This is a genomic window from Dactylosporangium sp. NPDC048998, assembly GCF_043197855.1.
In the GTDB taxonomy this organism is placed as follows: domain Bacteria; phylum Actinomycetota; class Actinomycetes; order Mycobacteriales; family Micromonosporaceae; genus Dactylosporangium.
Genome location: NZ_JBICTV010000002.1, coordinates 225881 through 283551, shown reverse-complemented (window position 1 = coordinate 283551; position 57671 = coordinate 225881). Strand labels below are relative to the sequence as shown.

The following is a 57671-nucleotide window of genomic DNA, read 5'->3' as shown; positions in this document are numbered from 1 at the left end:
GATGCGCACCGTGCGCGCCCAGGCGACGAGCGCGGCGGTCTTGCCCCAGCCGGCCGGCGCGGTCACCAGCGTCAGCGGCGAGCGCACCGCGGCGTCCAATTGGGCGACCACCCGCTCCCGCATCACGTATCCCGGCGGGAGATCCGGCACCGCCAGTGACGGCGGTGCGAAACCTCGGCGATCCTGCTGTACCAACGCTTGTGACACCCGTGCCCCCCGAAATCGCTTTCCCGGCCGCGTTTTTCCACTGGTCTTTCATCCGGGTCAAACGAGACGAGCAAAGCACCGCCGCACGCTGCGACGCCTCACCCTGGTTGGGTGGTCTGCCCGCCCCTGGCACGGCGATTTCCCTTACGTGCCAACGGTTCCATCGACACCATTCCACCGCCACGCTACCCGCCGAAGGCTCACCCGGAAAGGATGAAGCGTGGTCACCACAGTCCTCGGCAGCGTTCGCGCTGTCGCCCGTTGCATGAACGGGCCGGGGAGGGGGACGAGTCAGCATGAGCGCGGTTGCGGGCGAGATCGAGCTTCGCCCCGAGAACGGGTTCGAGCTGAGCCTGCGGGGCTATCATCGGGCGCAGGTCGACAGGTACGTCGCGACGTTGCAGATGCGTCTGACGACGGCGGAGACCGAGCTCGCCGCGGCGCGTTACCGGGAGCAGCAGCTCGCCGGCCGGGTTGAGCGGCTCGGCACGGAACTCAAGAAGTGCACCTGCGCCGACCAGTCGTCGAAGGTCGTCGGCGGGCGCATCCAGCGGATGATCGACCTCGCCGAGGAGGAGGCCGGGGCCCTGCGCGCCGAGGCGCGGCAGGACCTCGAGAACGCCCGCTCCGCCGGAGAGGCGCTGCTCGCGGACGCCCGCAAGCACGCCGAGGACGCCATGCGGGACTTCCAGAACGCCCTGGCCCAGCGCCGCGCCGAGGAGGCCCGGGCGGAGGCCAACCGGCGCGCCCAGTGGGACGCACGCCGCCAGCGCCAGCGCGAGGCGGCCGAGAACCTGCTGGCGACCACGCGATCGGTCGGCACCGACAGCGTCCAGGTGACGCGACGGCTGCTGGACGCGCTCATCGCGGAGCACACCAAGCTCCTGGCCGAGGTGGAGATGGCCGAGAAGGAGATGGCCAACCTCTCTTCCGCATGATGTCGATCGGGCAGGTGCTTCACCCGACCCGGGTGACGACGGATCACTCCGGGCCACGACAAGATTCCTTACGTGACAAGGCAAGCGACGGACGGAGCTGAAGCGGTGACTGCTGCACCGTCTCCAGTTGTCCGTCCGGTCCCGCCAGCCGCGGGCGTCGCGCCGTCGGTGGTCCCCGGCGCGACGAACCCAGCTGGGTCGCTCGGTGAAAACCGTTGAGCAGGGGGTACTCAACGGTCCAGGAGTCAGCGGTGAACATGGCCCGCGTCCTGAGCACCGGTCGGCCTTCAGCGAGGGCGGCGGGAGCCGATGGGTGGGCGGCTGATCCGGAGGAGGCCGCCCACCCATCGCAAGTCACGTTCTGAGACGTTCCTGCTCCACCAGGACGGCGCCGAGGCGCCGGCGCGCTCCCAGGCCCGCGCCGGCGCCACACGCGTTTCCGGCGACCGTCTACTTTTCCTTCTGCTTTCCCTTCCGCGATGGTGTTCGTTCGTTCCCCGCTGCTCATCGGCTTCGCCGGCAACGAGCTCGTCGCGCGCCACCACATCCGCGTCGGCCGCCGCATCGGCTCGGCCGCGCTGGTCGCCGTGCTTCACTTCACGTCGTCGGCGCGGGCGGCGTGGCGATCGGCCGACGCCGGGCCGATCCGCTGGTCGGCCTGCTCATCACGCTCGCGATCCTGTTCGTTCTGAAGGACGCGGCGCGCGAGGTGTACCGCCGCCTGATGGACGCCGTCGACCCGGCCCTCATGACCACGGCGGAGGACGCGCTGGCCGGCACGCCGGGAGGGGACGGGAGAGGGCAGTCCCCAGGAGCAGGTCGGGCATCAGGCGGCCATCCTGGACAGCCGGCACGGCAACGGTGGGTCATGGCGAACGCGCCGAAAAGTCCGGCGACGGAGTCGCCGGACTTTTCGGTCCTATCTCCTAGGCCGCCCCGGTGCCGTGGCCGGAGCCGGAGGTGGGGGAGGAGGTGTGGGTCGGCGGGTACGGCCCCGGGTTGGGTCCCGGCTGCCCCTGCTGGCCCTGGGCCGGCTCGCCACCCGGCTGGTACGACCCGCGGCGCTGCCCCTGGTACTCCTCGGCCTCGTACTCCGCGGCCCGGCTCCGGTACTGCGTCGGCTGGCCCTCGTAGCCTCCGGGGGCCTTCTCCGAAACGTCGGGCGTGTCCGGCGCGGCATGTGCCGGGCCGCCCCGTGGCGGGTTCATCGGGAACGTGGTGGCCTCGCGCTGCTGGTCCCGGTCGGCGCGGTGCACGCCGCCCGGTGGCGGCGTCGCCGGCTCGAGTTGGAGCGGGGCCCAGTGCACGGTGAGCGCGTACAGGATGATCACGTCGAGGGTGATCATCAGCAGCGACCACACCGGGTACCCGCCGAGGGAACCGATCTGTGCGAGCGCATGCAGGGCCACGATCACGATCGCCGCGATCCGGGCCACCCTGTTGTGCGCGAGGAGTCCGATCCCGCAGGCGGTGAGCAGCGCACCGAAGACGATCATCACGATGCCCAGCCCGGTCAGGTTTACCACGACCAGGCTGCTGCCGTCGATGAAGGCGACCTGGCTCTGCAGCAACGCGACCAGGCCCTCGAGGATGTTGAGCACCCCGAGCACGGCCAGCAGCACGCCGGCGAACGTGACCCAGCCGGACCAGGCGCTGCTCCTGCGGGGGGTTCCGGTCTCAGCCATGACCTCTGTCTCCCTTTTCCCTGAAACGACATACGTATCCCGGGAGGAGTCACAGATCCGCCGACCGGCCGCGGCGGACAAGAGAGGAGGCGCCGCGGCCGAATCCGGCGAAGCTCGTGTGGCGACCTCCCTCCCTCGCAAATGCGTTTACCGGTGCTTTTGGATGCGATGCTTCGGCCGGGCCGGATGACCAAGCATCACCCAGCCCGTGTGAAAGCCCCCGTGGTACACACGAATGGGTCTCGACACGGCGGCGCGGCGACCCCGGCCCTCACCCGGGGTGGGTGAGGACTAGTCACCCACGGTCGTCAGCACAATGCGCTCGTGGAGATGGCCTGGATCCCCGGTGGCACCTTCGCCATGGGTGCCGAGGGCTTCTATCCGGAAGAGGCGCCGGTTCGCAAGGTCGCGGTCGATGGATTCTGGATCGACTCGCACCCCGTGACGAACGCGGAGTTCGCCCTGTTCGTGCAGGAGACGGGGTATCAGACGGTGGCCGAGCGGCCCACCGATCAAGGGCCACCAGGCTCGATGGTATTCGTGCAGCCGCCGGGTCCGGTGCCGCTGCGCGACTGGCGGGTCTGGTGGGAACTGCGGCCCGGCGCGTCCTGGCGTCACCCGTTCGGGGAGGGCTCGGACATCCGCAAGCGCTCCGCCCACCCGGTCGTCCATGTCGCCTACGAGGACGCCCTCGCGTACGCGAGCTGGGCCGGCAAGGACCTGCCCACCGAGGCCGAGTGGGAGTTCGCCGCGCGCGGCGGGCTGGACGGGGCTCCGTACCCGTGGGGCGACGAGCCCGAACCCGGGCGCGCCAACATCTGGCAGGGAATCTTCCCCTGGCTGGACCGCAGCGACGACGGCCACGGGACGAGCCCGGTCGGCGCGTTCGCGGCCAACGCGTACGGCCTCTTCGACGTCGTCGGCAACGTGTGGGAGTGGACGTCGGACTACTACCGTTCCGGCAGCGCGCGGTTCGGTGAGGTCGAGGGTGAGATCCCGGAGAACCCCCGGGTAGACTCGCCCCCCGGCGCTATCGTGTTCGCCAGCCGTGTGGTGAAGGGTGGTTCATACCTGTGCTCCACGGGGTATGACCACCGGTTCCGGCCCGCGGCCCGGCAACCCGAGGCGATCGACAACGGTAGTTGTCACGTCGGCTTCCGATGTGTGCGGAGGCAAGCCCCAAAAGCTGGGTGATCACGCACTGTCATTTGTTCACCCCCTACGGGTGAGGCGACATCACCTTTTGTCGCCTCACAATCCCGTGGTCATCCGCCGTGCTGCGGTGGGTGGGAGGGGGCGAAATACGTTGGGGCAGAAAACGCTCGTTGACACCATCACCCGTCCCGCACTGCACTTCGCAGTGCCTGAGCCGCCCCGCTATCACGTGCCGCGACCGCGTCTGCTGGACGCTTTGGATCGCGCCGTGGCGGGGCCTTTGACATTGATCTCCGCTCCGGCGGGGTGGGGGAAGACCACCCTGCTGGCCGAGTGGGTGGCGGCAGGGCGGGCGCCCTGGCCGCTCGCGTGGTTGACGGTCGAGGCACACCACGGCCCACGTTTTTGGGAGCACGTGGTCGACGTGGTCACCCAGGCGACCGGGGAGCACCCGGCGGGGGAGGCCGGCGAGGGCCCGGGTGAGGCCCTGGAAGAGCTCGTCACCCTGCTGCGCCGGGCGGGCCCACCCGTGGTCCTGGTCCTGGACGACCTGCAGGAGCTTTCGGTACAGCGCGTATGGGGGGAACTCGAGACGCTGCTTTCCCAGGCGAGCGAACGCCTGCGTCTCGTCATCGCGTGCCGTACCGATCCGGCGCTCACGCTGTACCGATTCCGGATCCGCGGCGCGCTGAGCGAGCTGCGGACCGGGCCGCTGGGGTTCACGCTCGACGAGACCGCCCAGATGCTCAACGCGCACGGCGTACGGCTGGCCGAGTCGGCGCTCGTCGAGCTGCACGCGGTGATGAAGGGGTGGGCCGCCGGCCTGCGCCTGGCCGCGCTGGCGGTGCAGGGTCACCCGGAGCCGGACAGCCTCGTGCCCCGCTTCGCGCTGCAGGACCGGGCACTGGGGGAGTACCTGGTCGGCGAGGTCTTCGACACGCTGCCGGAGGACGTCCGCGAAGTCGTCCTGTGCACGTCGGTCCTCGACCAGGTCAGCTCGGAGCTCGTCGAGGCGCTCACCGGCCGCGTCGACGGCGCCCGCATCCTGGCCCAGCTCGAGCACTCGAATCTCTTCGTGGTGCAGGGCAGCAGCAACGCCGGCATGTTCCGGTGTCACCCGCTATTCGGCCTCATGCTGTACGACGAACTCCGACATCGCCGCCCGGAGCAGGTGCGCCAGTTGCACCGGCGGGCGGCGGACTGGTTCGCCGCGCACGACCAGCCGGCCGACGCGCTGCGCCACGCGCTCGCGGCACGCAACTGGAGCCAGGCCTCGGACCTGCTGGCCGCGAGCTGGCAGGAGCTGGTGCCGGGCGCCCGGATGCGCACCATCAAGGAGCTGGTGCCGCCGCCTCCGCAGGAGGTACGCAACGATCCGAAGCTGGCCCTGGCCTTCGCGGCCGAGCGGCTCGACGCCAGCGATCCACAGGGCACCGAGACATTCCTGCATCTCGTCGACCGTTCGCAACACACGCTGGTCGACTCGGCGCGGGCGGCGCTCCGCCCCATTGTGGACAGCTTTCGGATGGCTGAGGCTCATCAGAGCCAGAAGCCTGAGTTGGTACTCGCGACAGCCCCGCTCCTCCTGCGCGAGGACATCGGCCTCGACGACCAGGACGCCGCGCGCATGCGCGCGCTGGCGCTCGTGGCTGTCGGCGGCGCGCGGCTCATCCAGGGCGATCTCGGCGCGGCCGAGCACGCGCTGATGGAGTCGCTCAACCTGGCCCGCCGCTGCGGCGGGGTCCAGTCGCAGCTGGCCGCGCTGCGCCAGCTCGCCCAGCTCAACGCGACCCGGGGCCGGCTCACCGCCGCGATGCGGTACGGCAAGGAGACCCTCGCCCTGGCCGATCGCGAGGGCCAGACGCAGGGCAGCGACGTGGTGTGGGCGCAGCTGACCGTCGCCGAGGTCTGCTACCTGCAGGCCCGGGTCCGCGCGGCCGAGCACTACCTCGACCGCGCGCTCGACGGGGGCGGGCTGGCCGACCCGGCGCTGGTGGCGGTGGCGACCATGACGAGGGCGCACATCCGCGCCGCCGCCGGCGACGCGCGGGCCGCGTGCACCGAGCTGGCGGCCATTCGCCGGCAGCTCGCCGACTGGCGGTACACGCCGCGCATGCAGCACTGTGTCACCCTCGCCGAGGCGGAGCTCCGGTTGGCCGCCGGGGACGTGGAGGCGGCCAAGCGGCTGCTCACCATCGAACCGGTCGAGATGCTGGCGCCCTGGCTCGGCGTGGTGCGCGCCAAGGCCCACCTCGCGGAGCGCCGCCCGGCGGCGGCCCTCGGCGCGGTGCAGCCGTACCTGGAGCCCACGACCGGCTCGCTGGTGTGGACGGTCGACGCCAACCTCACCAGCGCCCGCGCCCTGCGCGCGCTGGGTGATCGCTCCAAGGCCGGCCGGGCGCTCGAACAGGCCCTGCGCTTCGCCGATGACGAGACGATCCGCTGGCCCTTCGTCGCCGGCGGCCAGCCGGTGCGCGAGCTGCTCGTCACGTACCTGCCGGCGGGCAGCGGCTACCGCGGCCTGGCGGAGGACATCGCCCAGGAGCTCAACGGCTTCGGCCGCCCGCCGGCGGCCGCCGGCGAGCTCGCCGAGCCGCTGACCGAGCGGGAGCTGGCGGTGCTGCGCTACCTGCAGGGCACCCTGTCGGCGGGCGAGATCGCCTCGATGCTCTACGTGTCGGTCAACACCGTGAAGACGCACATGAAGAACATCTACCGCAAGCTCGGCGTGGGCCGGCGGCGGGAGGTGATCGAGCGCGCCCGTGAGCTCAATCTGCTGTAACAGCCGCAAGCACTACTCAGGAGCGCGACCCGTACCGGGCCGCGCTCCTTTTTGTCTATGAGCCGGTAGCGGCAGTCGCTCGGCGGCCGTGGTGCGAGGGGCACGGGTCATGGCGGTCGCCGCAGACCAGGCACCAGGCGCAGAACAGGGCGCGAAGGCACGAGACAAAGCGAAGCGGCGGCGTCCTGCGAAGGACGCCGCCGCTTCTGGCGGGGCGGGTGGCTCAGCGGTTCACGTAGGGCCGCGCGCCGATCGCGGCCAGTTTCTCGCCCTCGCCGTCCACGGCGGCCCGGGCGATCGCCGCCTCGCTCGCGAGGACCATCGGCAGCGGGTCGATCAGCGGGTCCAGCGACTCCAGGGACGCGCGCTGGACCGGTACCCGTGACTCCTCCACCGGGTCGTCGAGCATGACCGGCACGGTCGCCTGGCCGATCGCGCGGACCCAGGCGGTGGGCGGGTCGCCGACGAGCTCCGCCTCGATCGTCTCCTCGGCCAGGGCGGCCTTGACGGGGGCGCCGACCGAGGCGGTGACGATGACGGTGTCCTGCATCAAGCGCTCGGCGTCGGCGGGCGCGGTGACGGGAACGTCGCGCTCGTCCGGGTCGACCAGGAGATCGATCATGATGATGTCGTTGAGCTCGGCGCTGTGGCGCACCACCGGGCGGCCCTTCTTGTGCCGGCCGCGGTACGCATCCGAGCGGCTGTTGCGGCGCAAGGCCAGCTTCGCCGTCGAGACCGGGCGGCGGGGCTCCTCGGGCTCGAGGTCCTCGGGGGCGATGACGCTACCCCGCGGGATCGTGAGGATGAACAGGATGATCACGTCCAGCGTGACCATCAGCAGCGACCACGCCGGGTAGGCCCGCAGCATGGCCAGCTGCGAGATCGCGTGCAGCGCCACGACGCTCACCGCGGCCAGCTTGGCGCTGGGCTTGCGGGCGCGCAGCGCGAGACCGGTGACCGCGAGCAGCACACCGAGCGTCACCGTGGCCGCAGCCCAGGTGCCGGCGCTGGTGAACGCCACGTCGTTACGGTCGAATCCGACCCCGCCGCTGGCGAAAGCCACCAGCAGACCCTGCGAGACGTTCAGCGTGCCCACCAGCGCGAGCATCGTCGTACCGAACGTCCGAAATTCCTTCACCCGCATCCGCCCGTCTTCTCCCTTGCATTAGCTGCGGAAATCCCCTGATTCAGCGGGAAATGCGTGAGGCCGTGCCGGTCCCCGGTCGAAAAACCGAAGACCGGCACGGCCTATATCCCCCGTTACTTGTTCCCCCCGGAACAGGCCCGACCCGTGGTGTCCGGTCCCGCCGCCCGCGGCACCGGACACCGGCGCAGACCCCTCCGCGCCGGTTGCGGGGTACCGGTTGATCCCTCCCGCGGACATGGGTGGATCCCCCGGCCTCCCCGGTTCCCGGACATCGGCGCCTGCCTCAGTCGGCAACGTGTCGTGCCTGGGAACATGATTCGAGCGCGCCGGGTGAATGAGGATCACCCTCGATGGGTGAACGGCCGGGTGGCGGACCGGCGGGCGGCGGCGCTACACGGGCTCGGCGGCCAGCAGGCAGGCGTCGTCGTCGGGGTTGCTGCGGTGGGCGAAGTCGAGCGCGGTGCGCAGCCGCTCGCCCGGCGCCGAGGTGCGCATGGCGAGCCGCACGTCGTCGACGAGGCTCTGCACGCCCTGGTCGATGGCGCGGTCGCGCTGCTCGACGACGCCATCGGTGTACATCAGCAGCAGGTCGCCGGCGTCGACCGTGACGCGGGCGGTGGCGTAGCGGGCGGCCGGGTCGACGCCGAGCGCCATGCCGGAGGGCTGGGCCAGCGCGCTCACCCCGGCGGCGGTGGCCCGCAGGATCGGCAGGTGCCCGGCGCGCGACCAGGTCAGCGAGTGGTCGGCGGGGCGGAACCGGCCGCAGACGGCGGTCGCCAGGGTGGTGATCGGGCGGCGGCACAGCATCCGGTTGAGCGCCGCGAGGATCGCACCGGGCTCGTCACCCGCCAGCGCCAGCCGGCTCATGGCCGCGCGCAGCTGCCGCATCGTCGCGGCGGCGGCCCGGCCGTGGCCCATCACGTCGCCGACCGCGAGCATCACGTCTCCGCCGGGTAGCGGAGTGGAAAGGTACCAGTCACCCCCGACGTTGGAGGCGTGGTCCGCAACGGCGTACCGCACACCCACCCGAACCCCGTTGACCTGCTCCCGCACCGCCATAGCCATGCCGCATATCGTGTCTCCACCAGGGCACCCTGCGGCTCGCCTACGTCGGGTGAGAGCCTAGATGAGGCTCAACTCCCTTCCCCGGCGCACCGCGTCACGCCGGCGGCTGACGCCCAGCTTGCGGTAGACGTGCCGGACGTGGGTCTTGACGGTGTTCGCCGAGACGCTGAGCACATTGGCGATCTCGGCGATCGAGAGCATGCTGCGCAGGTACTGCAGCACCAGCATCTCCCGCTCGGTCAGCGGGTCGGTGATCTGCTCCGCGGCCACGTCGAACGGGTCTGCCTGAGCCGCGACGGCGGGGGCCGCCGCCGGGGGCTCGTCCGGAGACTCACCCCCAGACTCACCTGGAGAATCACCCGGGGCCTCCGCCGGAGACTCCGCCGGGCGCTGCTCGACCTGCCGGTGTGCGTCGGGCGCGTACGTCACCTGCGGCGAGGGCTCGAGCAGCTCGGAGATCCACGCGCCGTGGCCGAGGAACGGGCCCCGGATGCCCTCGGGCGCGGCCAGGCGCAGCGCGTGCTCGATCTGCTCGGTGGCGCCGACGAAGTCGCCGAGCTGCCGGAGGGCCTGCGCCAGCAGTACCGCCGCCGAAACCACCGTCACGAGGGAGCCGGGCTGCCGGGCGAGGAGGCCCTCGAGCGTGCGCGCCGCCGCCTCGGGCCGCCCCTGGGCGATGCTCAGCCGAGCCCTCGCGAGGGCCACGTCGGTGGCGTCCGGCCACTGGCGGGCGACCTCGTCGAGCACGGCCCGGGCGTTGTCCAGGCGGCCCTCGGCCAGATAGAGGTTGGCGTGCAGTACTCGCGTGGCGACCTCGGCGGCCGGCGGCATGGTGCCGATCCCTCTGTCCAGCAGCGGCTCCAGCGCCTCCGCGGCGCCCGCCAGGTCCTCCTGGTCGTGCAGCAGCAGGGCGAGGCTGATCGAGCCGCTCACCCAGCCGTAGGGGTCGGGCGGTACCTCGGCGACGATGCTCTCGTCCAGGTGGTAGCGGGCCTCGTCGAGCTGGCCGCGCAACCGGCAGACCGTGGCCAGCACCAGCCGGGCGTAGCTGATGCTGCGCGACTCGCTGATGCCCGCGTCCCGGCTGCCGTCGAGCACCCGGCGCGCGCAGGCCGCGGCCGCCGACAGCCGCCCCCGGTGCAGGTGTACCAGCGCCTGCTCCCGGTTGGCCTGCACGACGAGCAGGTTGAAGCCGGACTTTCGGGCCAGCCCCGCGCCCTGCTCGAGCGCCGAATCGGCGCCGTCGATCTGGCCCGCGGCGATCTGCGACTCGGACAGCGCGAGGTAGCCGATCGCCCGGGCCGCGTCCGCCGCGTCGGCGTAGAGGTGCTCGCCGGCGGCCTCGTCGGTGCGCTGCAGCAGCCGCATCGCGGTGGCGCTGGAGCGCTCCGCGTCCTCGACCGTCACCGCCTCCGCGAGCCGCATCGCGGCCAGGATCTCGGCGTTGAGCGCCGTCGGTGACTCGCCCAGCGCGCGCTCACCCAGCCGGATGAACGCCGACATGCCGGCCGCGTCGCCGGTGTCGCGGCAGCAGATGGCCAGCGCGAAGGCGAGCAGCGGACGCTCGGCGATGTCCGCGGGAGGATGCGGGCCGGTCCGAGGCGCTATCGCGCACGGTCCCGACCCGCACAGTTCCGGCCAGTACTGCAGAAATAATCGCTCCGCGCTCACCCAGTCCGCGCCGAGCACCGCGTGCACGACGGCGTCGCCGGGCAGGCCGTTCGCGGCGTACCAGCCGGCCGCCGCCCGGTGCAGGCCGCGCTCCTCGGCCGCGAGCGTGGTGCGCACCTCGGCGCGCAGCACCGAGCGCAGCAGCCGGCGGTAGCGGTACCACGAGTGTGAGCCGCCGTAGAAGGTGGCCAGCGCGTTGGCCCGGCTGGCCTGGGCCAGCAGCCGGGCGCCGTTGCGGCTGCCGGTGAGGGCCTCGACCAGGCCGGGGCAGACGGTCTCGACGATCGACGTGCGCAGCATGACGTCGTAGACGTCCGGGTCGATGTGCGCGAGGACCTCCCGCTGCACGTACTCGGTCAGGCCGACCTGCTCGTTCAGCCCCGCCTCGCCGGCGATCAGGTCGTTGACGATCCGCTCCGGCTCGTGCCGGCCGACCATCGCCGACAGCGCCACCGCGACCGCCGCGGGCCAGCCCTCGGTCACGTGCCACAGGGCGTACCGGAAGTGCTGGGGCAGCCGCACGTCGAAGCGCTCGGCGAGCCCGGCGATCTCGGCCTGGGCGAAGGCGAGGTGGTCGGCGCGCAGCTCGGTGAGCTGGCCGCGCACGCGCCAGCGGTACAGCGACAGCGGCGGCTCGTTGCGGGCCAGCAGCAGGAAGCTGATCCGCTCGCCGAGGCGGGTCATCAGGCGCTCCAGCCGGCGCAGCACCGTGCGGTTGGTGACGTTGTGCAGGTCGTCGAGGACCACCACGGCGCGCTCGTGCAGGCGGCCGTTGCTCCACGCGTAGGTGGCCGGGTCCAGCGCGATGCCCGCCGCGGTGAGCGCGCCGGCGAGCTGCCGCCAGGCGGCCGATCCGCAGTTGGGCTCGAACCGCACGTAGGCGGTGCGCCCGGGCGCCCGTCCGGCGCGCAGCCATGACGTGGCGAGCACGGTCTTGCCCCAGCCGGTGGGTGCGCAGATGAGGGTGACCGGGTGCTCCACCGCCGCGTCCAGGTGATCGAGCAGCCGCCCCCGCTCCAGGTGTACTCCGGGCAGTGCGGGAACCCCGTCATCGTGCTCCGCCACGGCCGGCACCGGCCGCACCTCCAGGGGCCGGACCGTCGCGGCCCAGCCGGACGAGCCGAGGAACCGCTCGGCGACGTCGTTGTGCGCCAATCTGTCAAGCATGGTTTCGCCGTGGTGGCTCGTATGCACCGTCACTCCCGAAGCCGCGGGTTTACGACGTGCCCGTCTGGCACCTTTCCCGTGCGTGATTGGCCGTGTACCGACGTCGAACACCATAGAACTCGAACCGCGATTCGTGGAGGGCTTCATTCAGAATTGTCGATCCAGGTAGACGTGGACGACCCCCCATTTTCAGTGATCGAGGCTTGCATAGTTCGATAAACGTCAATTGATTGCAAGCGTGCAGCCAACGCCGAGTACGCATGCCGAGGGTCAAAAGGGGATCTTTGTCCAGTTTTGCTGTCGGTGTGACTTGTGACCGAGTGGCCCTTCGCTACGGAGCGTAATGATGGCAACGGTACGCACCACTGGTGCACCGGCCGCCACGCCCGTGGACACGCCCATCGGGTCCCCCGGCCGGTAGGCAACCACCCCCACTACAGATGGAGTCGGCGTGTCTCGCCCAATTTTACTCAGATCCACTTGGATCATTACTTACACAACGCCGAATTGGCCCCGTGCACTCCCTGGAATTACAAGGCTGTCATCAGTGAAACTCCTCATAGGTCAATGGTCGTCTACTCAAACGCGTGCCAATCTGCAAATTGCAAATACGAATAACGCTTATATACCCGCAAATCGGTCAGCCAGACAGTGCGGTGACGGCCTCTCGATGATCGCGATTCGAGCGCGCGGCGGCCGCCGACGGTCTTGGTGACCGTCGTGCGGCGCGGGTGACGTCGAGGGGTGTGGATGACCGTCGAGGGGCGGCGGGCGGTCGACGGGGCCGGGCGGTGTCAGCTCGCCTGGGCCGCCGAGCCGCCCTCGGCGAGCGGGACCCCGGAAGCGCGCGCGAACGACGAAAGGCCCTGCAGCAGCGCCGCGCGGTCGTCGGGCGCCATCCGCCGTATCACCGCGGCGATGGTCTCCTGCCGCTGCCGGCCCAGGCCGTCGAGCAGCCGGCGGGCCGTGGGCGTCAGCACGAGCCACACCTCGCGGCGGTCGCGCTCGTCGTTGGTGCGCCGCAGCAGGTCCGCGGCCTCCAGCCGGTCGCACAGCCGGCTCGCCGAGGACGGCGCGGTGTGCAGGGCGACGGCGAGCTGGGTCAGGTTGACCGAACCGGCCTGGTCGACGACGCCGAGCACCCGCAGCTGTGCCGCGGAGACGCCCGAGTTGTCGTTGGCCGCGCTCGTGGCGAGGACGAGCGCCTGGCCGGCGGCGTCGACCAGCGCCGCTGCGGCGGCCGTGTCATCGTGGCCAAGCGGGTGCGGTGAGGGTCTGGTCCGCACGTTGTCCTCCGTGTCTCGCGGGGGTCACGGGTCGGCTCGGGGCGACCAGTCCAGGCAGATGATCAGGGCGTCGTCCGCAAGCTCGGCGCCCGCGTGGTAGTCACGAAGGCTCCGCATGACGCTGCTGATCGCCTCGGCCGGTGGCTGCAACCGGGTCGATCGTATGGCACGGCTCAACTCGCGCTCACCGAACGTCGCCTCGTTCGGCCGTACGGCGGAGTGCACCCCATCGCTGACGACAAAGAGCCGATCACCCGGTTGTAGCCGGGTGGTCTCCTCGACATACCGGGTGTCGCCGAACATGCCCAGCGGCAGCTGCGGATCCAGGGGTGTGTCCTGCACCTGGCCGCCTCGCACCAGCAGCATCCGGGGCGAGCCGGCGTCGATCATCCGCAGCTCGCCGGTCCCCGTGTTGAGCGAGAGCAGCAGGGTCGCGACGTGCCGCGCCCCGCCGTACTGGGAGAAGATCGCGTCGGCCGCGAGCACGGCCTGGTCGGCGAGGTCGCCGGGGCTGCTCTGCCCGGCGGGGATCGAGCGGCGGGCGTTGCGCATGGCATTGACCGCGAGCGCGGTCAGCAGCGCCGCGTCGAGGCCGGTGCCCATGCCGTTGAGGGCCGTCACGGTGAGCCAGTCGCCGTTGACGGCCCAGTCGAAGTGGTCGCCGCAGACCGCGTACGCCGGCTCCAGCTGGCCGGCGAACCGCAGGCCCGGCTGGTCGTAGCCGCGGGCCGGCAGCAGGTCCCACTGCATCTCCGCGGCCATGGTCAGCCGGCCCGCGCGGCGCCGGTCCAGGTGATACCGGTCGGTGCGCCGGTACGCGGCCGCGAGCGCCACGGCGAAGGTCTCGGCGAGCTCCTCCAGCAGTGGCCGCTCGGTCGGCACCCGCTCGGCGTCGAGCCCGACGCTGAGCACGCCGACCCGCTCGCCCCACACGGTCACCGGCAGGTGCAGCCGCGCGCCGGACTTCCCGTCGCGGGTCTCCAGCACCGGCGTCTGGCTGGCGAACGCCCGCGTCGCCGGCGCCAGCTGCTCGCCGACGGCGTCGCCGGACTCGACCCCGCACGGCGACAGGGTCGTGGTGCGATAGTCGGCCAGCCAGACTGTGCTGCTCTTCACCCCGTGGGCCGCGCTGAGGTACGCGTCGAGCGTCTCCACCAGCCGATCCGGTGCAGCGGTGCGTAGAGCCTTTTCGATGGAGCCAAAGCCGGACATCTGAGCCTTTCGCCAGCCTTTGCTTGCCGTGCGGCAAATAATATAAGGCAGGGTTTCCGGCTCTTCAGATACCCACTACCGCGGCGGGACTACACCCATCGAGACCCGAGCCACATCCTGGAGAACCACTCCGTGTATGAGATGTCCATTCCCGCGTAGATCGGGTAGAAATAGGCGAAACAGGCGGCGACGAGCAGCACGTACGCCCCGGCGATGATCGAGCCGATCATCCGGTGGTCGCTCGCCGGATTCAGGCGCCGCGGCGGCCCGATGATCGCGCCGAGCACGTAGACCACGGCCAGGACCAGGAACGGCTCGGCCGGCAGGCAGTAGAAGTAGAACATCGTGCGGTGCTCGGGCATCTCGTTGAACCACGGCAGGATGCCGGTCAGCGCGCCGGCCATGATCAGCCAGGCGCGGCCGTCCCGGCGGGCGATCGCGAGCCAGCCGAGCGCCACGAGCGCCGGCAGGAACGACCACCACAGCAGTGGCGTGCCGAGCAGGAGGATCTCCGAGGCGCAGCTGGCGGCGCCGCACGGCCCGGCCTGGTCCCAGTAGAACGCCACCGGGCGGCCCAGCAGCAGCCACTGCCAGGGCCACGACTGGTACTGGTGCTTCGTGATCAGCGTGGTGTGGAAGTTGTACGCCTCCACGTGGTAGTGCCACAGGTTCACCAGCGGGTCGATGAGCCGGTCGTGCGGCAGGCCGTTGGTCTCGGCGTACCAGTGCCGGAAGTAGCCGTGGTCCGACAGGAACCAGCCCCACCAGCAGTTGACGTAGACGAATGCGGCGATGGCGATCGTGGCCAGGAACCAGCCGGCGCCGTCGCTCCAGATCCCCTCGGCGACCCAGTGCTTGAACCCGGCGGTGCGGCGGGCGCTCATGTCGAACAGCACCATCGCGACGGCGAAGATCAGCACGTAGTAGATGCCGCTCCACTTCACGCCGCAGGCGAGGCCGAGCGAGACCGCGCACAGCAGGCGGTACCACCGGAAGCCGAGCTTCACCCGCGCGCCCGGCTTCTCCGGGTCGAAGCCGTCCTCCAGCAGTCTCAGCAGCCGGGCCCGGCGCTGCTCGCGGTCGAGCACCAGGAAGAAGAACGCCACCACGATCCAGAACATCAGGAAGATGTCCAGCAGGGCCACGCGCGAGAGCACGAAGTGCATGCCGTCCAGCGACATCAGCAGCCCGGCCGTGCCGGCCAGGATCGGGGACCGGAACAAGCGGTACGCGGCGATGATGATCAGCAGGATCGAGATGGCGCCGACCGTGACGGCCGAGATCCGCCAGCCGAAGGAGTTGTACCCGAAGAGCTGCTCGCCGACCCCGATCATCCACTTGCCCAGCGGCGGGTGGACCACGTACTGCGGCGTGTTGTCCTCGGGGTTCCACTCGACGCCGTGCTGCAGCAGGTCCTGCGCCTCGTTGGCGTAGTAGACCTCGTCGAAGATCACTTCTTTCGGGTGCGCGAGGTTGACCATGCGCACGAGCAGCCCGATACCGGTGATCAATGCGGCGACGAGCCAGAAGTTGAGGCCCCCGCGCGGCGGCGGGGCGAGCCGGCGGCGGACGATGTCGGACACCACGCGCACCGGCGCGACGGCCGGGCTCTCCGGCTCGCTTGCTTGGGTCAGCACACCCGAGGTCATTGGGCGATCGTAGGGTGCGGGATGCCACCATCGCACATGTGCCATTGATTCTGCTCGGAGCGCCGCTGGGAAATCCCGAGGATGCGTCGCCGCGCCTGCGTGAAACACTCGCGACGGCCGACGTGATCGCCGCTGAGGACACCCGCCGGCTGGGCCGCCTCGCCCAGTACCTGGGCGTGGAGATCACCGGCCGGGTGGTGAGCTACTTCGAGGGTAACGAGGAACGGCGCACCCCCGAACTGGCCGACCTGCTGGCCCAGGGCCAGACCGTCGCCGTGGTCACCGACGGCGGCATGCCGAGCGTCTCCGACCCCGGCTTCCGCCTGGTCCGCGCGGCGATCGCCCGCGGCGTGCCGGTGACCGCGGCCCCCGGCCCGAGCGCGGTGGTCACCGCGCTGGCGGTCTCCGGCCTGCCCTGCGACCGGTTCTGCTTCGAGGGCTTCCCGCCGCGCAGGCCGGGGGAGCGCCGCGCCTACCTCGCCTCGCTCGCCGACGAGCCGCGCACGCTCGTCTTCTTCGAGTCGCCGCACCGCATCGCCGACACGCTGCAGGACATGGCCCTGGCCCTCGGCGAGGACCGCCCGGCCGCGCTGTGCCGCGAGCTCACGAAGACGTACGAGGAGATCCGCCGCGGCACGCTGGCCTCGCTGGCCGCCGACGCCGAGACGGCCCGCGGCGAGATCACGCTGGTGGTGGCGGGCGCGCCGCCGGTCACCGCCGAGCGCCCGTCCGACGCGGTGCTGGCCGCGGAGGTGGCCGCCCTGGTCGCCGCCGGCGCGGACCGCAAGCAGGCGACGCTGGAGGTGGCCAAGCGCCACGCCCTGGCCAAGCGGGAGGTCTACGCGGCCGTGATCGCCCACAAGTAGCGGCTTCTTGTGTCCCGGCCGAACTGGCTGTTCACTCACATTTTTTATTGGACAACGGGCAATCGCGCACGTTTCGGACGTCGATCGCGTGTCGGGAGAAACCATCCTGTTCGCGAACAGCGGAGCGGGTCACTACGCTTGCAGCTCATGAGTCGTGTTCTCGCCGCGGTCGCCTGGCCCTATGCCAATGGGCCGCGCCACATCGGTCACGTGTCCGGATTCGGGGTGCCTTCCGACGTCTTCAGCCGCTACATGCGGATGGCCGGGCACGACGTGCTGATGGTGTCGGGCACCGACGAGCATGGCACGCCGATCCAGGTTCAGGCCGACGCCGAGGGCGTGACCCCGCGCGAGCTGGTCGACCGGTACAACCGGGTCATCGTCGAAGACCTGCACGGCCTCGGACTGTCGTACGACCTCTTCACCCGCACCACGACCGGCAACCACTACCAGATCGTGCAGGAGCTGTTCCAGGGCCTGTACGACAACGGGTACATCATCGCCAAGACCACGCTCGGCGCGATCTCGCCGTCGACCGGGCGCACGCTGCCCGACCGCTACATCGAGGGCACCTGCCCGATCTGCGGCTACGACAGCGCCCGCGGCGACCAGTGCGACAACTGCGGCAACCAGCTCGACCCCGACCAGCTGATCAATCCGCGGTCGAAGATCAACGGCGAGACGCCGGAGTTCGTGGAGACCGAGCACTTCTTCCTCGACCTGCCCGCCTTCGCCGACCAGCTCAACGCCTGGCTCGACACCCGCGAGGGCTGGCGCCCCAACGTGCTCAAGTTCTCCCGAAACCTGATCGACGACCTGCAGCCCCGGGCGATCACCCGGGACCTCGAGTGGGGCGTGCCGATCCCGCTGGAGGCCTGGAAGGACCGCGACGACAAGCGGATCTACGTGTGGTTCGACGCGGTCATCGGCTACCTGTCGGCCTCGATCGAGTGGGCCCGCCGCTCCGGCGACCCCGAGGCCTGGCGCAAGTGGTGGCAGGACCCGGAGGCCCAGGGGTACTACTTCATGGGCAAGGACAACATCGTCTTCCACTCGGTCATCTGGCCGTCGATCCTGCTCGGCTACTCGGGGCCGAAGCCGCAGTCGCTGGGCGCGCTCAACCTGCCCACCGAGGTGGTCTCGTCGGAGTACCTCACGATGGAGGGCCGGAAGTTCTCCTCGTCCCGCCGGGTCGTCATCTACGTGCGCGACTTCCTGGAGCGCTACGACGCCGACGCCCTGCGGTATTTCATCGCCGTGGCCGGCCCCGAGTCCAACGACACCGACTTCACCTGGGCGGAGTTCCGCCGGCGCAACAACGACGAGCTCGTGGCCGGCTGGGGCAACCTGGTCAACCGCTCGATCTCGATGGCCGCCAAGAACTTCGGCGAGATCCCCGCGGCCGGCGAGCTGACCGCCGAGGACACCGCGCTGCTGGCGAGCGTGCGGTCCGGCTTCGACACGGTCGGCCAGCTGCTGGCCAAGCACCGCCAGAAGGCCGCCATCATCGAGGCGATGCGCGTCGTCGGCGAGGTCAACAAGTACTTCTCCGACCAGGCACCGTGGAAACTCAAGGACGACAAGGCCCGCATGGGCACGGTCCTGCACGTGGCCCTGCAGGCCGTGAAGGACTGCAACACGCTGCTGACGCCGTTCCTGCCCCACGCCGCGCAGCGCATCCACGAGCTGCTGGGCGGCACCGGCGTGCACGCCCCGATGCCCGAAATCCGCGAGGTCGAGGACCTGGACAACGGCAGGACATACCCGGTCCTGATGGGCGACTACACGCAGGGCGCCAAGTGGGAACACATCCCGATCGCCCCCGGCACCGAGCTGGCCCCGCCAACCCCGGTCTTCCGCAAACTCGACGAGTCCATCATCGAGGAGGAGCTGGCCCGCCTCCAGGCCTAGCTCGAAGCCGACTACAACTGGTACCAGTGATCGCTCTCATGGGCGTCGGCCACCTCACTGGCCGGCGCCCAAGCCTCGTACAGTCCTCGCTCGACGCAATGTGCCCCGAGACGCGCGACCTGGTCGCCGTCCGGCCGGGACAACCGTAGCCGCAGCCAGTCGCCCTCCTGGCGGATGACCGTGCAGCGCGCGTCGCGCCAGGTTGCTTGAGGTACGCGGCGGGCCAGGGTTTCCAGCGGGTACCGCGCGGCCCTTGTCTTCGCCGCCACGCGGAACTCGCCCGGCGGGTCGACGATCGCCTCGAACAGGTTGTCGCGGTAGGTGCCGACGTACCGGGTCATCGGCGGGTCGACCGGGAAATACTCCTGGTCGGACTGGTCCGGGAGCAGGTGGCGCCACTGCGGCCCGTGCATGCGGCTCCACGCGCGCTGCTCCGGCAGGTATGTGTACAGCGTCACCTCGGTGCCGTCGCCCGTGTACGCCACCAGCGAGGTGTTCGCCGGCACCGGCAGTTCGGCCAGGTCGGCGGTGACGAACTCGGGGACGATGTGCCGGCCGCTGGGCGCGAAGCCGGTGCCGATCACCGGCGGGCCGAGGCGGTCGTGCGGTGGCATCGTGACGAGCCCGGCGTAGCTGTCGGCGAGCGGCACGTCGTAGTCGTGGGCGTCCACGGCACGCCAGCGCACCGCGAAGACGACGTCGCCGGTGGACTCGCCGGACAGGATCGCGAGGTCATCCGGGGTGCGCAGGTGGGCGACGTCGAAGGCGCGGTAGCAGAAGCCGCTGATCGGCCAGCCCTTGAGGTACCCCTGCAGCTGCCGGCCGGAGAGGAACTTGATCATGCGGGTGCCCCGGCGCACGACGGCGGTGCGGCGGATCGGGGCCAGTGCGGCGGCGGCCGACGGGGTCTGGCTCAGCCGGTGGACGCTCGCCCAGTCCAGCGCGCGGGTGACCGGCATCAGCAGCGGCTCGTCCTCCAGCCCGTCGAGGGCCGAGGCGACCTCCGTGGCGTGGACGAAGCGGCGGTACGGCCAGCGGGCGCCCGGCCGGGGGTTGGGCAGGAAACCGGGGGCCCCGTGCGTGGCATACACCTCGTAGGCCGCGCCCTGCGCGATCTCCTCGGCCGGGTAGGTGACCCCGTCGATCGTCACGCTGTGGGTCGCGGACCCCTCCGCGTGTCCGACTACTGTCACTTCCGTGACGCTAGGGGCGGGTGGTTGTGCCGTGGTGAACGAAGCGTGAACGGCGAACCGAGGGTGGCATGCTTAACCCCGATGAGTGCGAGAAAACACAGTCGTGAGGGCACGTTCCCCCCGGCCCCCGAGCCGCTGCCGGTCGCGGTGCCGGACAGCCACACCCACATCGACATCACGCTCGAGGACCACGGCGCGGGCGGCCCGGCGACCGTCGAGGACGCGGTCGCGCTGGCCACCGCGGCCGGGATCGACCGGCTCGTGCAGGTCGGCGTGGACGTCGAGTCGTCCCGCTGGGGCGTCGAGGTCGCCGAGCGCCACCCGGCGGTCGTCGCCACGGTGGCCCTGCACCCCAACGACGCGCCCCGGCAGGCCGACCTCGACGGCGCGCTACGCGAGATCGAGCGGCTCGCCGCCCACCCGCGGGTGCGCGGCATCGGCGAGACCGGCCTGGACTACTTCCGCACCGGCGAGGAGGGGCGCAAGGCGCAGCACGAGAGCTTCCGCGCCCACGTCGCGATCGCCAAGCGGCACGGCAAGACGCTGGTCATCCACGACCGCGACGCCCACGAGGACGTGCTGGCCGTGCTCGACGAGGAGGGCGCGCCCGACCAGGTCGTCATGCACTGCTTCTCCGGCGACGAGGAGTTCGCGCGGGAGTGCCTCGACCGGGGCTTCCTGCTGAGCTTCGCGGGCACCGTCACCTTCGGCAACGCCGCGCACCTGCGCCGGGCGGCGGCGATCACCCCGCTGGACGGGCTGCTGGTCGAGACCGACGCGCCGTTTCTCACGCCCATGCCGTACCGCGGCCGCCCCAACGCCTCGTATCTCATCCCGCTGACCGTGCGCGCGCTGGCCGAGGTCACCGGGCACGACCTCGACGCACTTTGCAACGCGATCTCGGCCAACGGGGAACGAGCCTTCGGACGCTGGTCGTGAGCCTGCTCGGGCCCGCCGACGTGCGGCAACTCGCGGAGCGGCTCGGCATCCGCCCCACCAAGCAGTTCGGGCAGAACTTCGTGCACGACCCCAACACCGTGCGCCGGATCGTGCGGGCCGCCGAGCTCGCGCCGGACGACGTCGTGCTGGAGGTCGGGCCGGGGCTCGGGTCGCTGACCCTGGCGCTGCTGGAGCACGGCAACCCGGTGTGCGCGGTCGAGATCGATCCGCCGCTGGCCGAGGCGCTGCCGGAGACGGTCGCGAAGTACACGCCGGAGCACGCCGATCGCCTGACCGTCGTGGCCGGGGACGCGCTGCGGGTGGACCTGGGCGGGCTCCGGCCGACGGCGCTGGTGGCAAACCTGCCGTACAACGTCGCCGTCCCGGTCGTGCTGCACCTGCTCGCCACCGTGCCGACGCTGCGGCGCGGGCTGGTGATGGTGCAGAAGGAGGTCGCCGACCGTCTCACCGCCGGGCCAGGCTCGCGGATCTACGGCGTGCCGAGCGTGAAACTTGCCTGGTACGCGACAGCGCGCCAGGCGGGGCGGGTGCCCCCCTCGGTCTTCTGGCCGGTGCCGAACGTCGAGTCGGGTCTGGTCGGATTTGCGGTACACGATACGATAAATCCCGACAAATCGGAAACCTTCGCCGTCGTCGACGCCGCGTTCGCCCAGCGGCGCAAGACGCTGCGCGCGGCGCTCGCCGGCTGGGCCGGGGGGCCGCCTGCGGCCGAGCGGATTCTGCGCGCCGCCGGGATCGACCCCGGCCTGCGCGGAGAGCAGCTCACGGTGGATGACTTCACGCGCATCGCGAGCCAGCGACGCCGGGCGGAGGCGTCCGGGTAGGGTGCAGCAGTGACCGAGCCGCTCTTCTCCGAGGACGAGGAGTTCGACCGGCCGCGCCTGGCCGCGCATGGACCGGTCCGGGTCCGCGTGCCCGCGAAGATCAACCTCCATCTGCACGTCGGCCCGTCGCGCCCGGACGGCTATCACGAGCTGACCACGGTGTACCACGCGATCGGCCTCTACGACGAGATCACCGCGCGCCGCGGCGACACGCTGACGCTCACCATGGAGGGCGAGGGCACCGGCGAGCTGTCCCTGGGCGAGGACAACCTCGTCATGCGCGCGGTCCGGGCCCTGGCCACCGAGACCGGTCACGACCCGCACGCCCGGCTGCACCTGAAGAAGCAGATCCCGGTCGCCGCCGGGCTCGCGGGCGGCAGCGCCGACGCGGCCGCCGCGCTCGTGGCCTGCGATCAGCTGTGGGGCACCGGGCTCTCCCGTGACGACCTGGCCACCATCGCCGCGACGCTCGGCTCGGACATCCCGTTCCTGGTGCTCGGCGGCACCGCGCTGGGCACCGGCCGGGGCGAGCTGGTGAGCCCGATCCTGACCGGCGGGCACGCGTGGCACTGGGTGCTCGCGGTCGCCCACGAGGGGCTGTCCACCCCGGTGGTGTACCGCGCCTTCGACGAGCTCGGCGGGCGCACCAGCGCCGGCCCGCCCGACGGGCTGATGGCCGCGCTGCGCCAGCGTGACCCCGAGGTCCTGGCCGGCGAGCTCGCCAACGACCTGCAGGCCGCGGCCCTGCACCTGCGCCCCGAGCTGCAGCAGGTGCTCGACGCCGGGCTCGACGCCGGCGCGCTGGCCGGCATGATCTCCGGCTCCGGGCCGACCTGCGTGTTCCTGGCCGAGGACGCCCGCCATGCCGCGCTGCTTGCCGCCGAGCTCGAGGCGCGTGAGTGCTGCCGCGCCGTGCACACTGCCGTCGGCCCCGTTCCCGGCGCGAGGGTGCTGTAGATGGCCAACATCGTCAACCTGGACAAGGTTTCCAAGACCTACCCCGCGGGCCGCATCTTCGACGAGGTGTCGCTCGGCATCGACGACAGCGACCGGATCGGCGTCGTCGGGCTCAACGGCGCCGGCAAGACCACCCTGCTGCGCATGCTGACCAAGGCCGAGGAGCCGGACTCCGGCCGGGTCACCCACCGGCGGGGCCTGCGCGTAGCGGCCCTCCCGCAGCGCCTCGACCTGCCGCCAGCGGCGACGGTCCGGGACGTCATCGTCGGCTCGGCGTGGCTGCCCGCCGGGTTCGCCGCGGAGCACGAGTGGGCCGGCGACGCGGGCGTGCGCACGGTGCTCAACGGGCTCGGCATGCCGCACCTGGGCCTCGACGCCCCCGTCGGCCCGATGTCCGGCGGCGAGCGGCGCCGCGTCGCGCTGGCCGCGCTGCTGGTGCGCCCGGCCGACCTGCTCATCCTCGACGAGCCCACCAACCACCTCGACGTGGCCGGCATCGACTGGCTGGCGCGGCACCTGCTGCGGCGCCGGGGCGCGCTCATGGTGGTCACCCATGACCGGTGGTTCCTCGACGCGGTGTGCACCACGACCTGGGAGGTCGCCGACGCGACCGTGCGCTCCTACGAGGGCGGCTACGCGGCCTGGACCCTCGCGCGGGCCGAGCGGGTCCGGGTCGCCGCCGAGACCGAGGCGCGCCGGCAGAACCTGCTCCGCAAGGAGATCGCCTGGCTGCGCCGCGGCCCGCCGGCCCGCACCAGCAAGCCGAAGTTCCGCATCGACGCGGCCAACGCGCTCATCGCCGACGTCCCGCCCGCCCGTGACACCGTGTCGCTGCAGCGCCTCGCCGTGACCCGGCTGGGCAAGCAGGTGTACGAGCTGGAAGGGGTTCGGCTGGAGGCCGGCGGGCGGACCCTGCTCGAGAACACCAACTGGATCGTCGGCCCGGGTGATCGCATCGCCGTGCTCGGCGCGAACGGGGCCGGCAAGACCACGCTGCTGCGCGTGCTCGCCGACCTCCGCGAGCCCGACGGCGGCCGGGTGCTGCGCGGCACCACGGTCCGCCCGGCGTTTCTGTCCCAGGAGCTGCACGAGCTGCCCAACGGGCGGCGGCTGCTGGAGGCGGTCGAGGAGGTCGCCAAGCGGGTCCGGCTCGGCGACCGCGAGCTGTCGGCGGCGCAGCTGGCCGAGGTCTTCGGCTTCACCGGCCCGCGCGTCTGGACCCCGGTCGCCGACCTCTCCGGCGGTGAGCGGCGCCGGCTGCAGCTGTTGCGGCTGCTGGCCACCGAGCCCAACGTGCTGCTGCTCGACGAGCCGACCAACGACCTGGACATCGACACGCTCGCCGCGCTCGAGGACCTGCTCGACACGTGGCCGGGCACGCTCGTGGTGGCAAGCCACGACCGGTACCTCGTCGAACGGGTCGCCGACACCGTCTACGGCATGTACGGCGACGGCCGGCTGGTCCACCTGCCGGGCGGCGTGGACGAATTCCTGGCGCACGTGTCGGACTCCGAGGGCTTCGCCGCGCCCGCGCCCAAGGCTGGGGCGGGGGCCGCGCCCGCCGACCGGGCGCCGGACCTGCGCGCCTCCGACAAGGACCAGCGTGCGGCGAAGAAGGAGCTGGCCAAGCTGGAGCGCAGCATCGACCGCCTGACCCAGAAGGAGGAGACGCTGCACGCGCAGTTGGCCGAGCACGCCACCGACTACGCGAAAATCACGGAGCTGGACGCTCAGCTGCGCGCGGTACAGCAGGAGAAAGCCGATATCGAGGAGCAGTGGCTCGCCCTGGCCGAGATCGCCGGGTGAGGTCATCTTAGGATTGACCCATGGCCGCTCACTTTCCGATCAACCACCACCTCCGGCCGCTGTACCGGCTGCTCGCCGGGGTGACGGGCCTCTACATGCTGGTCTTCGGCGTGGTCGGCTTCGTGCAGACCTCCGGCGCCTCGCTCTTCACCCGTCACGAGACCGAATGGGTGCTCGGCCTGCGCACCAACCCGGCGTTCGCGCTGCTGTCGCTGGTCGCCGGCGTGGTCGTGCTCGGCGCGAACCTCATCGGCCGCAACGTGGCGCACCAGATCAACCAGCTGGCCGCCGTCATCCTGACGATCGTCGGCATGGCGTCGCTGGCGGTGATGCAGACCGAGGCCAACGTCTTCGCCTTCTCGATGGTCAACGTGATCGTCACGTTCGTCCTGGCCGGCGTCGTTGGCGTCGCGAGTCTCTACGACCGGGTCGGCACCTCGTCGGCCGCGAAGGCCGAGGAGGACTTCCGGCACGGCCCGCGCGCCGCGTAAGCAGCACCGTCCCCGCACCGTAAGAAGCCCGGTCCCGGCGCGGGACCGGGCTTCGCGTTGTTCGCCCGTACCTCACTTCCCGTGGCGGGTGACCAGGGTGGGCTTGCCCTCCATGTTGGACAGGCCGTTCCACGCCAGGTTGACCAGGTGCGCGGCCACGACCTCCTTCTTGGGCTTGCGCACCTCCAGCCACCAGCGGCCGGTCAGCGCGACCATGCCGACGAGGGCCTGGGAGTACAGCTCGGCGAGCTTCGGGTCGAACCCGCGGCGCTTGAACTCCGCGCCGAGGATGTGCTCGGCCTGATGGGCCACGTCGTTGAGGACGCTCACGAAGTTGCCGGTCGTGGACATGACCGGCGACTCCCGCACCAGGACCCGGAAGCCGTCGGTCTCCGCCTCGATGTAGTCCAGCAGGGCCAGCGCCGCCTGTTCGAGCAGCTCGTGCGGGTGGCCGGCGGTGAGCGCGTTGGTGATCCGGTCGAGCAGCGAGCGGACCTCCCGGTCGACGACCACCGCGTAGAGGCCTTCCTTGCCACCGAAGTGCTCGTACACCACCGGCTTGGAGACCTTCGCCCGCGACGCCACCTCCTCGATGGAGGTGGCGTCGAAGCCCCGCTCGGCGAACAGGGCGCGGCCGATCGAGATCAGCTGCTCGCGGCGCTGTGCCGAGGACATCCGCACCCGCGACTTGGTCGAGATCGGCGGCGGCGGCGGTACGGGTGGCCGCGGTTGCTCGAGGTCCTCCGGGCGCTCGGTCACCCGTTCATCGTGCCAGCCGCCACCCGCTTGGCGTCGAGCCGGTCTCGCTTGGGCCACCGGATGTCGGTCGCCCAGCCCAGCTTCTCGAAGATCCAGATCAGCCGCGCGTTGATGTCGATCTGGCCCTTGTCCACCCCGTGGCGGGCGCAGGTGGGGTCGGCGTGGTGCAGGTTGTGCCAGCTCTCGCCAAAGGACAGGATCGCCAGCGGCCAGAAGTTGGTGGCCCGGTCGCCCTCGCGGGTCTCGAACGGCCGCTCGCCGTAGACGTGGCAGATCGAGTTGATCGACCAGGTGACGTGGTGCAGCAGGCCGATGCGGACCAGGCCGGCCCAGAAGAACGCGGACAGCGCGCCCTGCCACGACCAGGTGACCAGGCCGGCGATGATCGCGGGCAGGGTCGCCGACAGGGTGACGATCACCGGGAACAGCTTGTCGATGACGCGGATGTCCTTGTCGGCCATCAGGTCGGGGGCGAAGCGCTCGCGGTTGGCCAGCTCGCGGGAGAACAGCCAGCCGACGTGGGCGTAGAACAGGCCCTTGACCAGACCGCCGAAGGACTCCCCGAAGCGCCACGGCGAGTGCGGGTCGCCCTCGCGGTCGGAGAAGGCGTGGTGGCGGCGGTGGTCGGCGACCCACTGCGTCGGGCTGCCCTCGATCGCGGTGCTGCCGGCGATCGAGAGCGCGATGCGCAGGCCGCGGTTGGCCTTGAAGGAGCCGTGGGTGAGGAGGCGGTGGAAACCGGTCCCGATGCCCAGGCCGCCCATGACGTAGAAGACCAGGCCGAGGACGACGTCGAGCCAGCTCAACCCCCAGCCCCAGGCGACGGGGACGGCGGCGACCAGGGCGACGAACGGCAGGACCACGAAGCCCCACAGCGCCACGATGATGCCAGGGTCCTGTTTGCCCTCGGTGAGCGGCTTCGGCCCGCGGTCGGGGCCCTCGGTGGGCGCTGGATCAAGGACCGATACGGACATGGCACCTCTCAAGGGAATCGTCGCCGGGCGGGGGCTACGCCTACGTCACCGTAACTTACGGGGGCGTAGGTTGACTATACGAGGCTCGTGTCAAGTCGATTACCCCTCGCTTCGTGTGATCTTCATCGGATCGTCGCCCGAACCCGCGCACGGGTCGCCCTGCGGGCAAATGGGATCGACGGGCAAGTTAGGCTTCGGATGCGGCGTAATGGGGTGTGGGGTAACGGCAGCCCGCAGGCCTTTGGAGCCTCGCAGTCCTGGTTCGAATCCAGGCACCCCAGCCACTTGACTACGATGAGGCGCACCGACACCGTCGAGGAGCGCTCCGTGAGAAACGTGATCATCCTGGCCGCCGGCGAAGGCAAGCGGATGAAGTCGTCGGTCCCCAAGGTCCTGCACCCCATACTCGGACGCACGCTGCTCGGGCACGTGCTGGCCGCTGCCGAGCCGTTCCTGGACAGCGGGACCGTGACCGTGGTGGTGGGACACGGGGGCGATCAGGTCCGCGAGCACCTGGCCCAAGTCGCACCCGAGGCGACACCTGTCACCCAGGCCGAGCGGCGGGGGACCGGGCACGCGGTGCGCATCGCCCTGGAGGCCAACCCCGACCTGACCGGCACCGTGGTCGTGCTCAACGGCGACATCCCGCTGCTGCGCGCGGACACGCTCGCCGCGCTGGTGCACACCCACGAGAACACCAAGGCGTCGGCCACCGTGCTCACCGCCGAGGTCGACGACCCGACCGGCCTCGGGCGCATCGTGCGCAGCCGGGGCGGCGAGTTCGCCGCGATCGTGGAGGAGCGCGACGCGACGCCGGCCCAGCGGGCGATCCGCGAGATCAACTCCGGGGCGTACGTCTTCGAGGCGTCCGCGCTGCGGGAGATGCTCGGCAAGCTCTCCACGGACAACGACCAGGGCGAGGAGTACCTCACCGACGTCATCGGCATGCTGGCCGGGGCCGGCGCGCCGATCGTCGCGCACCGCGCCCCCGACGCCACCGAGACCCTCGGCGCCAACGACCGCGCCGAGCTGGCCGGCCTGCGGGCGATCATGCGCGACCGGATCAACGACGAGTGGATGCGCTCCGGGGTGGCCATCATCGACCCGGCCACCACCTGGATCGACGTGACCGTCAGGCTCGAGCCCGACGCGGTCGTCGAGCCCAACACCCACCTGCGCGGGGCGACCAGCGTCGGCGAGGGCGCCGTGGTCGGCCCGGACACCTCGCTCATCGACGTGGTCGTCGGGCCGGGCGCGGCGGTCGTGCGCACCCACGCGGTGTCCTCCGAGATCGGACCGCAGGCCTCCGTCGGGCCGTTCGCCTATCTGCGCCCCGGCTCCCGGCTCGGTCGCAAGTCGAAGGTCGGCACGTTCGTGGAGACCAAGGCCGCCGAGCTGGGCGAGGGCGCGAAGGTGCCGCACCTGTCATATGTCGGGGATGCCACCATCGGCGAGCACACCAACATCGGCGCGGCCACCGTCTTCGTCAACTACGACGGCGTGCGCAAGCAGCGCTCGGTGATCGGCGCGCACGCCCGCACCGGGGCCGACAACATGTTCGTCGCCCCCGTCCACGTGGGTGACGGCGCCTACACGGCGGCCGGCAGCATCATCATCAAGGACGTGCCGCCCGGCGCGCTCGGCGTCTCCCGGGCCCAGCAGCGCAACATCGAGGGCTGGGTGGAGCGCAAGCGGGCCGGCACCGCCGCGGCCGAGGCGGCACACGCCGCCCTGGAGGCCGCCGGCCGTGAAGAAAACCACGTCGGCGCCGGTCAAGTGGGCGAAGCCCCGCCCCACGACGAAGAATGAGCGCAACGACGAGATCGGGAGCGGGCGACCCCAATGGCCAGCATCAGTTCGGAGAACCGCAAGAACCTCATGCTCTTCTCCGGCCGGGGATTCCCCGCGCTGGCGGAGGAGATCGGCGCCGGGCTCGGGGTCGATCCGACCCCGATGGACGCCTACGACTTCGCCAGCGGTGAGATTTTCATCCGGTACCGCGAGTCCGTCCGCGGTTCCGACGCGTTCGTCGTCCAGTCGATGGTCTCGCCGATCAACGACTGGCTGATGGAGACGCTGATCATGGTGGACGCGCTCAAGCGCGGCTCGGCGAAGCGCATCACCGTGGTCCTGCCGTTCTATCCGTACGCCCGGCAGGACAAGAAGCACCGCGGCCGCGAGCCGATCTCGGCCCGGCTGGTCGCCGACCTGCTCAAGACCGCGGGCGCCAACCGCATCCTCACCGTCGACCTGCACACGGCCCAGATCCAGGGCTTCTTCGACGGGCCGGTCGACCACCTGTTCGCGATGAACACGCTGGCCGGCCACATCGACGCCAAGTATGCGGGCCGCCCGATCACGGTCGTCGCGCCCGACTCCGGCCGGGTGCGGGTCGCCGAGCGGTGGACCGACCGGCTCGGCGGCTGCCCGCTCGCCTTCATCCACAAGACCCGCGACCCCAGCAAGCCCAACCAGGTGGTCGCGAACCGGGTCGTCGGCGAGGTCGAGGGCCGGGTCTGCCTGATCGTCGACGACATGATCGACACCGGCGGCACGATCGTCAGCGCGGCCGACATCCTCTTCAGCGAGGGCGCCGCCGAGGTCGTGGTCGCCGCGACCCACGCGGTGCTCTCCGACCCGGCCTGCGAGCGGCTGGACGGCAGCCGGATCAGCGAGGTCGTGGTGACCAACACGCTGCCGCTGCCGCCCGACCGCAAGGTGGACAAGATCACCCAGCTGTCCATCGCCCCGCTGCTGGCCCGCGCCATCCGCGAGGTCTTCGACGACGGCTCGGTCACGACCCTCTTCGGCGGCCTGTCCTGATCGTCCGCCGACGGGCCGGCTCCGGCGCGTGACCCGCACGCGCCGGACCGTACCGGTCGCCCCGCCGTTCGGCCGACTCCGGCGCGTGATCTGCACAACCGGGCGGGGAGGGTGCTGAAGGCGCCCGGTGCCTCGGGTAAGCTAGTGCGGTTGCCACGGCGAGGGTGCTCCCACGGGCCGGGCATGCGGTTCCTGTGTGACTGCCGGGTGTTCGCACCCCGACGGCCACACAGGAACCGACATGACGGCCGAGCGGGCTCCGTGATCGACGCGGTGCTTCGGGCCTGTGTCCGTGCGCCCCCTCGCCCGAGCGCCGCACCAAGACAACTGTTACCGGTCGCGCCGGCCGGTGCCCGCCGCACAACCCGCATCAGGAGTTTTGTCGTGTCCGAGGTAAAGATCAGCGCCGAGCCCCGCACCGAGTTCGGCAAAGGTGGAGCCCGTCGCACGCGCCGGGCCGGCAAGGTGCCCGCCGTGCTGTACGGCCACGGCGAGAAGCCCCGTCACATCGCCCTCCCCGCCCGTGAGTTCGCCGCGGCGATCCGCCACGGCGGCATGACCCAGGTCTTCAACATCGAGATCTCCGACGGCAGCGCCGCGCTGGCCCTGCCGAAGGCCATCCAGCGCGACCCGATCAAGGACACCTTCGACCACGTGGACCTGCTGGTGGTCCGCCGCGGCGAGAAGGTCACCGTCGACATCCCGGTCCAGCTGACCGGCGAGGCGGCCCGCGACACGCTCGTCATGCACGAGAGCACCACGCTCGCCGTGCTGGCCGACGCCACCAGGCTGCCGGACCACCTCGAGGCCTCGATCGAGGGCCTCGAGGCGGGCAGCCACGTGACCGCGGCCGACGTCAAGCTGCCCGCGGGCGTCGAGCTCGCCGCCGACTCCGAGCTGGTCATCGCGGTCGTCACCACGGCGCAGATCCAGCCGGTCGCGGCCGAGGGCGAGGAGGCCGCGGCCGAGGCGCCGGCCCCTGCGGCGGCCGAGGCCTGATCAGCCCGTATCCAGCCTGTACTTCGTGAGAAGGTCGCGGATCGCCCTAGCGGCGGCCCGCGACCTTCGCCTATGAGGAGGATCCGGTGACGGACGCCGCGCCCTGGCTCGTCGTCGGGCTGGGCAACCCCGGCCCCGAGTACGCGCGCCACCGCCACAACGTCGGCTTCATGGTCGCCGACCTGCTCGCCGAGCGGGCCGGGCTGCGCTTCGGCCGGCACCGCCGGGTCGTCGCCGATGTGGCCGAGGGGCGCCTGCGCGTCGGCGGGCCCCGGCTGGTCCTGGTCAAGCCGCTGACCTTCATGAACCTTTCGGGCGGCCCAGTCGCCGGCCTGGCGCAGTTCTACAAGGTGCCGCGGGAGCAGATCATCGCGGTGCACGACGAGCTTGACATCCCGTGGACGCAGCTGCGCCTGAAGCAGGGCGGCGGGGAGGGCGGCCACAACGGCCTGCGCTCGATGTCGAGCTCGCTGGGCGGCAAGGACTACCTGCGGGTGCGCTTCGGCATCGGCCGTCCGCCGGGCCGGCAGAACGCCGCCGACTTCGTCCTGTCCGACTTCTCGGCGGTCGAGCGCAAGGAGCTGGACTACTTCGTCGACCGGGCCGCGGACGCGGTCGAGATGATGATCGAGCAGGGCCTGGAGCCGGCCCAGAATCGATACCACGCGGACTGACCATCCTGTCCGTCCGGCCCCGCGGGCCGCCGTGACGAATGTCCGAGTTGCACGTTGTACTCCAGGTTGCACCGTTTGCAGAAGCGGTCCCCTGAGGAGGCGGGCGTGGCGATCGACAGCGGACGTACGCGGGATGGCTTTCACCGCCCGGCTCACCTCCGCCGCGAGGACCGCCCTGGCCGCCGCGAGGAGCGCGCTGCGAACGTCCGCCGCGATCGGCCCGGGCCGCCCGTCGAGCAGGAGGAGCGGAAGCCCGCCGAGGAGGAGCCGGATCGATTGCGGGCATCCGCCGCCCATCCGGCCGGTGGACGGCCTGCCGATGCTGCACGTCGAACACCCGACCCTGACCGGCGACCGCGACGGCACTCCTGGTGCTCGCCAGCCCATTGTTGGCCCTTCTGGCGCTAGCGGTTCGCATGGAGTCCACCGGCCCGGTACTGTTCCGTCAGGTAAGAGTGGGGAAGGACGGTCACGAGTTCGTGATCTTCAAGTTCCGCACCATGCACATCGACGCCGAAGCCCGCCTCGCCGAGCTGCGGCACCTCAACGAAGTCGACGGCGCGCTGTTCAAACTGCGCAACGACCCGCGGGTGACCCGCGTCGGGCGGCTTCTGCGCAAGTTTTCGCTCGACAAGCTGCCGCAGCTGCTCAACGTGATCGGCGGCAGCATGTCGCTGGTCGGGCCGCGCCCACCGCTGCCGGAGGAGGTCGCCGTGTATCCGGACGACGCCCGGCGCCGGCTGGCCGTGCGACCCGGGATGACCGGTCTTTGGCAGGTTTCCGGCCGGTCGGACCTATCGTGGGACGAAGCGGTCCGCCTCGACCTGCAGTACGTGGAGAACTGGTCGCTTTCCCTCGACCTGGTGATCATGCTGCGGACGTTGAGCGCGGTGACCCGAGGGGCTGGAGCGTACTGAATGACCGACCTACCACCCGCCACCGACGGCGGGTTCGCTCGCTGGCTGGCCCAGCGGGCCGGCGACCTGCTGCTCAAGCTGCGCGAGGAGATGGGGTACTCCGACCCGGACGCCCTGCGCAAGGCCGGCGACCAGCTGTCGCACCAGCTGCTCATGGAGCAGCTCGAGCGCTGGCGCCCGGCCGACGCGGTGCTCTCCGAGGAGGGCGCCGACAGCTCCGCCCGGCTGCACGCCGAGCGGGTCTGGATCGTCGACCCGCTCGACGGCACCCGCGAGTTCGGCGAGGAGGGGCGCGCCGACTGGGCCGTCCACGTGGCCCTCTACGCGGGACGCCTGGTCGCCGGCGCGGTGGCGCTGCCCGCGCAGCACTGCGTGCTCGGCACCGACGCGCCGCCGCCGTTCCCGCCGATGCCGGGCGTGCAGGGCGAGCCGATCCGGCTGGCCGCGAGCCGCACCCGCCCGCCGGCGCTGCTGAGCGCGCTGGGGGAGAAGCTTCCGATCGAGCTCGTACCCATGGGCTCGGCCGGCGCCAAGATCGCCGCCGTGATCGACGGGGCGGTCGACGCGTACGTGCACGCCGGCGGCCAGTACGAGTGGGACTCCGCCGCGCCCGTCGCTGTGGCTCTCGCCACGGGTTTGCATGCTTCCCGTATCGACGGGACTACGTTGGAATACAACCAGCCCGACCCACGCCTGCCCGACCTGGTGGTGTGTCGGAAGGCATTGGCGCCTCAACTGCTGGCCGCGATCAACAGCTGAAAGGTCCCGCCAACCAATGAGCGGTACGAAGCGGAGCGGAGTGGCCGCTCATCGGATTTGCAGGTTTCACTCAGCCCAGAGCGAAGCGGAGGCGACGGCATGAGTCGCCCCCCTTATCGCGTCTCCCATCTGGATGCTCTCGAGGCCGAGAGCCTGTTCGTCATGCGCGAGGTGGTCGCCGAGTTCGAGCGGCCCGTGCTGCTGTTCTCCGGCGGCAAGGACTCGATCGTGATGCTGCGGCTGGCCGAGAAGGCCTTCGCGCCGGCCCGGATCCCGTTCCCGGTCATGCACGTGGACACCGGGCACAACTTCCCGGAGGTGCTGGCCTACCGCGACCGCCGGGTGTCCGAGCTCAACGTGCAGCTGATCGTGGCGAGCGTCCAGGAGGCGATCGACACGGGGGCGGTGCGCGAGTCGCCCGACGGGATGCGCAACCGGATCCAGACGCCGGTGCTGCTCGGCGCGGTCGAGAAGTACCGATTCGACGCCCTTTTCGGCGGCGCGCGCCGCGACGAGGAGAAGGCCCGCGCCAAGGAGCGGGTCTTCAGCTTCCGCGACGACTTCGGCCAGTGGGACCCGCGCAACCAGCGCCCGGAGCTCTGGGCGCTGTACAACGCCCGGATCGCCCCCGGTGAGTCGATCCGGGTGTTCCCGCTGTCCAACTGGACCGAGCTGGACGTCTGGCACTACATCGCCCGGGAGGGCATCGACCTGCCCAGCATCTACTACGCGCACGACCGCGAGGTCGTGGACCGGGCCGGGATGCTCTACGCGATCAACGAGTTCCTGCCGCTCAAGGCGGGGGAGACGCCGTTCGTCGAGCGGGTGCGCTACCGGACGGTGGGCGACGCGAGCTGCACCGCCGCGGTGCGCAGCGACGCCGACACGATCGACAAGGTCATCGACGAGGTCGCCGCCACCCGCATCACCGAGCGCGGCGCGACCCGCGGCGACGACAAGGTGAGCGAGGCGGCGATGGAAGACCGCAAGCGTGAGGGGTACTTCTAAGGTGACCGCCGTGATCGAACGCCAGATGGACCTGCTCCGCTTCGCCACGGCGGGCTCCGTCGACGACGGCAAGTCGACCCTGATCGGGCGGCTGCTGTACGACTCGAAGGCGATCTTCGAGGATCAGCTCGAGGCCGTGGAGGCCACGTCCCGTTCCCGCGGCGACGAGTACACCAACCTCGCGCTGCTGACCGACGGCCTGCGCGCGGAGCGTGAGCAGGGCATCACGATCGACGTGGCGTACCGCTACTTCGCCACCCCGCGGCGCAAGTTCATCATCGCCGACACGCCGGGGCACATCCAGTACACCCGCAACATGGTCACCGGCGCCTCGACGGCCGACCTGGCGCTGATCCTGGTCGACGCGCGCAAGGGCCTCGTCGAGCAGTCCCGCCGGCACGCGTTCCTGTGCTCGCTGCTGCGCGTGCCGCACCTGGTGCTCTGCGTGAACAAGATGGACCTCGTGGACTACTCGCAGGAGGTCTTCGAGCGCATCGCCGACGAGTTCACCTCGTTCGCGGCCAAGCTCGAGGCGCCCGACCTGACGGTGATCCCGATCTCCGCGCTGCACGGTGACAACCTGGTCACCCGCAGCGACAACATGCCGTGGTACGAGGGCCCGTCGCTGCTGCACCACCTTGAGCACGTGCACATCGCCTCCGACCGCAACCTGGTCGACGTGCGGTTCCCGGTGCAATACGTGATCCGGCCGCAGTCCACCACCGTGTCGGACTACCGCGGCTACGCGGGCCAGATCGCCAGCGGCGTCATGAAGCCCGGCGACGAGATCATGGTGTTGCCGTCCGGCTTCACCACGAAGATCACGCACATCGAGACGGCCGACGGCGAGCTGCGCGAGGCGTACCCGCCGATGTCCGTGACGATCCGCCTCGCCGACGAGATCGACATCGCCCGGGGCGACATGATCTGCCGGCCGAACAACGCGCCGGCGGTCGCCCAGGACATCGAGGCGATGATCTGCTGGATGGACGAGACGCGCCCGCTGACGGTCGGCGGCAAGTATGCGATCAAGCACACCACGCGCTCGGCGCGCACGGTGGTTCGCGGGCTGCAGTACCGGCTGGACGTGAACACGCTGCACCGCGACGAGTCGGCGACGCAACTGACGCTGAACGAGATCGGGCGCGTGAAGCTGCGCACGACGGTGCCGCTGCTGGCGGACGAGTACCGGCGCAACCGCACCACCGGCGGGTTCATCATCATCGACGAGTCCACCAACCGCACGGTCGGCGCGGGCATGATCATCGAGGCCGGCTGAGGCTCGGGTCACGACGGCTGGCGCGGCGGGGGAACCGGCCGCGCCACCGAGATGCGCGCCACCCGACGGCCCTCCACGGTGCTCACCTGCAGGTGCCAGCCGTCGTGGCGCACGTTGTCGCCGACCTCGGGCAGCTTGCCCAGCCGCGCCATGAGGAAGCCCGCCACCGTCTCGTAGGGGCCGGTCGGCAGCGTCAGGCCGGTGCGCTCGGCGAGGTCGGCCAGGTTGAGCCGGCCATCGATCTCGTGCCTGCCCTCGTCCACCCGCGGCGGGGCGGGCGGCGCGTCGTACTCGTCGTGGATCTCCCCGACGAGTTCCTCGATCAGGTCCTCGAGGGTCACGATGCCGGCCGTGCCGCCGTACTCGTCGACGACGACCGCCAGGTGGTGGCCCTCGCGGCGCATCTCGGACAGGGCGGCGAGCACGCGCTTGCTGGCCGGCAGCCGCTTGATCTCGCGGGTGAGGTGGCGCAGCGTGACCGCCGGGTCGACCACGGGCAGCAGGGTCAGGTCGCGCACGTGGACGAAGCCGAGGACGTCGTCCGGGTCGCCGTCGATGACCGGGAAGCGGGAGTGTGTCGCCCGGCGTACCGCATGAACGGCGTCGGCGACCGTGAGTGACGCGTCGAGGAAGACCACCTCGGTGCGCGGCACCATCACCTCGCGGACGTGCCCGGTGCCGGAGTTCACCGTGATGAGGGTTCGCAGCTGCGCCTCGGATATGCGGGGCGTGCGCGGGGTAGCGTGAAGACGCTCCGCCCAGCGATGCAGCAGGGCGGCTACAGCCTGTCGTATGGTTCCGGGGCCAGTCTGATGGCCGGGCTCCGGCATAGCACAAAGTGTAGGCGTCCGGCTCCCGGTCGTTCACGTGCGAAGTGTAAATTTGTTTGAACGCGTCGACTTTTGGGAGGTTGTTGTGAGGCTGCTCGTCACCGGGGGTGCCGGGTACATCGGCAGCGTCGTCACCGCGCTGCTGCTGGACGCCGGGCACGAGGTGGTGGTGCTCGACGATCTCTCCACCGGGCACGCCGAGGCCGTACCCGAGGGCGCGCGCTTCGTGCGCGGCCGGGTGCACGACGCGATCGGCGACCTGCTGACGCCGTCGGCCGGGTTCGACGGGGTGCTGCACTTCGCGGCCTTCATCGCGGCCGGCGAGAGCGTGCAGAGGCCGGAGAAGTACTGGGAGAACAACGCGATCGGCACGCTGCGGCTGCTCGACGCGATGCACGCGGCCGGGGTACGCCGCCTGGTGTTCTCGTCCACCGCCAACGTGTACGGCGACCCCGACGTGGTGCCGATCCCGGAGACGGCCGCGGTGCGCCCGCCCAACCCGTACGCGACCTCGAAGCTCGCCGCCGACCACGCGCTCACCGGCTTCGCCGTGGCGCACGGCTTCTCCGCGGTGAGCCTGCGGTACTTCAACGTCGCCGGTGCCCTGCGCCGCCCCGACGGCTCGATAATCGGCGAGCGCCACGACCCGGAGACGCACCTGATTCCGATCGCCCTGCAGGTGGCCGCGGGCCGCCGCGAGAAGCTGCAGATCTTCGGCGACGACTACGACACCCCCGACGGCACGAACATCCGCGACTACATCCACGTCGCCGACCTGGGCGCGGCGCACCTGCTGGCGCTGCAGACGATGGACGACCAGGACTCCCGGGCAAGCCACCGGATCTTCAATCTGGGCAACGGCACCGGCTTCTCCAACCGTCAGGTCGTCGAGGTGGTACGCCAGGTCACCGGCCATCCGATCCCGGTCGAGATGGCCCCGCGCCGCCCCGGCGACCCGGCCCAGTTGGTCGCGTCGTCGGACAAGGCGAAGCGCGACCTGTCGTGGACGCCGCAGTTCCCCGACCTGTCCACGATGGTCGCCGACGCCTGGTCCTTCATGCGCCGCTGACCCACCCACCTCGGCGCGGGCATTCGGACGGTTTACTGGGCGTCCAGCTTCTGCCAGGTTGAGCCGTCGACGGAGAACGCCGTGTAGATGGTGGCCATGCCGTACGCGACGTAGCCGCCCTCCGTCCGCGCCAGCCGCATCGTCGCGTGCAGGCCCTCCAGCCGGTGCCACGACACGCCGACGTCCTCCGATACGAGCCAGTGGCCGTAGCCGTCCACGATCAGCAGGCGGCCGTCCAGCAGCGGGACCAGGTCGCCGCCGATCGTGGCCTGGCCCGCGGTCGGGTGCACCGGGCCGAAGGTCGCGCCGCCGTCCGTGGACTCCGCCACGCCGAGCAGATGGTCCGGACCGGCCGCCGACTCGGTCGGCGGGGAGACCACCGTGACGTACACGCTGCGGCCGAGCGTCGCGGCCCGGGCGTACGCGGTCCCCGGGAAGCCCGTGAAGGCGCTGACCGACCAGTGCGAGCCGTCGTCGCGCGACACCGCCACGGCCGGGTGGCCGTTCGCGTCGCGGCCGCCGATCCACCAGGAGCCGTCGCCCGCGCGGACCGGGGACCACCAGCATGCCGTGATGGGCGGCTGCTGCCGGAGCGTGGCCAGCTCCGAACCGGCGAGGGCACCGGTGGCGTCGCCGCAGGCACCGGCGCCGAGGGGCACCAGCCGAGAGGCGCCGGTGAGCCCGGTGAGCCCGGCCGGCGGGGCTGGCGGCAGGGCGGACGAGGTCCAGTGCTCGCCGTCGGCGGTGCTCGCCCGCGGGTAGTCGGGGGCGGTGCCGAGCAGTGTGACCGCGTCCCCGCCGGCGACGAGCGTGGGCAGCCCGGCGACCGGCGAGGGTGTGGTGTGCCAGGTCGCGCCGCCGTCGGTGGTGACGCTGAGCCATGCGGTACAGCAGTCCGCGGTGAGCAGGAACCCGCGCTCGGCGTCGAGGAACTCGGCCTCGCGGACCAAGCCGGGCAGGTCGCGCGGCGGGTGGGGCAGGCCGACGACGGTGATCCCCTCGGTGGACCATGTGCCGGACGGGTCGGACGCGGCGACCGTCGGGGGCGGGGGATCGCCGCCGCGCAGCGAGGCGAGCGCGCCGCCCCCGACCGCGAGCGCGGCCAGGGCAGCCACGCCGGCCCGGGCGGCGAGGCGGCGGCGGCGCAGCTCGGCGGCCCGGGCGGCGATGACCGAGAGCGGCGGCTGGTCGATGTCGAGGCGGTCGCGCTCGGCGCGCAGCCGCGTCTCCAGCTGGTCAGGCACGGGCCACCTCGTACCCGTCGAGGAGCGCGGCCAGCGCCGCCCGGCCCCGCGACAGCCGCGACTTCACGGTGCCGGTGGGGACGTTCAGCGCGGCGGAGATCTCGTCCACGCTGAGGTCGGCGTAGTAGTGCAGCACGATGACCTCCCGGTAGCTGCGTGGTATGGCGTCGAGCGCCTTGTTCAGGTCGGTGGTCAGGTCGGTGCTCGTGTCGAGGCCGGGGTCGGGCCGGTCCCGCAGCGGGTGCTCGCGCAGGAGGATCAGGTCGAGGACCCGGCGGCGGCGCCACCGGCGGCGGACGACGTTGAGCGCGACGGTGCGCAGCCAGGCCTCGGGGTTGTCGATGCCGGCGAATCCGCGTGGGCGCGCGACGGCCCGCGCGAACGCCTCCTGCACGACGTCCTGCGCCTCGCTCAGGTCCGTGGTGAACGCGAAGAGCTGCACGACCAGCCTGCGGTAGCAGGCGTGGTACACCTCCTCGACGTCGCCCACGCCATCAACGATCCCCGGGAGCGGCGCCCGGTTCCCGCGATTTCCGGTCAGTTTTCCCGTCAGTTCGGCAGTACGGTGGCGGACAGTGCGGCCTCCTGCCAGGCGTGGGCGTCGGTGGAGACCTGCGCGGGGTCGCCCAGGGACGCGTAGCCGTTGTCGACGGGGGCGATGGCGCCGCCCGGGCCGGCGACGGCGCCGAAGTGCTCGCCGTCGTTGCTCTCCAGGAAGATCGTCTCGGTGTCCGCCTGGAGCCACAGCAGCACGGACCGGTCGGGGCGGACCAGCGCGCCGAAGGGGTGGTTTTCCAGCGTCTTCAGCGACGCCGGGAGCTCGATCGGGGTGCGGACCTCGCGCCAGTTCGCGCCGCCGTCCGAGGTGCGGAAGAAGCGGATGGCGCGGGTGTACCGCACGAAGGCCCACGCGTTGTGCCCGTCCAGGGTTACCACGGTCGGCACGTCGATGCCGGGCGGGGCGTCCAGGGTGCTCGCGGTCCAGTGCTGGCCCTGGTCGACGCTGACGCTCACGGCCGGCGCCCCGGTGTGCAGGTCGACGCCGGCGACCCACCACCCGATCCCGGCCGGCAGCCCGTTGAGGACGGTGCGGCGGGCCATCGGCGGCTGGCCGACGAGGCTCAGCGCGCCGTCGGTCCCGCGCACGCCGAACAGGTCGCCGTACTGCACCAGTTGCACCGCCCGATCGCTGCCGCCCAGCGGAAGGTGCTCGCTGGGCCCGATCACCGGCGAGCCGGTCTGCGCGGACATCTGGGTCTGGGTGTCGTCGGTGAGCCGGAACTGCACGCAGGAGCGCGACCCGCCGCTGACCTCGCCGCTGAGCATGTAGGTGCCGGTCGCGATGCGGGTCAGCTGGACGTTGCTGATCTTGTCCAGCGGGCTCGCCCGCAGCGCGTCGAGCACGTATGGGGTGCGCCGCCCGGTGGCGCCGCCGAGCGTGGTGACCTGCAGGCTGCAGCGGCGGGCCTGCGGCACCTCGACGCAGACGTCGACGGCGGCGACCGGGTCCGGCAGGTCGCCCGCGGCGGCGAGGACCGTGATCGTGGACGGGAAGCGGCCGGTGGCGCTCGGCGTGACCGACGGCCCCGGGTCGTACGCCCCGCTGAGGTCGGGATTGGGGCCCAGCACGGCGGGGGCCGGCCGGCCGAAGATGCCGGCGAGCGCGACCGGCGCGAGGACGCCGAGCGTGCCGAGCAGCGCGCCGAGCACGGCCATGCGGTCGCGCATGCGGACCCGGCCGGCGCGCCGGTAGAGCGTGCTGAAGTCGGGGACCCAGGTGGCCGCCTCGATCTGCGAGCGGAGCGTGCGGAAGTCCAGCTCAGGGCGCATCTCGCACCTCTTGCGGCTGGATGGCCGGCGGCCGCCGGCGGGCGGAGTCCGCGGAGTTTTGGCCCGCCTCGACGTCGCTGAGCAGGGTGGCGAGCATCGCGCGGCCGCGTGACAGGCGCGCCTTGACCGTGCCGACCGGCACGCCGAGCGTCTCGGCGACCTCGTGCACGGACATGTCCGCCAGGTGGTGCAGCACGATTGTCTCCCGCGTGGCCTGCGACAGCTGCTGCAGGGCGGCGACCAGGGCGACCCGGTTGGGGTCGACGCCCGGCACGCTCTCCACCGGCCGGGCGACCCGGCCGCTGCGCACCAGTGTGTCGAACAGGCGCCGCCGCCGCCAGCGCGTGCGTGCAAGGTTCATGGCGACGGTGCGCAGCCACGCCTCCGGGTCGGCGACGTCGAGGAACTGCCGGGGCCGGGCGAGGGCCCGCGCGTACGCCTCCTGGACAAGGTCCTGCGCCTCGGCGTGATCGCCGGTCAGCGCGTAGAGCGCGGCCACGAGACGGCGGTAGTGCGCCTGGTACGCATCGCGTACGGCCTCGCGCGCCTCCAGCTCGTCGCCCACGCGCCACCTCCCTCGTCCGCCACCCGTCACGCTCACCAGACAGACGCCTGTGTGGAGCTTCCGGTTGCGCCTGACAGAATGGCGGGCATGTCGTCTCCCGCCCGGCCGCGGGTCCTCTCCGGGATCCAGCCCACCGCCGAATCGTTCCACTTGGGCAACTATCTCGGCGCCGTGCGCAACTGGGTGGCGTTGCAGGAGACCCATGACGCGTTCTACTGCGTCGTCGACCTGCACGCGATCACCGCGGGTCACGACCCGGCGCTGCTGCGCAAGCGCACCCGGGTGAGCGTGGCACAACTGCTCGCCGTGGGCCTCGATCCGGAGCGGTGCACGCTGTTCGTGCAGAGCCACGTGCCCGAGCACGCCCAGCTCGCCTGGGTGATGAACTGCATCACCGGCTTCGGCGAGGCCAGCCGGATGACGCAGTTCAAGGACAAGTCCGCCAAGCAGGGTGCCGACCGTTCCAGCGTCGGGCTGTTCACCTACCCGATCCTGCAGGCCGCGGACATCCTGCTGTACCACGCGGACGTCGTGCCGGTCGGCGAGGACCAGCGCCAGCACCTGGAGCTGACCCGCGACCTGGCGCAGCGGTTCAACACCACGTTCGGCCCGACGCTCACCGTCCCGGCGCCGTACATCGTCAAGGACACCGCCAAGATCACCGACTTGCAGGAGCCGACGGCGAAGATGTCGAAGTCGGCGTCGACCGCCAACGGCCTGGTCGAGCTGCTGGAGGAGCCGGCGAGGATCGCCAAGAAGATCAAGTCAGCGGTCACCGACACCGGCCGCGAGATCACCTTCGACCAGGCGAACAAGCCCGGCGTGTCCAACCTGCTCACGATCTACGCGGCGCTGACCGGCCGGACGATCGACGAGCTGGTCGAGGCGTACGACGGGAAGGGCTACGGCGACCTGAAGAAGGACCTCGCCGAGGTCGTGGTCGAGTTCGTCAAGCCGATCCAGCAGCGCACCAACGCCTACCTCGACGACCTGTCCCAGCTGGACAAGCTGCTCGCGGTCGGCGCCGAGAAGGCGCGCGCGGTGGCCGCGCCGACGCTGAGGTCGGTGTACGACCGCATCGGCTTCCTCGCCCCCGGCGCTGCCGCGCACTGAGGTGGACAAGACCACCATCGGCGTCGCGATCGACATCCCGGAGCCGTGGGGCGGCGAGCTCACCGCCGCCCGGCTGGCCGCGGGTGACCGGGTCGCGGAGTACGTGCCGGCTCACGTCACCCTGCTCGGTCCGACCGAGGTCGACGCCGCGGACCTGCCCGGGATCGACCGGCACCTGTGCGAGGTCGCCCGGTCGCACCGGGCGTTCACCGTGCGGCTGCGCGGCACCGGCACGTTCCGGCCGGTCACCCAGGTGGTGTTCGTCGCGGTCGCGGCCGGCATCAGCGAGTGCGAGCAGCTGCACGAGGCCGTGCTCGCGACGAGCGCGATCCGTGACCCCGCCCGCATCGCGGCGCGGTTTCCGTATCACCCGCACGTGACGGTGGCCCACGACGTACCGCCCGCGCAGCTCGACGCCGTGTTCGCCGACCTGGCCGGGTACGAGGCGTCGTTCGCGGTCGGCGGGTTCACGCTCTTCGAGCACGACGACGGCGGCCGGTGGCGTCCCTATGCGGAGTACCGCCTCGCGACGGACGATTGAGGGGTGAGCACCCTCGACCGGCTGGAGGCCGGTTTCGACCGCGCGGTGGCCGCGGCCCGGCGCCGATCGCGGGTGTTCGACCATGTCTGGCGGGCGCAGCAGCGGTACTTCGACGTCGACGCCGTCCGCCTGGCCGCCGCGACGGCCTACTACGGCTTCTTCGCCGTGTTCGCGATGGTGGTCGTGCTGTTCTTCATCCTCGGCCGGGTGCTGGGCGGCAACAAGCTCGTCGTCGAGCGGGTGCAGGTCTATCTGCAGACCAACCTGCCCCAGCTGCACTCCGACGAGATCTTCGCCGGCAGCCAGCAGATCGGCCTGCTCGCGCTGGCCGGCCTGATCATCGCCGGCGTCGGCTGGGTGGAGAACCTGCGCTCGTCGCAGCGGGCCCTGTGGCAGCTGCAGCAGCACCCGGGCAACGCGATCGTGCGCTGGCTCGTCGACCTCGCCGTCCTCGTCACGCTGGGCCTGCTGCTGCTGATCTCGATCGGCATCTTCGCCGGGGTGCAGGAGCTGCTGTACTGGCTGGCCGGCGACGCCGGGCAGGACCCGGTGCGGGTCGCCCTGCGCGCCTTCTCGACGCTGCTGTCCGGCGTGGTCGACGTGTTCCTCGGCGCGGCCCTGCTGGTCGGGGTGCCCCGGCTGCGCATGTCGCTGCGCCGGCTGTGGCCCTCGGCGCTGCTGTTCGCCGTCGGGCTGGGCCTGCTCAAGACGCTGGGGAAGTGGTACATCACCCGCACCGAGCACAACCCGGCCTACCAGCTGGTCGCCGGCACGATCGGGCTGCTGCTGTACATGTACCTGCTGCACCAGCTGCTGCTGTTCGCCGCGTCGCTGGCCGCGACCAGCCCGCACGGCCGGGTCGTCGACCTCGCCAGCGGCCGTCCGCGCGCCGACGTGCACGAGGCCCGCCGCGCCGCGGAGCTCGTGGAGCGGGCGGCGGAGACGACGGAACGGGCGGCGGAGATCGCCGCGCACGTCACACCCTCCGGCGGTTCGGCGGGTGCCGAGCGCCCGGAACCGTCATGATGGGCGCCGTGGGTGCACTCGTGACTTTGGACCTGCCGGCCGACGCGCCGGCGCTGACCCTGCCGTGGATCATCACCTTCGGCCCGATGAACGACGAGGAGGAATGGGAGCCGGTCGTGTGCGGCCCCTACGAGCGCGCGCACGCGCTCGCGCTGGCGGAGGCCGTGGTGGCCGACGAGGAGCTGATGGCGGTCGTGGAGCCGCTGCAGCCGCACGTGACCGTCGCGCAGATCCAGGGCGACATCGCCGCCTCCCGGATGGCGGCCGAGACCGAGGACGTGGAGACGGCCGCGCTCGACGCGGAGCTCGCCGGCTACGACGACGAGGACGATCACGATCACGACCACGGCGACCACTCGCACGAGCCGCCGTCGGTCGACGAGATCCGCGAGGGCTTCGCCCGCATCGCGGCCAAGCTGACGAGCTGATCGGTCAGCGGCTCGGCGGGCAGTGAGCGCGCCGAGCCGCTGCGTCCGGCCTCACGCGCGGTTCGCCTTGAGGGCCGACAGGAACCACGCCCAGCGGTGCATCGTGGCGGGGATCGGCGGCCAGCCGTTGATGGTGGCCATCAGCTGCCAGTAGCGCTCCGCCCGGGGCTCGATCGCCCCCTCCAGCGCCGCGACGACCTCGTCGCGCAGCTCGGGGGAGTCCGCGCGCCCGGCCGCCTCGGCCCAGCGCCCCATCACCTCGTCGACCACCGCCGCCGGGTCGGGCGCGCCGCCGTCTAGAGCCTTGTCCGGGGCCTTGTCCTGGGCACTGCCGACCAGCTCGACGAACCACTTGATCTCCGACATGTCGGTCGGGACGACCCGCCGCGCGCCTGGGGAGAAGCTGTGCCGGCCCATCTCCCGGAGCTTGTCGCGAAAGTCCTCCTGGCGCAGCATCTCGGCCAGCTCGATCCAGGCGTCGACCTGCTCGTCGGTCGGCTCGTCCGGCAGGTCCGCCGACACGCTGCGCATGCCCTCGGTGAACCGCCGCGCCTCGTCGCTTTCGGCGATGCCGGTGAAGATGCTGTCGAAGAACTCTCCGACGATCCGCTTCCGCTCGTCCGCGCTGGCCTGCGCGATCTTCGTCAGGCGCTCCAGGTCGGCGGGGGTGGCGTCACGGCCCGCCACCGCGCGCAGGGCCGCCCGGCGCAGCCGCAGCACCCGGATCTGCGCGCCGAGCGCCTCGGCGTGCGCGGCCGCCACCCCGCGCAGGTCCGCCCCGCGGTCGAGCACCTGGCGGATCGTGGCGAGGTCGAGCCCCAGCTCGCGCAGGGTGCGCACGAACTCCAGCCGCACGATCGAGCCGTGATCGTACCGTCGATAGCCGGCCCGCGACCGCTCGGCCTCCGGCACCAGCCCGACGTCGGAGTAGTACCGGATCGTCTTGACCGGCAGCCCGGTGATGCGGGACAGCTCGCCGATGTTCATGTCCGGATCCTCGACCCTCCAGCAGAGGGAGAGTCAACCGCCCGCTACCTTGCGCGGATGGAACCTTTGCGCCTTACCCTCCTGTTCCTGCACCTGATCGGCTTCGCGCTGCTGCTGGGCGGCTCGGTCGCGCAGTACCTGACCGGCAGGCTGCGCATCAACCCGGCCATGCTGTGGGGCGCCGGCATCCAGGTGGTCACGGGCCTCGGGCTCGCGGCACCGCTGCGCGGCGGCGGCGAGCACGAGCCGCCGACGGCCAAGCTCGCCGTCAAGCTCGTGATCGGCCTCATGATCTTCGTCATGGCGTTCTTCTCCCGTAAGCGGGAGGGGGTCAACCGCGGTCATTTCCTCGCTTTGGTCGGATTAACGATCGCTAACGCCGCGGTTGCCGTGTTTTGGAGGTAACCTGCCGGTTCCCCGACGTAACTGCGGCGTTACAAGATCGATCCCAGAAGACGGGAGGGACGCTCAACACGTCACGGCCCTATAACGCACTCCTCCCAACCCGGCAGCGAAGGCGGGAACGACACCCCTGAGGGCGTACGCTCCCGCCGTTGGGTTCACCGCGTTGGGGCGGTGCATTGGGAAGGGAGACCGTCTTGCGCCGAGTGCGTGGGATGAAGGTTCTCGCGGCCGCCGCGGTGGCGTTTGTCGCGTTGGGCACCATCACCGCTTGCGGTGATGACAAGGGCAGCACGGGCAGCGACAACAGCGCGGCGCCCGAGAAGAAGAACATCAAGGTGGGCCTCGCCTTCGACATCGGCGGCCGGGGCGACAAGTCCTTCAACGACTCCGCCGCCGCTGGCCTGGACCGGGTCAAGAGCGACATGAACGTCGAGGTCAAGGACCTGGCCGCGGTCGCCGGCGAGAGCGAGAACGACAAGTACTCGCGCCTGAAGCTGCTCTGCACCACCGGCTACAACCCGGTCATCGCCGTCGGCTTCGTCTACGACGGCGCCGACGCCGCGAACGGCCCGCTCGCGCGTGCCGCGAAGGACTGCCCGAACACCAAGTTCGCGATCGTCGACGGCGGCACCACGGCCGACAACGTCGCTGACCTGACCTTCGCCGAGGAGCAGGGCTCCTACCTGGTCGGCGTCGCCGCGGCCCTGAAGTCCAAGACCGGCACGGTCGGCTTCATCGGCGGCTGCCAGGTCGACCTGATCAAGAAGTTCGAGGCGGGCTTCACGGCCGGCGCCAAGGCCACCAAGGCCGACATCAAGGTGCTGACCAACTACCTGTCGACCCCGGCCGACGCCTGCAAGGGCTTCAACGACCCGGCCGGCGGCAAGACGGCCGCCAGCGGCATGTACGACCAGGGCGCGGACATCGTCTACGCCGCGGCCGGTGGCTCCGGCACCGGCGTCTTCGAGGCCGCCAAGGACAAGAAGACCCTGGCCATCGGCGTCGACTCGGACCAGTACAACACCGTCACCGACGCCTCGCTGAAGCCGGTCATCATGACCTCGATGCTCAAGCGGGTCGACAACGCGGTGTTCAACTTCGTCAAGGACTTCGCGGCGGGCAACTTCAAGGCCGGCGCGACGATCTTCGACCTCAAGGTCGACGGCGTGGGCTACGCCACGTCCGGTGGCCAGGTCGACGACATCAAGGACAAGCTCGACGCGGCCAAGGCCGACATCGTGTCGGGCAAGGTCACCGTCCCCACCAAGTAAAAGAACTGACCGAGTCGACGTAGACATCGGGTGTACGGCGGGGGACTGTGATCCGGTCCCCCGCCATCATCTGTTAGAGGAGCCTGGATGACCGCGGACCCACCCGCCGTCGAACTGAAGGGGATCACCAAAAGGTTCCCCGGCGTTGTGGCCAACTCCGACGTCAACCTCACCGTCCGTAAGGGAACGATCCACGCGATCGTCGGTGAGAACGGTGCTGGCAAGTCGACCCTGATGAAGATTCTGTACGGCATGCAGCCACCGGACGAGGGCGAGATCGTCATCGACGGGCGGCCGGTGCGGTTTTCCTCGCCGCAGGGCGCGATCGAGGCGGGCATCGGCATGGTGCACCAGCACTTCATGCTCGCCGACAACTTCACGGTCACCGAGAACGTCGTCCTCGGCGCCGAGAAGCTGCACGGGATCGGGGCGAGGGCAAAAGCCAAGATCAGGGAGATCTCCCAGCGGTACGGCCTGGGCGTGGGCCCGGACGAGCTGGTGGAGAACCTCGGCGTCGGCGACCGGCAGCGCGTGGAGATCCTCAAGGTCCTCTACCGCGGCGCCCGGATCCTCATCCTGGACGAGCCGACCGCGGTGCTCGTTCCGCAGGAGGTCGAAGAGCTCTTCGGCAACCTGCGCGAGCTCATCCGCGAGGGCCTGACTGTCCTGTTCATCTCGCACAAGCTCGACGAGGTCCGCGGGGTGGCCGACGACATCACGGTCATCCGCCGGGGCACCACGGTCGCCTCGGTCAAGCCGGCCGACGTGACCGCCCGCCAGCTGGCCACGCTCATGGTCGGCAGCGAGCTGCCCAGCCCGGAGGCGCGCGAGTCGACCGTCACCGACGAGCCCGTGCTGGTTGTCGAGGGGCTCACCGTCCTCGGCGCGGAGGGGCGCCCGGTCGTCGACAACGCGACCTTCACGATCCACCGCGGCGAGGTCGTCGGCATCGCCGGCGTCGAGGGCAACGGCCAGGCCGAGCTCGCCGAGGCGATCCTCGGCGTGCGCCCCGCGACCGGCACGATCCGGCTCGGCGGCGAGGACGTCTCCGCCTGGCCGACCCGGCGCCGCCGCGAGGCCGGCATCGGCTACGTGCCGGAGGACCGGCACCGCCAGGGCCTGCTGCTGGACGCGCCGCTGTGGGAGAACCGGATCCTCGGCCACCAGACCGAGCGGCCCAACGCCCGCGGGTTCCTCATCGATGTCGGCGGGGCGCGCCGCGACACGCAGCGCATCGTCGAGGAGTACGACGTGCGCACCCCGAGCATCGACGTCGCCGCCGTGGCGCTGTCCGGCGGCAACCAGCAGAAGCTGATCGTCGGCCGGGAGATGAGCCACGCGCCGAGGGTGCTCATCGCCGCGCATCCGACCCGCGGGGTCGACGTCGGCGCCCAGGCCGCGATCTGGGACCACATCCGCAACGCCCGCATCGCCGGCATGGGCGTACTGCTGATCTCGGCCGACCTCGACGAGCTGATCGGGCTGTCCGACTCCCTGAAGGTCATCTACGGCGGGCGGCTCGTGGCCGACGCCGACCCGGCGACCGTCACCCCCGAACAGCTGGGCGTCGCCATGACCGGCGCCACGACCGAGGAGGCCGCCCAGTGAGCGGTTCGAAGCGGAGCGTAGAGGCCGCTCACCAGGGACACAGCCTCGACTCGCGCCGGAGCCGGAGCGAAGCGGAGGTGTCGGCGTGAGCGCCGCCGCCACCGCGCCGCCCGCTTTCTGGCGCCGCATCGACCCGGCCAAGCTGGTGCCCCAGCTGGTCGCCCCGGTCGCCGCGCTGCTGCTGGCCGCCGCGATCTCGTCGATCGCGCTGCTCATCACGGACAAGGACCCGATCCAGGCCTTCTCCGACATGTACACGTTCGGCGTCATGCCGGACTCGCAGGTGGAGATCCTGAACAAGGCGAGCGAGTACTACATCGCCGCCGTCGCGGTCGCCATCGGCTTCAAGATGGGCCTGTTCAACATCGGCGTCGAAGGCCAGTCCAAGATCGGCGCCTTCATGGCCGGCGCCCTGGCCAGCGCGTCCTTCATGAGCTGGATGCCCGGCGCGCTGCGCATCGCGCTGATCATGGTCGTGGCGATGCTGGTCGGCGCGGCCTGGGCCTCGATCGCCGCCGTGCTCAAGACCCGGCGGGGCGTCAGCGAGGTCATCTCGACGCTGATGCTCAACGCGATCGGCGCCCAGGTGGTGACCTGGCTGCTCAACGACCACTGGGGCGTGCAGGAGCCGCGCGCGCAGATCAAGACCACCGGCATCCTTCCGAAGGACTCCTGGATGCCCGGCCTGCCGATCGTCTCCGGCACCGACCAGAAGGTGCTCGGCTTCCTGGTCGTCGCGGTGGTCCTCGGCGTGGCGTACTGGTTCACCATCAACCGCACCCGCTTCGGCTTCGACCTGCGGGCCACCGGCTACAACCCGTTCGCGGCCACGGCCAGCGGCGTCAACGCCAAGCGGATGGTCATCACCGCGATGCTGATCTCCGGCGCGATTGCCGGCCTGGTCAACCTGCCCCGCATGCTCGGCGAGACCCACACCTACACCGAGGGCTTCGGCGGCATCGGCTTCACCGGCATCGCGGTCGCCCTGCTCGGGCGCAACCATCCGGTCGGGATGGCGCTCGGCGCGATCCTATGGGGCTTCCTGGCCCGCTCGCAGCTGATCCTCGACCTCGACGGCATCCCCAAGGAGATCGTGCTGATCATGCAGGGCGTCGCGGTCCTGTCCGTGGTCGTCGCCTATGAGCTCGCCGCCCGCATCGGCCGCCGCGCCCAGCAGCAGCGGGTCGGCGCCGCCACCGCGGCCCCGGCCGGCTCGGCCCCGCTGGCCCCGGTTACCCCTGAGGAGTCGAAGTGAGCACCGACGCCATGCTCTCCGCCGCCGCGGCGGGAACGGCGGCGCCGAAGCGACGCCGGATGGGCACCTCCCGGATCCTGCTTCTCATCGCCGGCGCGCTCGTCGGCCTGTCGCTGGTGCACCTGCTCACCGGCGCCGACGACGTCACCTCGCAGGGCGCCATCCAGGCCGCGCTGCAGGCGGCGATCCCGATCGGGCTGGCCGGCCTCGGCGGCCTGTGGTCGGAGCGGGCCGGCGTGGTCAACATCGGCCTCGAGGGGCAGATGGTCCTGGGCACCTGGTTCGGGGCCTGGGGCAGCCTGCAGTACGGGCCGTGGATCGGGCTTGCCATCGGCATCGCCGGCGGCGCCGTGGGCGGGCTCATCCACGCGCTCATGACCGTCACCTTCGGCGTCGACCACATCATCTCGGGCGTGGCGATGACGATCCTGGCGCCGGGTCTCACGCGGTATCTCTCCTTCATCACCTGGGGCAGCGCCGGGGCCACCCAGTCGCCGGCGCTGCAGCGCGACCAGATCGTGCGGCGGGTCTCGGTGCCGTACGTGGACCGGTTGGAGGGGCTGGAGAAGCACCACTGGTTCCTGATCAGCGACCTCGCCGGGGTGCTGCGCGGCCTGCTGGTCCAGGTGTCGCTGGTGACGATCCTCGCGGTCCTGCTGATCGTGCTCACCTGGGTGGTGCTCTGGCGCAGCCCGTTCGGCCTGCGCGTGCGCTCGGTCGGCGAGGACCCGCGGGCCGCGGAGAGCCTCGGCATCAACGTCTACAAGTACAAGTACTACGCCGTGGTCATCTCGGGCGCGATGGCCGGCCTGGGCGGTGTGTACCTGTCCACGGTCAGCGCGACGATCTACCGCGACCTCCAGACCGGCGGCCGCGGCTACATCGGTCTCGCCGCGATGATCTTCGGCAACTGGCGACCGGGCGGCCTGGCGCTGGGCGCCTCGCTCTTCGGCTACACCGATGCGCTGCAGCTGCGCCGCGGCTCGGAGTCGGTGCACGCGCTGCTGATCCTGGTCGGCGCGCTGCTGCTGGCCCTGGCCGTGTGGGAGCTGCGCCGGCGCAACAAGGTCGTCGCGATCGCCTCGGCGGTGCTGGGCATCCTGTCGTACGTCATCTTCTTCACCGTCGACAAGATCCCCACGGCGCTGGTGCAGGCCGCGCCGTACATCACCGTGCTGGTGGTGCTCGCCCTCGCCGCGCAGCGGCTGCGCATGCCCGCCGCCGACGGCAAGCCTTATCGCCGCGGCGGATGACATCGGGAACCAGGAGCCGGGAAGCAAGAATAGAACCGTGAATTCTCAACAGACGGTGAACGTGGACTGGGCCGCGCTGCGCAGCGCGGCCATCACCGCCATGGGCCGGGCCTACGCGCCGTACTCGAAGTTCCCCGTCGGCGCCGCCGCCCTCGTCGACGACGGCCGGGTCGTGGTCGGCTGCAACGTCGAGAACGCCTCGTACGGGCTCGGGCTGTGCGCGGAGTGCGGGCTGGTGTCCAGCCTGCAGATCACCGGCGGTGGCCGGCTGGTCGCGCTGGCCTGTGTGGACGCCGACGGCCGGCCGCTCATGCCGTGCGGCCGCTGCCGGCAGCTGCTGTGGGAGCACGGGGGCGCGGGGCTGCTGATCGACCACCAGAGCGGCCCGCTGCCGATGTCGGCGCTGCTGCCGTATGCGTTCGACGACGCCGACCTCGATCGGATCGCGGCCGAGCGCGCCGAGCGGGACCGGCCGCCGGCGGTACCGGCGGCGCTGGCGCTGAAGGTCGGCAGCGGTACGGTCTTCGTCCACCCCGACATCGCCGGCGACCGGCAGGTCTGGACGTCGTACTGGGAGCGTTCCTCCGGCACCGGCGACGACGAGCCGGCGGGCATTCTGGAGGAGGGCCCCACCTTCGCCACGGCCGCGGATGCGGTCGAATGGGGGCGGATCCGCACCCCGCGGGTCGTGGTCGTGGATGCACAGGGCACCGCGAGCTGGGCCGGGGACACCCCGCGCCCGGCCGGCATCGAACAGGACTGGAGCAGCCGATGAGTTTTGCGGCCGTGGACGTCATCCGCGCCAAGCGTGACCGGGGCGTGCTGAGCGACGAGCAGATCGACTGGGTGGTCGCCGCGTACACCCGCGGCGAGGTCGCCGACGAGCAGATGTCGGCCCTTGCGATGGCGATCCTGCTCAACGGCATGACCCCGGGGGAGATCGCCCGCTGGACCGCGGCGATGATCGCCTCCGGCGAGCGGCTGGATCTGTCCAAGGTCGGGCGCCCGACCGTCGACAAGCACTCCACCGGCGGCGTCGGCGACAAGATCACGCTGCCGCTCACGCCGCTCGTGGCCGCCTGTGGTGCCGCGGTACCGCAGCTGTCCGGCCGCGGCCTCGGCCACACCGGCGGGACGCTGGACAAGCTCGAGTCGATCTCCGGCTTCGGCACCAAGCTGTCGAACGAGGAGTTCGTCGAGCAGCTGCGCACCGTCGGCGCGGCGATCTGCGCCGCCGGCGAGGGCCTGGCCCCGGCCGACCGCAAGCTCTACGCGCTGCGCGACGTCACCGGCACCGTCGAGGCGATCCCGCTCATCGCCAGCTCGATCATGAGCAAGAAGATCGCCGAGGGCACCTCCGCGCTCATCCTCGACGTCAAGTTCGGCTCCGGCGCGTTCATGCGCGAGGTCGCCGACGCCCGCGAGCTGGCCCGCACCATGGTCGAGCTGGGCAAGGCGCACGGCGTGACCACGGTCGCGCTGCTCACCGACATGGAGGTACCGCTCGGCCGGGCCGTCGGGCACTCGGTCGAGGTCGAGGAGTCCTTGGCGGTGCTCGCCGGCGGCGGTCCGCGGGACGTCGTCGCGCTCACCCTCGCCCTGGCCCGGGAAATGCTCGACGCCGTCGGCCTCGGCGACGTCGACCCGCTCGACGCGATCGCCGACGGCCGGGCCATGGACTCGTGGCGGGCGCTCGTGCGCGCGCAGGGCGGCGACCCGGACGCGCCGCTGCCGGTCGCCAACGAGGTCGAGACGATCACCGCCAACGCGGACGGGTTCGTGGCCACCATGGACGCCTACGCGGTCGGCGTGGCCGCCTGGCGCCTCGGCGCGGGCCGCGCCCGGAAGGAGGATCCGGTCAGCGCCTCGGCCGGCATCCTGCTGCACCGCAAGCCCGGCGAGGCGGTCCGGGCCGGCGACGTGCTCATGGAGCTGCGGGCCGAGGACGCCGCGAAGCTGCCGGCCGCCCTGGAGGTGGCCCGCGGCGCGGTGACTCTCACCGAGGCAGCCCCGGCCAAGCGGCCCCTGATCCTCGACCGCATCTCCTGATGCACGGACCATCCGAACGGCCGGTTATTGTGCGCGGGTGAGCGTCACGGCGCCGGATCCGCAGCGGGTGCGGGAGGCGAGCCTCGAGGAGCTGCACCGCCTGCGGCTTCCCCTACCCCCGCCCGACTTCCCGCTGGTCTGGGAGCCGGGGGACCAGGTCGAACTGCGCCCCGGGGGTGAGATCGAGGCGCGGGCCGCCTGCCTCAACGTGGTGCTGGCCCGCGCGCTCGGCATGCCGCCCGAACTCGCCCTGCAGTGGCTGGCCGAGTCGCGGCTGGTCGACCGGCTGACCCCGCCGGAGTGGCAGTTCGTCGCCGACGGCGCGGGCGACGAGCACTCGTTCGCGCTCCACGTCGAGGCCCTTTTCGCCCTGTCGTGGCTGCTCGGCATCGCGATGGACCTCGACCCGCTGCTGGGCTGCGCCGCGGACGGCCTCATGGAGCGGCTGCCCAACCTGGCGCAGGGCGAGAGCTTCGACGCCTGGCGCCGCCGCACCCTGGCCGCCCCACGCTCGGCGGTCGCCGCCGCGGAGCAGCTCGACCTGTACTACTGCCTGGACTGGTCGATCCTGGAGGCCGAGCGGCGCCGCCTGCCGCTGCCGGGCCAGGCCGACTCGAACACGGTGGGGCAGCGTCGGTGGGCGCTGGAGTGGGCGGTGGTCTTCGCCGGCCCGTACCACGGCCCACCGCCCAACTGGGAAGAGGTGGACCTGTCCACCTGACGCTCGCATGTGTCGCGTCACGGGCGCGGTCGCCAGACCGTCAGGTCGACGTCCAGCGTGGCCGGGATGGGCTCGGGCAGGCCGTCCAGCGCCGCGGCGATCGCGGCCGGGTCGGTGTGCCACGCGCTCGGGCCCATGCCGACCAGCGCGTGCGCGTCCGCCCGTGACAGGGAGAGCGGCGCGCGCACCCGTCGCTCGGTCTCGGGTACGAACCATGCATCAAGGCTCTTGTGCAGCCGCTCCCGCTTCGCGGGGTCGACCCGGATCAGGCCGAGGGCGTCGACCAGCTCGCCCAGGTGCCCGGCGCCGGGTGTGGCCACGACGAGGGCGCCGCCCGGGCGTAGCACCCGGGCGAACTCCGCGCCCGAGCGCGGGGCGAAGACGTCGAGGACCACCGCGGCGGACCGGTCGGCGACCGGCAGGCCCTGCCAGATGTCGGCGCGGACCGCCCCGATCCGCTCGCCGGCGCGGGCGGCGCGCTTGAGCGCGGCTTTTGAGGTGTCGACGGCGAGGCCGACGCTCCCGGTGTCGCGGATCGCGCGCGCCAGGTAGTGGGCGGTGCCGGCGCCGACCTCGACCACCAGTCCGGCGCCCTCCCGTGCGACCGCGTCGGCGACCGCCCCGGTCAGCGCCTCGAAGTGGCCGGCCGCGAGGAGCGCCGTCCGGGCCGCGACCATCTCCGGCGTGTCGCCGGTGTGCGCGGGGCGGCCGGCGGTGAGATCGGCGTACCCCTGCCGCGCGATGTCGAACGAGTGTCCCTGCGTGCACCGCAGCGCCCGTTGCGTCGATGCAAGCGGCGCGCGGCAGACCGGACAGCGCAGATGGGTGATGACGGCGGGGTGCACACCACTAGTGTCGTTCCATGGCTGCATCCTCTACTTCGACGGGCCCTTCCTTCGACGAGATCCGTCGCGCGCCCAAGGCCCTGCTCCACGATCACCTCGACGGCGGGCTGCGCCCCGCCACGATCCTCGAACTCGCCGCCGCGATCGGTCACGACCTGCCGGCCGCCACGCCAGAGGGGCTGGGGGAGTGGTTCGTGGCCGCGGCGGACTCGGGGTCGCTGGAGCGATACCTGACCACGTTCTCGCACACGGTCGCGGTGATGCAGACGGCGGACGCGCTGCACCGGGTCGCCCGGGAGTGCGCGCTCGACCTGGCGGCGGACGGGGTGGTGTACGCCGAGGTCCGCTTCGCCCCGGAGCAGCACCTGGAGCGCGGCCTCGCCCTGCCCGAGGTGGTCGAGGCGGTGCTGGACGGCTTCCGGGCCGGCTCGGCCGAGGCGGCGGCGCTCGGCAGCCCGATCCGCGTCGGCACGCTGCTCACCGCGATGCGCCACGCCGCGCGCTCGATGGAGATCGCCGAGCTGTCGGTCCGCTACCGCGACGCCGGCGTGGTCGGCTTCGACATCGCCGGCGCCGAGGCCGGATTCCCGCCCACCCGGCACCTGGACGCGTTCGAGTACCTCCAGCGCGAGAACTCACATTTCACCATCCACGCCGGCGAGGCGTTCGGCCTGCCGTCGATCTGGCAGGCCATCCAGTGGTGCGGCGCGGACCGGCTCGGGCACGGCGTGCGCATCGTCGACGACATCGGGCCGGACAACGCCCTCGGCCGGCTTGCCGCGTATGTGCGGGACAAGCGGATCCCGCTCGAGCTCTGCCCGTCCTCCAACGTGCAGACCGGCGCGGCCGCCTCGATCCGGGAGCACCCGATCGGGTTGCTGCGTGACCTGCGCTTCCGGGTCACGGTGAACACCGACAACCGGCTGATGAGCGGCACGAGCATGTCCCGGGAGATGGCCCTGCTGGTCGAGGCGTTCGGGTACGGCTGGGCGGAGTTGCAGTGGTTCACGGTGAACGCCATGAAGAGCGCCTTCATCCCGTTCGACGAACGCCTCGCGTTGATCAACGATGTCATCAAACCGGCGTACGCCAAGTTGGCGTGATGTCCGGAATTGTCACCCGCGATCATCTGGGTGTATCGGGTAAATCGCCCAGCGTAGGCGGATCTTCGGCATAAATATGAGCTATCCGGACATTTATTTCGTCACTGTACATAAGGTTCACCGGGTGACCTGGGCTTTCTTCTTGGCACGGGACATGGTGGAATCTCGGAGGTCCGGCCCAGTAGGGTCGGCCGGTCGCGGGTGCCTGCTGTTACACAAGGCGCCGGTTCGGAGGGCGGTGAAGTGAGCAAACGGCCATCGACGCGGGAGCCGGACTCGTCGCGTCTGCGTTTCCCGATCGGCCGGCTCCGGGACCTGCCGATCTGGTCGAAACTCGGCCTGATCATGATCGTCCCCATCATCGCGACGGTCGTGGTCGGCACGAACGGTCTCGTCGGCAACATCGCCGAGGCGAGCGACGCCGACCGGGCGCGCACCCTCTCCGGCCTGTCCGCCCAGGCCGCGGCCCTGGTTCACGAGCTGCAGAACGAGCGCGCCAACTCGGCCCTGCTGCTGGGTGTCATCGGCACCCCGGCCGACGTCGAGGCCCGCGCTGTCTTCGAGCGGCAGGTGCAGAAGACCGACGACGCGAGCCGTGACTACCGGCTCACCCGGTCCGGCCTGGCCGACCCGCCGGAGGACTTCCGCAGGCAGCTCGCCTCGATCGACACGCAGCTGCTCGACCTGCCCGGCATGCGCAAGCAGATCACCGACGGCGGCAAGGACATCCTGGCCAGCACCGTGGTGAACCGCTACCGCACGCTGATCGACGACCTGCTCGGCATCCGCGACTCCTCGGCCGGCCTGTCGAACAACCCGTCGCTCGGCGCCGACATGCGCGCCTCGGCCGCGATCTCGGAGATGAAGGAGCAGGTGTCCCTCGAACGGGTCGTCGTGCTCCGGGCGCTCACCTCCACGAAGTTCACGCCGCAGCTGCGCAAGGAGTTCGAGTCGTCGCTCACCGGCTACGACCGGGCCGAGGAGCAGTTCCGCGTCAACTCCCAGCCGTGGCACCGTGACCTGTTCGACAAGAAGATCTCTGGCTCCGACCTGCGCGAGGCCAAGAAGTTCGAGGGCATGCTGACGCCGGTCACCACCGAGCAGCTGCCCGAGGGCATCTTCAGCACCTCGCAGTGGGACAACGCCATGATCAACCAGGCGAACCTGCTGCGCGGCATCGAGGCCGAGTTCGACGAGCACAACATCGAGGCCGCCACCGCGCACCGCAACGACCTGCAGCGCCAGGTGCTCGTCACCGCCGGCCTCCTCCTCAGCATGCTGCTGCTCGCGCTCCTCTTCGCCTGGATCGTGGCGCGGTCGATGGCCCGCTCGCTGCGCGAGCTGCGCCACGGCGCGCTCACGGTCGCGCAGTTCGGCCTGCCTCAGGCGGTGCAGCGCCTGCGCGACCCGTCGCTGGCCACACAGATGTCGCCGCACCAGGTCGCCCTGCAGATCGCCGAGCCGCTGCCCATCCGCAGCCGCGACGAGTTCGGTCAGGTGGCCGAGGCGTTCAACGCCGTTCACCTGGAAGCGGTGCGCACCGCGGCCGAGCAGGCCGCCCTGCGGGCCAGCGTCGCGACGATGTTCGTCAACCTCGCCCGCCGCTCCCAGATCCTGGTCGACCGGCTCATCGGTCACCTCGACCGGCTGGAGCGCGGCGAGGAGGACCCGGACCGGCTGGCCGAGCTCTTCCAGCTCGACCACCTGGCCACCCGGATGCGCCGCAACGACGAAAACCTCCTGGTTCTCGCGGGCGCCGACTCCACCCGCATCCAGCGTGAGCCGGCCCCGCTGATGGACGTGCTGCGCGCGGCGCAGTCCGAGGTCGAGCACTACACGCGCATCGAGTTCGGCATGATCGACCGGGACATCGAGATCGCGGCGCACTCGGTCAACGACATGGTCCACCTGGTCGCCGAGCTGCTCGACAACGCGACGGCGTTCTCGCCGCCGGACTCGGCGGTCATCGTCGAGGCCCGCCGCGTCGGCGACCGTTCGGTACTGCTGGTTGAGGACCACGGCATCGGCGTCTCGCCCGAGCAGCTCGCCGAGCTCAACGACCGGCTCGCCAACCCGCCGATGGTCGACGTGGCCGTCTCCCGGATGATGGGTCTCGTCGTGGTCGCCCGGCTGGCGGCCCGGCACGGCGTCAAGGTCGAGCTGCGGGCGGCGCGTGAGCGCGGCACCATCGCCGACGTGACGCTTCCGGCCGGCGTGCTCGTGCCGCGGGCGCTGTCCGGGCGGGCGACCGCCGGGATGCCCACCGCCGGCATGCCCGCCATCGGCCCCAACGACGTCGTCCAGGCGCGACCGATCCCGTCGACCCCCGCGCCGCGCTCCCCGCTCGCCTCGCCGCTGGCGCTG

At 71.3% G+C, this 57671-nt stretch carries 51 protein-coding genes, 1 tRNA gene and 1 pseudogene (2 of these 53 running past the window's edge); 35 read left to right on the top strand and 18 right to left on the bottom strand.

From position 1 onward, the window contains the following. A protein-coding gene (locus ACGFI8_RS05305; RefSeq protein ID WP_392800282.1) for a LuxR C-terminal-related transcriptional regulator crosses the window boundary here: on the bottom strand, positions 1-123 show its start. The gene continues 2379 nt to the left of window position 1, outside the view; 123 of the gene's 2502 nt are visible here — the first part of the coding sequence; it begins with the start codon at positions 121-123; its stop codon lies beyond the left edge, outside the window. Positions 124-503: 380 nt separating this feature from the next. Here ACGFI8_RS05305 and ACGFI8_RS05300 point away from each other — a divergent pair, with 380 nt between their 5' ends. Both ACGFI8_RS05300 and ACGFI8_RS05295 read left to right on the top strand, forming a co-directional pair. After that, a complete protein-coding gene (locus tag ACGFI8_RS05300) occupies positions 504-1145 on the top strand; it encodes a hypothetical protein (protein ID WP_392800279.1) in 642 nt (213 codons plus the stop codon). A gap of 479 nt (positions 1146-1624) precedes the next feature. Then, complete coding sequence (locus tag ACGFI8_RS05295) at positions 1625-1837, top strand: hypothetical protein (protein ID WP_392800277.1); 213 nt, start codon at positions 1625-1627, stop codon at positions 1835-1837. A 234-nt stretch (positions 1838-2071) separates the two neighbouring features. Here ACGFI8_RS05295 and ACGFI8_RS05290 read toward each other — a convergent pair whose 3' ends face one another. Further along, entirely contained in the window at positions 2072-2830 is a 759-nt protein-coding gene (locus ACGFI8_RS05290) for a hypothetical protein (RefSeq protein ID WP_392800274.1), read from the bottom strand. A gap of 330 nt (positions 2831-3160) precedes the next feature. On the opposite strand from ACGFI8_RS05290, the gene ACGFI8_RS05285 reads away from it, so the two are divergent. Next, a complete protein-coding gene (locus ACGFI8_RS05285) occupies positions 3161-4024 on the top strand; it encodes a formylglycine-generating enzyme family protein (RefSeq protein ID WP_392801203.1) in 864 nt (287 codons plus the stop codon). Continuing rightward, on the top strand, positions 3918-6767 hold the full coding sequence (locus tag ACGFI8_RS05280) for a LuxR C-terminal-related transcriptional regulator (protein WP_392800272.1): 2850 nt from the start codon (positions 3918-3920) through the stop codon (positions 6765-6767). Before ACGFI8_RS05285 ends, ACGFI8_RS05280 begins: the two co-directional genes overlap by 107 nt. A gap of 223 nt (positions 6768-6990) precedes the next feature. Here the strand turns inward: ACGFI8_RS05280 and ACGFI8_RS05275 are convergent, their stop codons facing one another. From ACGFI8_RS05275 to ACGFI8_RS05250, 6 genes are all read right to left on the bottom strand, one after another. Beyond that, the gene (locus ACGFI8_RS05275) at positions 6991-7911 is read right to left on the bottom strand and encodes a hypothetical protein (RefSeq protein WP_392800269.1); all 921 of its coding nucleotides are present in this window, start codon (positions 7909-7911) and stop codon (positions 6991-6993) included. 393 nt (positions 7912-8304) lie between these two features. Next, positions 8305-8979 carry a PP2C family protein-serine/threonine phosphatase gene (locus ACGFI8_RS05270; RefSeq protein WP_392800267.1) on the bottom strand — a complete coding sequence of 225 codons (675 nt, stop codon included), beginning with the start codon at positions 8977-8979 and terminating at the stop codon, positions 8305-8307. A gap of 57 nt (positions 8980-9036) precedes the next feature. After that, positions 9037-11817: a LuxR C-terminal-related transcriptional regulator gene (locus ACGFI8_RS05265; protein ID WP_392800264.1), complete on the bottom strand. Its 2781-nt coding sequence runs from the start codon at positions 11815-11817 to the stop codon at positions 9037-9039. 794 nt (positions 11818-12611) lie between these two features. Beyond that, positions 12612-13103 (bottom strand): MarR family transcriptional regulator, encoded by a 492-nt coding sequence (locus ACGFI8_RS05260; RefSeq protein WP_392800262.1) that lies wholly within the window; start codon positions 13101-13103, stop codon positions 12612-12614. A gap of 24 nt (positions 13104-13127) precedes the next feature. Further along, complete coding sequence (locus tag ACGFI8_RS05255; RefSeq protein ID WP_392800260.1) at positions 13128-14258, bottom strand: PP2C family protein-serine/threonine phosphatase; 1131 nt, start codon at positions 14256-14258, stop codon at positions 13128-13130. Between the two features lie 146 nt (positions 14259-14404). Then, complete coding sequence (locus ACGFI8_RS05250) at positions 14405-15964, bottom strand: dolichyl-phosphate-mannose--protein mannosyltransferase (RefSeq protein ID WP_392800257.1); 1560 nt, start codon at positions 15962-15964, stop codon at positions 14405-14407. Here ACGFI8_RS05250 and rsmI point away from each other — a divergent pair. Together rsmI and metG are read left to right on the top strand one after the other, a co-directional pair. Beyond that, positions 15964-16830: a 16S rRNA (cytidine(1402)-2'-O)-methyltransferase gene (gene rsmI, locus ACGFI8_RS05245; RefSeq protein WP_392800255.1), complete on the top strand. Its 867-nt coding sequence runs from the start codon at positions 15964-15966 to the stop codon at positions 16828-16830. The genes ACGFI8_RS05250 and rsmI overlap by 1 nt on opposite strands. A gap of 147 nt (positions 16831-16977) precedes the next feature. Further along, complete coding sequence (gene metG, locus ACGFI8_RS05240) at positions 16978-18741, top strand: methionine--tRNA ligase (protein WP_392800252.1); 1764 nt, start codon at positions 16978-16980, stop codon at positions 18739-18741. A gap of 11 nt (positions 18742-18752) precedes the next feature. On the opposite strand, the gene ACGFI8_RS05235 is transcribed toward metG, so the two are convergent. Next, on the bottom strand, positions 18753-19934 hold the full coding sequence (locus tag ACGFI8_RS05235; protein WP_392800250.1) for a hypothetical protein: 1182 nt from the start codon (positions 19932-19934) through the stop codon (positions 18753-18755). 81 nt (positions 19935-20015) lie between these two features. Between ACGFI8_RS05235 and ACGFI8_RS05230 the strand changes: the two genes are divergently transcribed. Genes ACGFI8_RS05230 through ACGFI8_RS05210 form a run of 5 tightly spaced genes read left to right on the top strand, consistent with a single transcriptional unit; the run spans position 20016 to position 24972 of the window. Next, the gene (locus ACGFI8_RS05230) at positions 20016-20873 is read left to right on the top strand and encodes a TatD family hydrolase (RefSeq protein WP_392800247.1); all 858 of its coding nucleotides are present in this window, start codon (positions 20016-20018) and stop codon (positions 20871-20873) included. Then, entirely contained in the window at positions 20864-21718 is an 855-nt protein-coding gene (rsmA, locus tag ACGFI8_RS05225) for a 16S rRNA (adenine(1518)-N(6)/adenine(1519)-N(6))-dimethyltransferase RsmA (protein WP_392801200.1), read from the top strand. Before ACGFI8_RS05230 ends, rsmA begins: the two co-directional genes overlap by 10 nt. A 9-nt stretch (positions 21719-21727) precedes the next feature. Next, positions 21728-22675: a 4-(cytidine 5'-diphospho)-2-C-methyl-D-erythritol kinase gene (locus ACGFI8_RS05220; protein ID WP_392800244.1), complete on the top strand. Its 948-nt coding sequence runs from the start codon at positions 21728-21730 to the stop codon at positions 22673-22675. Beyond that, entirely contained in the window at positions 22676-24481 is a 1806-nt protein-coding gene (locus tag ACGFI8_RS05215) for an ABC-F family ATP-binding cassette domain-containing protein (protein WP_392800242.1), read from the top strand. Positions 24482-24501: 20 nt separating this feature from the next. Then, the gene (locus ACGFI8_RS05210) at positions 24502-24972 is read left to right on the top strand and encodes a DUF4383 domain-containing protein (protein WP_392800239.1); all 471 of its coding nucleotides are present in this window, start codon (positions 24502-24504) and stop codon (positions 24970-24972) included. A gap of 72 nt (positions 24973-25044) precedes the next feature. Here ACGFI8_RS05210 and ACGFI8_RS05205 read toward each other — a convergent pair whose 3' ends face one another. Then, complete coding sequence (locus tag ACGFI8_RS05205) at positions 25045-25647, bottom strand: TetR family transcriptional regulator (protein WP_392801197.1); 603 nt, start codon at positions 25645-25647, stop codon at positions 25045-25047. Positions 25648-25727: 80 nt separating this feature from the next. Continuing rightward, positions 25728-26705, bottom strand: coding sequence for an acyl-CoA desaturase (locus ACGFI8_RS05200; RefSeq protein ID WP_392800237.1), 978 nt, complete (start codon positions 26703-26705; stop codon positions 25728-25730). Between the two features lie 209 nt (positions 26706-26914). On the opposite strand from ACGFI8_RS05200, the gene ACGFI8_RS05195 reads away from it, so the two are divergent. From ACGFI8_RS05195 to cysN, 9 genes and pseudogenes are all read left to right on the top strand, one after another. Then, a tRNA-Gln gene (locus ACGFI8_RS05195) sits at positions 26915-26989 on the top strand. A gap of 10 nt (positions 26990-26999) precedes the next feature. After that, entirely contained in the window at positions 27000-28514 is a 1515-nt protein-coding gene (gene glmU, locus ACGFI8_RS05190; RefSeq protein WP_392800235.1) for a bifunctional UDP-N-acetylglucosamine diphosphorylase/glucosamine-1-phosphate N-acetyltransferase GlmU, read from the top strand. 33 nt (positions 28515-28547) lie between these two features. Next, positions 28548-29528, top strand: a complete 981-nt coding sequence (locus tag ACGFI8_RS05185; RefSeq protein ID WP_392800232.1) for a ribose-phosphate diphosphokinase — start codon at positions 28548-28550, stop codon at positions 29526-29528. Positions 29529-29912: 384 nt separating this feature from the next. After that, positions 29913-30527, top strand: a complete 615-nt coding sequence (locus ACGFI8_RS05180) for a 50S ribosomal protein L25/general stress protein Ctc (protein ID WP_392800229.1) — start codon at positions 29913-29915, stop codon at positions 30525-30527. A gap of 86 nt (positions 30528-30613) precedes the next feature. Further along, positions 30614-31201, top strand: coding sequence for an aminoacyl-tRNA hydrolase (pth, locus tag ACGFI8_RS05175; protein WP_392800227.1), 588 nt, complete (start codon positions 30614-30616; stop codon positions 31199-31201). A gap of 295 nt (positions 31202-31496) precedes the next feature. Continuing rightward, positions 31497-32118 (top strand): annotated as a pseudogene (locus ACGFI8_RS05170) (sugar transferase); the annotation flags it as partial. Continuing rightward, positions 32119-32877: a 3'(2'),5'-bisphosphate nucleotidase CysQ gene (locus tag ACGFI8_RS05165; RefSeq protein ID WP_392800225.1), complete on the top strand. Its 759-nt coding sequence runs from the start codon at positions 32119-32121 to the stop codon at positions 32875-32877. A 99-nt stretch (positions 32878-32976) separates the two neighbouring features. Next, positions 32977-33885, top strand: a complete 909-nt coding sequence (gene cysD, locus ACGFI8_RS05160) for a sulfate adenylyltransferase subunit CysD (protein WP_392800222.1) — start codon at positions 32977-32979, stop codon at positions 33883-33885. A gap of 25 nt (positions 33886-33910) precedes the next feature. Continuing rightward, positions 33911-35164: a sulfate adenylyltransferase subunit CysN gene (cysN, locus tag ACGFI8_RS05155; protein WP_392801194.1), complete on the top strand. Its 1254-nt coding sequence runs from the start codon at positions 33911-33913 to the stop codon at positions 35162-35164. Positions 35165-35172: 8 nt separating this feature from the next. Here the strand turns inward: cysN and ACGFI8_RS05150 are convergent, their stop codons facing one another. Further along, positions 35173-35994, bottom strand: coding sequence for a hemolysin family protein (locus ACGFI8_RS05150; protein ID WP_392800219.1), 822 nt, complete (start codon positions 35992-35994; stop codon positions 35173-35175). A gap of 85 nt (positions 35995-36079) precedes the next feature. Between ACGFI8_RS05150 and galE the strand changes: the two genes are divergently transcribed. Next, positions 36080-37063 (top strand): UDP-glucose 4-epimerase GalE, encoded by a 984-nt coding sequence (gene galE / locus ACGFI8_RS05145; protein ID WP_392800217.1) that lies wholly within the window; start codon positions 36080-36082, stop codon positions 37061-37063. A 32-nt stretch (positions 37064-37095) separates the two neighbouring features. Here the strand turns inward: galE and ACGFI8_RS05140 are convergent, their stop codons facing one another. Genes ACGFI8_RS05140 through ACGFI8_RS05125 form a run of 4 tightly spaced genes read right to left on the bottom strand, consistent with a single transcriptional unit; the run spans position 37096 to position 40702 of the window. Beyond that, positions 37096-38307 carry a hypothetical protein gene (locus ACGFI8_RS05140; RefSeq protein WP_392800214.1) on the bottom strand — a complete coding sequence of 404 codons (1212 nt, stop codon included), beginning with the start codon at positions 38305-38307 and terminating at the stop codon, positions 37096-37098. Next, a complete protein-coding gene (locus tag ACGFI8_RS05135; RefSeq protein WP_392800211.1) occupies positions 38300-38797 on the bottom strand; it encodes an RNA polymerase sigma factor in 498 nt (165 codons plus the stop codon). Before ACGFI8_RS05135 ends, ACGFI8_RS05140 begins: the two co-directional genes overlap by 8 nt. A 59-nt stretch (positions 38798-38856) precedes the next feature. Continuing rightward, entirely contained in the window at positions 38857-40137 is a 1281-nt protein-coding gene (locus ACGFI8_RS05130; protein ID WP_392800208.1) for a sialidase family protein, read from the bottom strand. Further along, a complete protein-coding gene (locus ACGFI8_RS05125; protein WP_392800205.1) occupies positions 40127-40702 on the bottom strand; it encodes an RNA polymerase sigma factor in 576 nt (191 codons plus the stop codon). Before ACGFI8_RS05125 ends, ACGFI8_RS05130 begins: the two co-directional genes overlap by 11 nt. 78 nt (positions 40703-40780) lie before the next feature. Here ACGFI8_RS05125 and trpS point away from each other — a divergent pair, with 78 nt between their 5' ends. Genes trpS through ACGFI8_RS05105 form a run of 4 tightly spaced genes read left to right on the top strand, consistent with a single transcriptional unit; the run spans position 40781 to position 43810 of the window. Beyond that, the gene (gene trpS / locus ACGFI8_RS05120; protein WP_392800203.1) at positions 40781-41815 is read left to right on the top strand and encodes a tryptophan--tRNA ligase; all 1035 of its coding nucleotides are present in this window, start codon (positions 40781-40783) and stop codon (positions 41813-41815) included. 1 nt (position 41816) lies between these two features. Next, positions 41817-42356, top strand: coding sequence for a 2'-5' RNA ligase family protein (locus ACGFI8_RS05115; protein ID WP_392800200.1), 540 nt, complete (start codon positions 41817-41819; stop codon positions 42354-42356). A gap of 3 nt (positions 42357-42359) precedes the next feature. Next, positions 42360-43382, top strand: a complete 1023-nt coding sequence (locus ACGFI8_RS05110) for a YihY/virulence factor BrkB family protein (RefSeq protein WP_392800198.1) — start codon at positions 42360-42362, stop codon at positions 43380-43382. Positions 43383-43390: 8 nt separating this feature from the next. Beyond that, entirely contained in the window at positions 43391-43810 is a 420-nt protein-coding gene (locus tag ACGFI8_RS05105) for a hypothetical protein (RefSeq protein WP_392800195.1), read from the top strand. Positions 43811-43861: 51 nt separating this feature from the next. Here the strand turns inward: ACGFI8_RS05105 and ACGFI8_RS05100 are convergent, their stop codons facing one another. Continuing rightward, entirely contained in the window at positions 43862-44797 is a 936-nt protein-coding gene (locus tag ACGFI8_RS05100; RefSeq protein WP_392800193.1) for a MerR family transcriptional regulator, read from the bottom strand. Positions 44798-44854: 57 nt separating this feature from the next. Here ACGFI8_RS05100 and ACGFI8_RS05095 point away from each other — a divergent pair, with 57 nt between their 5' ends. The 8 genes from ACGFI8_RS05095 to ACGFI8_RS05060 all read left to right on the top strand — a co-directional run bounded on the left by ACGFI8_RS05095 (position 44855) and on the right by ACGFI8_RS05060 (position 53359). Then, complete coding sequence (locus ACGFI8_RS05095) at positions 44855-45202, top strand: hypothetical protein (RefSeq protein ID WP_392800190.1); 348 nt, start codon at positions 44855-44857, stop codon at positions 45200-45202. Between the two features lie 212 nt (positions 45203-45414). Further along, a complete protein-coding gene (locus ACGFI8_RS05090; protein WP_392800188.1) occupies positions 45415-46473 on the top strand; it encodes a BMP family protein in 1059 nt (352 codons plus the stop codon). A gap of 87 nt (positions 46474-46560) precedes the next feature. Continuing rightward, a complete protein-coding gene (locus ACGFI8_RS05085; protein WP_392800185.1) occupies positions 46561-48081 on the top strand; it encodes an ABC transporter ATP-binding protein in 1521 nt (506 codons plus the stop codon). A gap of 85 nt (positions 48082-48166) precedes the next feature. Continuing rightward, positions 48167-49336 (top strand): ABC transporter permease, encoded by a 1170-nt coding sequence (locus ACGFI8_RS05080; RefSeq protein ID WP_392800183.1) that lies wholly within the window; start codon positions 48167-48169, stop codon positions 49334-49336. Beyond that, positions 49333-50589: an ABC transporter permease gene (locus ACGFI8_RS05075; protein WP_392800180.1), complete on the top strand. Its 1257-nt coding sequence runs from the start codon at positions 49333-49335 to the stop codon at positions 50587-50589. The genes ACGFI8_RS05080 and ACGFI8_RS05075 overlap by 4 nt, the downstream gene beginning before the upstream one ends. Before the next feature lie 55 nt (positions 50590-50644). Further along, positions 50645-51364 (top strand): cytidine deaminase, encoded by a 720-nt coding sequence (locus tag ACGFI8_RS05070; RefSeq protein WP_392801191.1) that lies wholly within the window; start codon positions 50645-50647, stop codon positions 51362-51364. Next, positions 51361-52638, top strand: coding sequence for a thymidine phosphorylase (locus ACGFI8_RS05065; RefSeq protein ID WP_392800178.1), 1278 nt, complete (start codon positions 51361-51363; stop codon positions 52636-52638). Before ACGFI8_RS05070 ends, ACGFI8_RS05065 begins: the two co-directional genes overlap by 4 nt. Before the next feature lie 37 nt (positions 52639-52675). Further along, positions 52676-53359 carry a DUF4272 domain-containing protein gene (locus ACGFI8_RS05060; RefSeq protein ID WP_392800177.1) on the top strand — a complete coding sequence of 228 codons (684 nt, stop codon included), beginning with the start codon at positions 52676-52678 and terminating at the stop codon, positions 53357-53359. Between the two features lie 17 nt (positions 53360-53376). On the opposite strand, the gene ACGFI8_RS05055 is transcribed toward ACGFI8_RS05060, so the two are convergent. Beyond that, a complete protein-coding gene (locus ACGFI8_RS05055; protein WP_392800174.1) occupies positions 53377-54231 on the bottom strand; it encodes a putative RNA methyltransferase in 855 nt (284 codons plus the stop codon). Here ACGFI8_RS05055 and ACGFI8_RS05050 point away from each other — a divergent pair. Both ACGFI8_RS05050 and ACGFI8_RS05045 read left to right on the top strand, forming a co-directional pair. Next, positions 54222-55307, top strand: coding sequence for an adenosine deaminase (locus ACGFI8_RS05050; RefSeq protein ID WP_392800171.1), 1086 nt, complete (start codon positions 54222-54224; stop codon positions 55305-55307). The genes ACGFI8_RS05055 and ACGFI8_RS05050 overlap by 10 nt on opposite strands. A gap of 243 nt (positions 55308-55550) precedes the next feature. Then, a protein-coding gene (locus tag ACGFI8_RS05045) for a nitrate- and nitrite sensing domain-containing protein (protein ID WP_392800168.1) crosses the window boundary here: on the top strand, positions 55551-57671 show its 5' portion. Its footprint extends 1293 nt past the window's final position; only the first 2121 of its 3414 coding nucleotides appear in the window; the start codon lies at positions 55551-55553; its stop codon lies beyond the right edge, outside the window.

Excerpts from the sequence above, each read along its gene's own strand:
- ACGFI8_RS05300 (WP_392800279.1), top strand. The coding sequence starts at position 504 with ATGAGCGCGGTTGCGGGCGAGATCGAGCTTCGCCCCGAGAACGGGTTC.
- ACGFI8_RS05295 (WP_392800277.1), top strand. The coding sequence starts at position 1,625 with ATGGTGTTCGTTCGTTCCCCGCTGCTCATCGGCTTCGCCGGCAACGAG.
- ACGFI8_RS05290 (WP_392800274.1), bottom strand. The coding sequence starts at position 2,830 with ATGGCTGAGACCGGAACCCCCCGCAGGAGCAGCGCCTGGTCCGGCTGG.
- ACGFI8_RS05285 (WP_392801203.1), top strand. The coding sequence starts at position 3,161 with ATGGCCTGGATCCCCGGTGGCACCTTCGCCATGGGTGCCGAGGGCTTC.
- ACGFI8_RS05280 (WP_392800272.1), top strand. The coding sequence starts at position 3,918 with ATGACCACCGGTTCCGGCCCGCGGCCCGGCAACCCGAGGCGATCGACA.
- ACGFI8_RS05275 (WP_392800269.1), bottom strand. The coding sequence starts at position 7,911 with ATGCGGGTGAAGGAATTTCGGACGTTCGGTACGACGATGCTCGCGCTG.
- ACGFI8_RS05270 (WP_392800267.1), bottom strand. The coding sequence starts at position 8,979 with ATGGCTATGGCGGTGCGGGAGCAGGTCAACGGGGTTCGGGTGGGTGTG.
- ACGFI8_RS05265 (WP_392800264.1), bottom strand. The coding sequence starts at position 11,817 with ATGCTTGACAGATTGGCGCACAACGACGTCGCCGAGCGGTTCCTCGGC.
- ACGFI8_RS05250 (WP_392800257.1), bottom strand. The coding sequence starts at position 15,964 with ATGACCTCGGGTGTGCTGACCCAAGCAAGCGAGCCGGAGAGCCCGGCC.
- metG (WP_392800252.1), top strand. The coding sequence starts at position 16,978 with ATGAGTCGTGTTCTCGCCGCGGTCGCCTGGCCCTATGCCAATGGGCCG.
- ACGFI8_RS05230 (WP_392800247.1), top strand. The coding sequence starts at position 20,016 with ATGAGTGCGAGAAAACACAGTCGTGAGGGCACGTTCCCCCCGGCCCCC.
- ACGFI8_RS05215 (WP_392800242.1), top strand. The coding sequence starts at position 22,676 with ATGGCCAACATCGTCAACCTGGACAAGGTTTCCAAGACCTACCCCGCG.
- ACGFI8_RS05210 (WP_392800239.1), top strand. The coding sequence starts at position 24,502 with ATGGCCGCTCACTTTCCGATCAACCACCACCTCCGGCCGCTGTACCGG.
- ACGFI8_RS05205 (WP_392801197.1), bottom strand. The coding sequence starts at position 25,647 with ATGTCCTCGGCACAGCGCCGCGAGCAGCTGATCTCGATCGGCCGCGCC.
- ACGFI8_RS05200 (WP_392800237.1), bottom strand. The coding sequence starts at position 26,705 with ATGTCCGTATCGGTCCTTGATCCAGCGCCCACCGAGGGCCCCGACCGC.
- glmU (WP_392800235.1), top strand. The coding sequence starts at position 27,000 with ATGAGGCGCACCGACACCGTCGAGGAGCGCTCCGTGAGAAACGTGATC.
- ACGFI8_RS05185 (WP_392800232.1), top strand. The coding sequence starts at position 28,548 with ATGGCCAGCATCAGTTCGGAGAACCGCAAGAACCTCATGCTCTTCTCC.
- ACGFI8_RS05165 (WP_392800225.1), top strand. The coding sequence starts at position 32,119 with ATGACCGACCTACCACCCGCCACCGACGGCGGGTTCGCTCGCTGGCTG.
- cysD (WP_392800222.1), top strand. The coding sequence starts at position 32,977 with ATGAGTCGCCCCCCTTATCGCGTCTCCCATCTGGATGCTCTCGAGGCC.
- cysN (WP_392801194.1), top strand. The coding sequence starts at position 33,911 with ATGGACCTGCTCCGCTTCGCCACGGCGGGCTCCGTCGACGACGGCAAG.
- ACGFI8_RS05150 (WP_392800219.1), bottom strand. The coding sequence starts at position 35,994 with ATGCCGGAGCCCGGCCATCAGACTGGCCCCGGAACCATACGACAGGCT.
- ACGFI8_RS05130 (WP_392800208.1), bottom strand. The coding sequence starts at position 40,137 with ATGCGCCCTGAGCTGGACTTCCGCACGCTCCGCTCGCAGATCGAGGCG.
- trpS (WP_392800203.1), top strand. The coding sequence starts at position 40,781 with ATGGCGGGCATGTCGTCTCCCGCCCGGCCGCGGGTCCTCTCCGGGATC.
- ACGFI8_RS05100 (WP_392800193.1), bottom strand. The coding sequence starts at position 44,797 with ATGAACATCGGCGAGCTGTCCCGCATCACCGGGCTGCCGGTCAAGACG.
- ACGFI8_RS05095 (WP_392800190.1), top strand. The coding sequence starts at position 44,855 with ATGGAACCTTTGCGCCTTACCCTCCTGTTCCTGCACCTGATCGGCTTC.
- ACGFI8_RS05090 (WP_392800188.1), top strand. The coding sequence starts at position 45,415 with ATGAAGGTTCTCGCGGCCGCCGCGGTGGCGTTTGTCGCGTTGGGCACC.
- ACGFI8_RS05085 (WP_392800185.1), top strand. The coding sequence starts at position 46,561 with ATGACCGCGGACCCACCCGCCGTCGAACTGAAGGGGATCACCAAAAGG.
- ACGFI8_RS05065 (WP_392800178.1), top strand. The coding sequence starts at position 51,361 with ATGAGTTTTGCGGCCGTGGACGTCATCCGCGCCAAGCGTGACCGGGGC.
- ACGFI8_RS05050 (WP_392800171.1), top strand. The coding sequence starts at position 54,222 with ATGGCTGCATCCTCTACTTCGACGGGCCCTTCCTTCGACGAGATCCGT.
- ACGFI8_RS05055 (WP_392800174.1), bottom strand. The coding sequence starts at position 54,231 with ATGCAGCCATGGAACGACACTAGTGGTGTGCACCCCGCCGTCATCACC.